The organism is Nonomuraea sp. NPDC049480, assembly GCF_044465905.1.
In the GTDB taxonomy this organism is placed as follows: Bacteria; Actinomycetota; Actinomycetes; order Streptosporangiales; family Streptosporangiaceae; genus Nonomuraea.
Genome location: NZ_JBITMD010000015.1, coordinates 240,571 through 283,406 on the forward strand (window position 1 = coordinate 240,571; position 42,836 = coordinate 283,406).

Annotated in this window: 44 protein-coding genes and 2 pseudogenes (1 of these 46 running past the window's edge); 21 read left to right on the forward strand and 25 right to left on the reverse strand. The window is 69.5% G+C overall.

The genetic code is table 11. From position 1 onward, the window contains the following. A protein-coding gene (locus tag ACIBX3_RS36580) for a nitroreductase family deazaflavin-dependent oxidoreductase (protein WP_397125097.1) crosses the window boundary here: on the forward strand, window positions 1-35 show its 3' end. It extends 481 nt beyond the left edge of the window; the window shows 35 of its 516 coding nt (coding positions 482-516); the start codon falls outside the window, past its left edge; it ends in the stop codon at window positions 33-35. 43 nt (window positions 36-78) lie between these two features. On the opposite strand, the gene ACIBX3_RS36585 is transcribed toward ACIBX3_RS36580, so the two are convergent. Continuing rightward, complete coding sequence (locus ACIBX3_RS36585; protein WP_397125098.1) at window positions 79-1,533, reverse strand: PucR family transcriptional regulator; 1,455 nt, start codon at window positions 1,531-1,533, stop codon at window positions 79-81. A 104-nt stretch (window positions 1,534-1,637) separates the two neighbouring features. On the opposite strand from ACIBX3_RS36585, the gene ACIBX3_RS36590 reads away from it, so the two are divergent. The 4 genes from ACIBX3_RS36590 to ACIBX3_RS36605 are packed head-to-tail and all read left to right on the forward strand — an operon-like array spanning window position 1,638 to window position 5,768. Next, complete coding sequence (locus tag ACIBX3_RS36590) at window positions 1,638-2,537, forward strand: ABC transporter substrate-binding protein (protein WP_397125099.1); 900 nt, start codon at window positions 1,638-1,640, stop codon at window positions 2,535-2,537. After that, complete coding sequence (locus ACIBX3_RS36595; RefSeq protein WP_397125100.1) at window positions 2,534-3,373, forward strand: amino acid ABC transporter permease; 840 nt, start codon at window positions 2,534-2,536, stop codon at window positions 3,371-3,373. Before ACIBX3_RS36590 ends, ACIBX3_RS36595 begins: the two co-directional genes overlap by 4 nt. Continuing rightward, window positions 3,370-4,140: an amino acid ABC transporter ATP-binding protein gene (locus ACIBX3_RS36600; RefSeq protein WP_397125101.1), complete on the forward strand. Its 771-nt coding sequence runs from the start codon at window positions 3,370-3,372 to the stop codon at window positions 4,138-4,140. The genes ACIBX3_RS36595 and ACIBX3_RS36600 overlap by 4 nt, the downstream gene beginning before the upstream one ends. An 8-nt stretch (window positions 4,141-4,148) precedes the next feature. Beyond that, window positions 4,149-5,768 (forward strand): thiamine pyrophosphate-binding protein, encoded by a 1,620-nt coding sequence (locus tag ACIBX3_RS36605; RefSeq protein WP_397125102.1) that lies wholly within the window; start codon window positions 4,149-4,151, stop codon window positions 5,766-5,768. Between the two features lie 95 nt (window positions 5,769-5,863). On the opposite strand, the gene ACIBX3_RS36610 is transcribed toward ACIBX3_RS36605, so the two are convergent. Next, a complete protein-coding gene (locus tag ACIBX3_RS36610) occupies window positions 5,864-6,907 on the reverse strand; it encodes an alcohol dehydrogenase catalytic domain-containing protein (RefSeq protein ID WP_397125103.1) in 1,044 nt (347 codons plus the stop codon). 92 nt (window positions 6,908-6,999) lie between these two features. Between ACIBX3_RS36610 and ACIBX3_RS36615 the strand changes: the two genes are divergently transcribed. The 3 genes from ACIBX3_RS36615 to ACIBX3_RS36625 all read left to right on the forward strand — a co-directional run bounded on the left by ACIBX3_RS36615 (window position 7,000) and on the right by ACIBX3_RS36625 (window position 9,212). Continuing rightward, window positions 7,000-7,485, forward strand: coding sequence for an Lrp/AsnC family transcriptional regulator (locus ACIBX3_RS36615; RefSeq protein ID WP_397125104.1), 486 nt, complete (start codon window positions 7,000-7,002; stop codon window positions 7,483-7,485). A 72-nt stretch (window positions 7,486-7,557) separates the two neighbouring features. Continuing rightward, entirely contained in the window at window positions 7,558-8,163 is a 606-nt protein-coding gene (locus ACIBX3_RS36620; protein WP_397125105.1) for a TetR/AcrR family transcriptional regulator, read from the forward strand. Beyond that, complete coding sequence (locus ACIBX3_RS36625) at window positions 8,160-9,212, forward strand: SDR family oxidoreductase (RefSeq protein ID WP_397125106.1); 1,053 nt, start codon at window positions 8,160-8,162, stop codon at window positions 9,210-9,212. The genes ACIBX3_RS36620 and ACIBX3_RS36625 overlap by 4 nt, the downstream gene beginning before the upstream one ends. Window positions 9,213-9,244: 32 nt before the next feature. Here ACIBX3_RS36625 and ACIBX3_RS36630 read toward each other — a convergent pair whose 3' ends face one another. The 6 genes from ACIBX3_RS36630 to ACIBX3_RS36655 form a co-directional block, all read right to left on the reverse strand. Beyond that, complete coding sequence (locus ACIBX3_RS36630; protein WP_397125107.1) at window positions 9,245-9,607, reverse strand: DUF1304 domain-containing protein; 363 nt, start codon at window positions 9,605-9,607, stop codon at window positions 9,245-9,247. A 103-nt stretch (window positions 9,608-9,710) separates the two neighbouring features. Next, window positions 9,711-10,226 carry an ATP-binding protein gene (locus ACIBX3_RS36635; protein WP_397125108.1) on the reverse strand — a complete coding sequence of 172 codons (516 nt, stop codon included), beginning with the start codon at window positions 10,224-10,226 and terminating at the stop codon, window positions 9,711-9,713. Between the two features lie 203 nt (window positions 10,227-10,429). After that, a complete protein-coding gene (locus ACIBX3_RS36640; protein ID WP_397125109.1) occupies window positions 10,430-11,947 on the reverse strand; it encodes a hypothetical protein in 1,518 nt (505 codons plus the stop codon). Continuing rightward, a complete protein-coding gene (locus ACIBX3_RS36645; RefSeq protein ID WP_397125110.1) occupies window positions 11,940-13,133 on the reverse strand; it encodes an FAD-dependent monooxygenase in 1,194 nt (397 codons plus the stop codon). Before ACIBX3_RS36645 ends, ACIBX3_RS36640 begins: the two co-directional genes overlap by 8 nt. 191 nt (window positions 13,134-13,324) lie before the next feature. Continuing rightward, on the reverse strand, window positions 13,325-14,047 hold the full coding sequence (locus ACIBX3_RS36650; RefSeq protein WP_397125111.1) for a hypothetical protein: 723 nt from the start codon (window positions 14,045-14,047) through the stop codon (window positions 13,325-13,327). Continuing rightward, a complete protein-coding gene (locus ACIBX3_RS36655; RefSeq protein WP_397125112.1) occupies window positions 14,034-14,546 on the reverse strand; it encodes a SigE family RNA polymerase sigma factor in 513 nt (170 codons plus the stop codon). Before ACIBX3_RS36655 ends, ACIBX3_RS36650 begins: the two co-directional genes overlap by 14 nt. A gap of 130 nt (window positions 14,547-14,676) precedes the next feature. Here ACIBX3_RS36655 and ACIBX3_RS36660 point away from each other — a divergent pair, with 130 nt between their 5' ends. Further along, window positions 14,677-15,621: a hypothetical protein gene (locus tag ACIBX3_RS36660; RefSeq protein ID WP_397125113.1), complete on the forward strand. Its 945-nt coding sequence runs from the start codon at window positions 14,677-14,679 to the stop codon at window positions 15,619-15,621. Window positions 15,622-15,708: 87 nt separating this feature from the next. On the opposite strand, the gene ACIBX3_RS36665 is transcribed toward ACIBX3_RS36660, so the two are convergent. From ACIBX3_RS36665 to ACIBX3_RS36690, 6 genes are all read right to left on the reverse strand, one after another. Beyond that, window positions 15,709-16,605, reverse strand: a complete 897-nt coding sequence (locus ACIBX3_RS36665; RefSeq protein WP_397125114.1) for an aminoglycoside phosphotransferase family protein — start codon at window positions 16,603-16,605, stop codon at window positions 15,709-15,711. Between the two features lie 120 nt (window positions 16,606-16,725). Next, a complete protein-coding gene (locus ACIBX3_RS36670) occupies window positions 16,726-17,898 on the reverse strand; it encodes an MFS transporter (protein ID WP_397125115.1) in 1,173 nt (390 codons plus the stop codon). Between the two features lie 177 nt (window positions 17,899-18,075). Continuing rightward, entirely contained in the window at window positions 18,076-18,486 is a 411-nt protein-coding gene (locus tag ACIBX3_RS36675) for an HIT family protein (protein WP_397125116.1), read from the reverse strand. Between the two features lie 73 nt (window positions 18,487-18,559). Further along, a complete protein-coding gene (locus ACIBX3_RS36680) occupies window positions 18,560-18,871 on the reverse strand; it encodes a hypothetical protein (RefSeq protein ID WP_397125117.1) in 312 nt (103 codons plus the stop codon). A 351-nt stretch (window positions 18,872-19,222) separates the two neighbouring features. Next, window positions 19,223-19,942: a VOC family protein gene (locus ACIBX3_RS36685; RefSeq protein ID WP_397125118.1), complete on the reverse strand. Its 720-nt coding sequence runs from the start codon at window positions 19,940-19,942 to the stop codon at window positions 19,223-19,225. Window positions 19,943-19,953: 11 nt separating this feature from the next. Next, complete coding sequence (locus ACIBX3_RS36690) at window positions 19,954-20,514, reverse strand: PadR family transcriptional regulator (RefSeq protein ID WP_397125119.1); 561 nt, start codon at window positions 20,512-20,514, stop codon at window positions 19,954-19,956. A gap of 64 nt (window positions 20,515-20,578) precedes the next feature. On the opposite strand from ACIBX3_RS36690, the gene ACIBX3_RS36695 reads away from it, so the two are divergent. Then, window positions 20,579-20,758 carry a hypothetical protein gene (locus ACIBX3_RS36695; RefSeq protein ID WP_397125120.1) on the forward strand — a complete coding sequence of 60 codons (180 nt, stop codon included), beginning with the start codon at window positions 20,579-20,581 and terminating at the stop codon, window positions 20,756-20,758. A gap of 615 nt (window positions 20,759-21,373) precedes the next feature. Here ACIBX3_RS36695 and ACIBX3_RS36700 read toward each other — a convergent pair. Genes ACIBX3_RS36700 through ACIBX3_RS36720 form a run of 5 tightly spaced genes read right to left on the reverse strand, consistent with a single transcriptional unit; the run spans window position 21,374 to window position 26,677 of the window. Beyond that, the gene (locus ACIBX3_RS36700) at window positions 21,374-22,540 is read right to left on the reverse strand and encodes a hypothetical protein (protein WP_397125121.1); all 1,167 of its coding nucleotides are present in this window, start codon (window positions 22,538-22,540) and stop codon (window positions 21,374-21,376) included. Between the two features lie 28 nt (window positions 22,541-22,568). Further along, a complete protein-coding gene (locus tag ACIBX3_RS36705) occupies window positions 22,569-23,654 on the reverse strand; it encodes an enolase C-terminal domain-like protein (RefSeq protein ID WP_397125122.1) in 1,086 nt (361 codons plus the stop codon). Between the two features lie 17 nt (window positions 23,655-23,671). After that, on the reverse strand, window positions 23,672-24,556 hold the full coding sequence (locus ACIBX3_RS36710; protein ID WP_397125123.1) for a carbohydrate ABC transporter permease: 885 nt from the start codon (window positions 24,554-24,556) through the stop codon (window positions 23,672-23,674). Next, the gene (locus ACIBX3_RS36715; RefSeq protein WP_397125124.1) at window positions 24,553-25,398 is read right to left on the reverse strand and encodes a carbohydrate ABC transporter permease; all 846 of its coding nucleotides are present in this window, start codon (window positions 25,396-25,398) and stop codon (window positions 24,553-24,555) included. The genes ACIBX3_RS36710 and ACIBX3_RS36715 overlap by 4 nt, the downstream gene beginning before the upstream one ends. After that, entirely contained in the window at window positions 25,385-26,677 is a 1,293-nt protein-coding gene (locus tag ACIBX3_RS36720) for an extracellular solute-binding protein (protein ID WP_397125125.1), read from the reverse strand. The genes ACIBX3_RS36715 and ACIBX3_RS36720 overlap by 14 nt, the downstream gene beginning before the upstream one ends. Window positions 26,678-26,785: 108 nt before the next feature. Here ACIBX3_RS36720 and ACIBX3_RS36725 point away from each other — a divergent pair, with 108 nt between their 5' ends. Then, window positions 26,786-27,442, forward strand: coding sequence for a GntR family transcriptional regulator (locus ACIBX3_RS36725; RefSeq protein WP_397125126.1), 657 nt, complete (start codon window positions 26,786-26,788; stop codon window positions 27,440-27,442). Between the two features lie 36 nt (window positions 27,443-27,478). Here ACIBX3_RS36725 and ACIBX3_RS36730 read toward each other — a convergent pair whose 3' ends face one another. Next, on the reverse strand, window positions 27,479-28,021 hold the full coding sequence (locus ACIBX3_RS36730; RefSeq protein WP_397125127.1) for a helix-turn-helix domain-containing protein: 543 nt from the start codon (window positions 28,019-28,021) through the stop codon (window positions 27,479-27,481). A gap of 35 nt (window positions 28,022-28,056) precedes the next feature. Here ACIBX3_RS36730 and ACIBX3_RS36735 point away from each other — a divergent pair, with 35 nt between their 5' ends. Both ACIBX3_RS36735 and ACIBX3_RS36740 read left to right on the forward strand, forming a co-directional pair. Continuing rightward, the gene (locus ACIBX3_RS36735) at window positions 28,057-29,229 is read left to right on the forward strand and encodes a benzoate/H(+) symporter BenE family transporter (RefSeq protein WP_397125128.1); all 1,173 of its coding nucleotides are present in this window, start codon (window positions 28,057-28,059) and stop codon (window positions 29,227-29,229) included. A 75-nt stretch (window positions 29,230-29,304) separates the two neighbouring features. Continuing rightward, a complete protein-coding gene (locus ACIBX3_RS36740) occupies window positions 29,305-32,079 on the forward strand; it encodes a heparinase II/III family protein (protein ID WP_397125129.1) in 2,775 nt (924 codons plus the stop codon). 141 nt (window positions 32,080-32,220) lie between these two features. On the opposite strand, the pseudogene ACIBX3_RS36745 reads toward ACIBX3_RS36740, so the two are convergent. Continuing rightward, a pseudogene (locus ACIBX3_RS36745) lies at window positions 32,221-32,322 on the reverse strand (hypothetical protein); the annotation flags it as partial. Between the two features lie 66 nt (window positions 32,323-32,388). Beyond that, on the reverse strand, window positions 32,389-33,126 hold the full coding sequence (locus tag ACIBX3_RS36750) for a VOC family protein (RefSeq protein ID WP_397125130.1): 738 nt from the start codon (window positions 33,124-33,126) through the stop codon (window positions 32,389-32,391). A 487-nt stretch (window positions 33,127-33,613) separates the two neighbouring features. Between ACIBX3_RS36750 and ACIBX3_RS36755 the strand changes: the two genes are divergently transcribed. The 4 genes and pseudogenes from ACIBX3_RS36755 to ACIBX3_RS36770 all read left to right on the forward strand — a co-directional run bounded on the left by ACIBX3_RS36755 (window position 33,614) and on the right by ACIBX3_RS36770 (window position 36,394). Further along, window positions 33,614-34,804: a serine hydrolase domain-containing protein gene (locus tag ACIBX3_RS36755; protein ID WP_397125131.1), complete on the forward strand. Its 1,191-nt coding sequence runs from the start codon at window positions 33,614-33,616 to the stop codon at window positions 34,802-34,804. A 2-nt stretch (window positions 34,805-34,806) separates the two neighbouring features. Then, window positions 34,807-34,978, forward strand: a pseudogene (locus tag ACIBX3_RS36760) (serine hydrolase); the annotation flags it as partial. After that, window positions 34,940-35,755 (forward strand): serine hydrolase domain-containing protein, encoded by an 816-nt coding sequence (locus tag ACIBX3_RS36765; RefSeq protein WP_397125132.1) that lies wholly within the window; start codon window positions 34,940-34,942, stop codon window positions 35,753-35,755. The pseudogene ACIBX3_RS36760 and the gene ACIBX3_RS36765, both read left to right, overlap by 39 nt. Before the next feature lie 69 nt (window positions 35,756-35,824). After that, complete coding sequence (locus tag ACIBX3_RS36770) at window positions 35,825-36,394, forward strand: TetR/AcrR family transcriptional regulator (RefSeq protein WP_397125133.1); 570 nt, start codon at window positions 35,825-35,827, stop codon at window positions 36,392-36,394. Between the two features lie 117 nt (window positions 36,395-36,511). On the opposite strand, the gene ACIBX3_RS36775 is transcribed toward ACIBX3_RS36770, so the two are convergent. Both ACIBX3_RS36775 and ACIBX3_RS36780 read right to left on the reverse strand, forming a co-directional pair. Next, window positions 36,512-36,802, reverse strand: coding sequence for a hypothetical protein (locus ACIBX3_RS36775; protein ID WP_397125134.1), 291 nt, complete (start codon window positions 36,800-36,802; stop codon window positions 36,512-36,514). 120 nt (window positions 36,803-36,922) lie between these two features. Beyond that, the gene (locus ACIBX3_RS36780) at window positions 36,923-38,326 is read right to left on the reverse strand and encodes an MFS transporter (RefSeq protein ID WP_397125135.1); all 1,404 of its coding nucleotides are present in this window, start codon (window positions 38,324-38,326) and stop codon (window positions 36,923-36,925) included. Window positions 38,327-38,511: 185 nt separating this feature from the next. Here ACIBX3_RS36780 and ACIBX3_RS36785 point away from each other — a divergent pair, with 185 nt between their 5' ends. From ACIBX3_RS36785 to ACIBX3_RS36800, 4 genes are all read left to right on the forward strand, one after another. Further along, window positions 38,512-39,195, forward strand: a complete 684-nt coding sequence (locus ACIBX3_RS36785) for a winged helix-turn-helix transcriptional regulator (RefSeq protein ID WP_397125136.1) — start codon at window positions 38,512-38,514, stop codon at window positions 39,193-39,195. A 249-nt stretch (window positions 39,196-39,444) separates the two neighbouring features. Beyond that, window positions 39,445-39,912 carry an NUDIX hydrolase gene (locus ACIBX3_RS36790; protein WP_397125137.1) on the forward strand — a complete coding sequence of 156 codons (468 nt, stop codon included), beginning with the start codon at window positions 39,445-39,447 and terminating at the stop codon, window positions 39,910-39,912. 479 nt (window positions 39,913-40,391) lie between these two features. Further along, window positions 40,392-41,021, forward strand: coding sequence for a hypothetical protein (locus tag ACIBX3_RS36795; protein WP_397125138.1), 630 nt, complete (start codon window positions 40,392-40,394; stop codon window positions 41,019-41,021). A 107-nt stretch (window positions 41,022-41,128) separates the two neighbouring features. Continuing rightward, complete coding sequence (locus ACIBX3_RS36800; RefSeq protein WP_397125139.1) at window positions 41,129-42,115, forward strand: hypothetical protein; 987 nt, start codon at window positions 41,129-41,131, stop codon at window positions 42,113-42,115. Between the two features lie 212 nt (window positions 42,116-42,327). Here ACIBX3_RS36800 and ACIBX3_RS36805 read toward each other — a convergent pair whose 3' ends face one another. Further along, the gene (locus ACIBX3_RS36805; RefSeq protein WP_397125140.1) at window positions 42,328-42,609 is read right to left on the reverse strand and encodes a hypothetical protein; all 282 of its coding nucleotides are present in this window, start codon (window positions 42,607-42,609) and stop codon (window positions 42,328-42,330) included. Between the last annotated feature and the right edge of the window lie 227 nt (window positions 42,610-42,836).

Sequence of the window (42,836 nt, forward strand, 5' to 3'; positions counted from 1 at the left end):
GCGAACTGCGCGTCTTCCGCCTGTCCCCCCGCTAGGCAAGCCGCCCTCCGCGTTCCGCACGCCGGGGTTCCCGGCCGGTCAGTCCATGAGGCCGAGCTGGCGGCCGGCCCGCAGGGCCAGCCAGACCTCGGCGAACACGGCGGTGGACGACAGGTCGCGGCCGGTCAGCTCGGCGAACCTGCGCAGCCGGTACGCCAGCGTGTTGGGATGGATGTGCAGCGCGGCGGCCGCGTCCTCGGTGCGCCGGTCGCGTTCCATCCAGGTGCGTACGGAGGTCAGGAGGTGGGAGCCGTGCGCGGAGTCGTACGCGAGCACCTTGCCGAGCACGTTCTCGACCAGCGCGGTGAGCGCCCACGGGTCGTCGGGCAGCCACCTGCCGGTGGTGTCGTCGCCGTAGTGGACCAGGGCGCGCCCCGACTCGGCCGCCGTGGACGCCGCCCACACCGCCTCCCGCTTGGGGATCTGCAGGGACTCCCCCGCCGGGAACGGCCTGCTCATGCCCGCCGCGACGCCCGGCAGCGCGGCGACCTCCGCGTCGATTGCGGGTGAGCCGAGCACGTACCGGTCGTCGCCCCTGCGGAGCATCAGGTGCGGCTGGTCGTCCAGCGCCCGGTGGATGGCCTCGTCGGGCACGTTCCTGATCACGAAAAGGGCCGACTCGGCGTCCACCGGCAGGCCCATCCTGATCAGGCGGCGCCGCGCCGTGGCCGGCTCGAGGACGTCCTGCAGCAGCTCGGACAGGGTTTCCGCGCCCTGGCGGCGCAGCGTCTCGCGTTCGTGGCGGGCCATGGCCACCTGCAGCGCGGCCACCGTGGCGATGTGCTGCACGACGGCCAGTCCGGCCGGTCTGGCGCCCTGGCGTTCGAAGGCGACGAGGAAGCCCGCGGGGCCGCCCGGCGCGGGCACGGGCAGGACGAAGCCGCCGGGAATGGTGGGCGGCGCCTCCGGCGCGGACGGGAGCACGGCGAGGTCGGGCACCGGCACGCCCGGCAGCAGCGGCCGTCCCTGCGGCGTGCACAGGTAGACCTCGTAGCCGGACAGCCGCTCCAGGCGCTTGAACAGCGTGGCCGTGTCGAGGTCCTCGGCCGCCAGCCACCGCAGCGCGCCGAACACCTGGAGCTGCGCGCCGAGACGCTGCCTGGCGTCCTCCTGCACGGCCGCGGCCACCTCCTGGGCAATCGCGATGAACGGCACGGCCAGCGGCACCTCCAGCACGGGCATCCCCCGCTCCTCGGCGGCCTGGAAGAATGCCTGATGCAGCGGCGGCACGTGCAGCTGCGCCGACAGGGCCAGCGCGGAGACACCCGCGTCGTCGAGTCGTTCCAGGTAGGCGCGCTGCCTGGCGGCCGAGCGCGGGACCGCGATCCCCGTCGTCATGATGACCTCCGCGCCGAGCAGCCAGGGTGTGGGGTCGTCGAGCTCGCTGACGTGCGCCCACGACACCGACCGCCCCAGTCCCGCCTCGCCGGCCAGCAGCCGCAGCTGGAGAGCGGGGGAACGCAGCAGGTCCTCCACGGACACCTTTGTGGTCACCCACAAAGGATATGGCGCGTCTTCAGGGCTGCCCCGATTGAAGGTCGGCCGTGCCGCCCCCACACTCGAACCCATCTACCTGCACGGGAAGGCACGGGCACGACATGAGAAGAGCACTCGCCCTCAATCTCCTTGGCACCCTCCTCAGCGGATTGGCTCTCGCCGGCTGCGCCGCGCCCGACGAGACCACGGCGGCGCCCAAGACCCAGATCTCGGCCGGCGCGAAGGACGAGGCGATCGCCAAGCTGCTCCCGGCGGACATCCAGCAGGCCGGCAAGGTACGGGTGGCCTCCGGCGTGTCCTTCCCGCCCATGGAGTTCTTCGACACCGACAACAAGACCGTGCTCGGGTTCGACGCCGACCTGGGCAAGGCGCTCGGCGAGGTGCTGGGCGTCGAGTTCGCCTTCGAGAACGTCAACTTCGACGGCATCATCGGCGGACTCAACGCCGGCCGCTACGACCTGGGCCTGACCAGCATGCTCGACAAGAAGGAACGCCAGCAGCAGGTGGACTTCGTCGACTACCTCAAGTCCGGGTCGGCGCTCATGGTGGCAAAGGGCAACCCGCAGGGCGTCAAGGAGGTCCTCGACATGTGCGGCAAGAGGGTCGCCGTCGAGAAGGCCGCGACCGGGGACCTGCTCGTGGACGACGTCACGAAGAAGTGCGCCGACGCGGGCAAGCCGGCCGTGGAGAAGGTCCCGTTCCCCGACCAGGCGAGCGCCGTGCAAGCCCTGCAGTCCAAGCGGGCCGACATGGTCGCCGCGCTGGACCTCACCCTGGCCTACAGCGTGAAGCAGGCGCCTCAGCAGTTCGAGGTCGCGGTGAGCGCGATCGACCCGCTGCCCGTCGGCATCCCCGTGCCGAAGAACAAGCCGCAGTTGCGTGACGCCGTCCAGGGCGCGTTGAAGAAGCTCATCGCGAACGGCACCTACGACCAGTTGCTGGCCAAGTGGAATCTGCAGGCGCAGGCGTTCAAGGACGCCGCGATCAACGCGGGCGCATGACCGGGTTCCAGGAGCACGCGGCCGAGCCCATCGTGCCGCTGCGGCGGCCCGGCCGGTGGGCGGCCGCGGCGGTGCTCGTGGTGCTGGCCGCGATGGCGGTCAGCTTCGTGGTGACCACCCCGGCGCTCCGGCTCGACCTCGTGGCGGGCTACCTCTTCGAGCGGTCGATCATGCGCGGGTTGCTGCTCACGATCGAGCTGACGGTGCTCGCCATGCTGGTGGGCGTCGTGCTCGGCACCGCTCTGGCGATCATGCGGCTGTCGGACAACCCGCTGCTCCGCTGGGTCGCCGCCGCGTACGTGTGGCTCTTCCGCGGCACGCCCATCCTCGTGCAGCTGCTGTTCTGGTTCTTCCTCGGCGCGGTGATGCCGCGGATCAGCGTCGGCGTCCCGTTCGGGCCGGAATTCTTCTCGGCCCCGGTCAACACGCTGATCACGCCGTTCACCGCGGCCATACTCGGGCTCGGGCTGAACGAGGCCGCGTACATGGCCGAGATCGTCCGGGCGGGCATCGGCTCGGTCGACCGCGGGCAGCGCGAGGCCGCCGAGGCGCTCGGCATGCGGCCCGCTCTCGTCTACCGGCGGGTCATCCTGCCCCAGGCCGGGCGGGTGATCGTGCCGCCGACCGCGAACGAGACGATCTCGATGCTCAAGCTCACCTCGCTGGTGCTGGTCATCGGCCTGCCGGACCTGCTGACCAGCGCCCAGCTCATCTACGGACGCAACTTCCAGCAGATCCCGCTGCTGATCGTGGCCAGCGTCTGGTACCTCGTGCTGACCACGCTGCTGACCTTCGCCCAGTCCCGGCTCGAACGACGCCTCGGAGGCCACGCATGAGCGACGTGATGCCGCTGCTCGTCGCCAGGGCCGTACGCAAGAGCTTCGGGAAGGTCGAGGTGCTCAAGGGCATCGACCTGACCGTGCTCCCCGGTCAGGTGGTGTGCCTGCTCGGCCCGTCGGGCTCGGGCAAGTCGACGTTCCTGCGCTGCGTGAACCACCTCGAACGGCTGGACGCCGGAGAGATCTGGGTCGACGGCCACCTGGTCGGCTACCGCCGCTCGGGCGGGAAGAAGTACGAGATGCGCCCCCGCGAGGTCGCCGACCAGCGGCGCGACATCGGCATGGTGTTCCAGCGCTTCAACCTCTTCCCGCACCGTACGGCGCTGGAGAACGTCATGGAGGCGCCCCGGCACGTGCTCGGCCGCCCGCGTGAGGCCGTCCGGCAGGAGGCGCTCGACCTGCTGCGGCGGGTCGGCATGGAGGAGCGGGCGGGTCACTACCCCGCCCAGTTGTCCGGCGGCCAGCAGCAGCGGGTCGCGATCGCCAGGGCGCTGGCCATGCGGCCGAAGCTGATGTTGTTCGACGAGCCGACCAGCGCGCTCGACCCCGAGCTCGTCGGCGAGGTCCTCGACGTGATGAAGGACCTGGCCGGGGCCGGGATGACGATGGTCGTGGTGACGCACGAGATCGGGTTCGCCCGCGAGGTCGCCGATCAGGTCGCCTTCATGGACGACGGGATGGTCGTGGAGACCGGACCGGCCGGCGAGCTGATCGCCAATCCACGGCACCAGAGAACCCAGGCGTTCCTCGCCAAGGTCCTTTAGGAGGAGCAATGAGGAGGACGGGCGGCGACCTGGTCGCCGAGTCGCTGGCCGCGCTCGGCGCGACCACGGTGTTCGGCGAGCCGGGTCAGCACGCGCTCGGCCTGTTCGACGCGCTGCGCAGGTCCACACTGTCGTACGTGGGCTGCCGTACCGAGCTGAGCGTCGCGTTCGCCGCCGACGGCCACGCCCGCGCGACCGGTTCGGTGACCCCCTTCATGGTCTCCACCGGCCCGGGCGCGCTGGGCACCCTGCCCGCGCTCATGGAGTCCCGTACGGCGAGCGTCCCCGTCCTGGGCATCAGCAGCCAGATCCCCGCCGACGGGCTGGGCGGCGGCCGCAAGGGCTACCTGCACGAGCTGCCGGACCAGGCCGCGTCCTTCAGGGACGTCGTGAAGTCCGTCCACGTGGTGCGCGCGGCGGGCCAGATCCCGTCGGCGCTGGCCGCGGCGTGGGAGGTCGCGCTCACCGCGCCCGCGGGTCCTGTCTGGGTGGAGATCCCGCAGGACGTGTTGCTCGGCGAGACCGCGATTCCCGTGGTCACCGGGCTCCGGGTGGCGCCGCGACCGCTCGGCCCCCGGCCCGAGCTCGTGGCCGCGGCGGCGGAGCTGCTGGCCGGGGCGGCTTCGCCGGTGATCCTGGCCGGTGGCGGGGTGGCCCGGGCCGGCGCCCAGGCGGCCCTGCTGGAGCTGGCCGAGACGCTGGACGCGCCGGTCGCCACGACGTTCGGCGCGAAGGGCGTCTTCCCCTGGGAGCACCCGCTGTCGCTGCGGTCGTGGCTGGAGGATCGGCACCTGACGGCGTTCCTGGAGGACGCCGACGTGCTGCTGGTGGCCGGGTCCGGGCTGGGCGAGCTGTCCAGCAACTACCACACGATGCGGCCGCGCGGGCGGGTCGTCCAGATAGAGGCCGACCTGGGCAAGCTCGAGTCCAACCACCCGGCGCTGGCCGTCCACGCGGACGCCCGGCTCGCCCTGGAGGCACTGGCGCGGGCCGTCAAGGACGCGGGGGCGGGAGCCGGCGGGGACGTCGACCATGGCGCGGTGAGCCGCGCCGCCGTCCGCGACGTGCTCGCGCGGGTCGCCGGGCGGCTCGACGCGCAGGACCTCGCGCTCGAACGGGCGGTGCTCGCGGCCGTGGAACGCGCGCTGCCCCCGGAGGCGCTGAGCTTCTGGGACATGACGATCCTCGCGTACTGGGCCTGGTCGGCCTGGCCGCGGCCGATGGAGTCGGCGCAGGGCGCGGGCGGGCTCGGCTACGGGCTCCCCGCGGCACTCGGCGCGGCCGCCGCCACCGGCGGGCCGGTGCTGGCGGTCTCCGGCGACGGGGGCGCGCTGTACGGCCTGGCCGAGCTGGCCACCCTCCGCCAGCACGACCTCGACGTGACGTGGCTGATCGTGGACGACGGCGGCTACGGCATCCTGCGCGAGTACATGACCGACGCGTTCGGCGCCGCCACCGGAACCGAGCTGGCCAGACCCGACTTCGTCGCCCTCGCGGCGGCCTTCGGCGTGCCCGCCTGCCGCACCACTCCGGAAGACCTGGAACGCGACCTCGCCGAGGCACTGCGGACACCGGGCCCGAACGTCGTCGTGCTGCCCGCGACCCTCCGCATGTTCGCCCCGTCGTAGAGCTTGTCGCGGAAGCAGGCCACGACGCGTGTCCGGCGGTTCCCGCAGGTCGGTGGAGCAGAACGTGCTGCGGCCGGGAGGCGGCGCGCTGTACGTCAACCGCTCCCCCCGGCGGGCCGGACCGCGACCTTGATCGCCTTGCGCCGGTCCATGACCTGGTAGGCGTCGGCGACATCGTGCAGCGCCATTTCCGCGGTGAGGACGGGCGCCGGATCGAGGGTCCCGGCCAGGACGTCGGCGATGAGCGCGTCGAGGTAGACCCGGACCGGCGCGACCCCCGCCCGCAGGCCGACGTTCGCCCGGAAGAACCGGTAGAGGTCCACTCGCTCGATCCCGTTGGGCACCCCTACCGACCCGATGACGCCGCCGGGACGCGTCACGGCCAGTGCGAGGTCGAGAGCGGACTGGGTGCCGGCGCATTCGGCCACCGAAGCGGCCCCGCCGCCGGTGTACTCGACGATCAGACCGGCGGTCTCCGGATCGTCGGCGTGGTGGACGTCGGTGGCGCCGAACCGCCGGGCCTGCTCCGCCCGCTCCGGGTGACGGCCGACGGAAATGATCCGCTCGGCCCCGGCCCGGCGGGCGGCCAGCACGGCGCACAGGCCGACCGCGCCGTCGCCGATCACCACCACGGTCCCGCCCCGGACCACTCCGGCCAGGACCGTGGCATGGTGCCCGGTCGCCATGACGTCGGTCAGCGGCAGCAGCCGGCGGGCGAGGTCGTCGTCGACGTCGGAGCGGATGGGCACCAGCGTCGCGTCGGCGAACGGCACCCGTACGGCCTCCGCCTGACCCCCGTCATTCCCGCCGCCCCAGAACCCGCCCCGCCCGCAGGACGTGGGAACGCCGTCGCGGCACGCCGGGCAGTCACCGTCGGCGAACGCGAACGGCGCCACCACAAGATCCCCCTTCCGCAGCCGCGTGACCTCCGACCCCGTCTCCTCCACGGTCCCGATCCACTCGTGCCCCATCCGATCACCGGCGCGGAACGCCTCCTGCCCTCGGTAAGGCCACAGATCGGACCCGCACACGGCCGCCAGCCGCACCCGTACCACCGCGTCAGTGGGCTCGCGGAGCACCGGGTCAGGTAGATCGACCAGCCGGATTTCTCCCACGCCCTGCAGAACAGTCGCCTTCATGGGCTGAAACGCTATGCCGTCAACCTGCCCGCGAGACATGCCAAAGTGAAGGCATACAAGAGCTTTGATCATCGATCCGGAGGACTTCACCCGTGTACGCCGTCGAACCGCCGGCCCTTGATCCCATCGACATGCGGATCCTCCGCGAGCTGTCCCAGGACGGCCGGATCAGCCTGGCCGAACTGGGCCGCCGCGTCTCGCTGAGCCGCTCCGCGGCCGCCGAGCGCCTCCGCCGGCTGGAGGACAGCGGCGTGATCCAGGGCTACGGCGCCCACGTCGACCTCGGCCGCCTCGGGCTTGGCCTCCAGGCCAGGGTCGCCCTGCGCCCCCGATACCGCTCCAAGAAGGACGCGAACCGGCTCCGCGAACGCCTCCTGGCGACCGCGCACGTGTTGTCCTGCGTCCATGTGACCGGCCACAACTGCTACGAGCTCACGATCGCCGTCCGCGACGCCCGCCACCTGGAGCAGGTGCTGGAGGAGCTCGGCAGCCTCGGCGAGACCACCTCCTCGGTCGTGCTCTCGGAGCTCGTCAACCCGCGCGACGTGGACGTCACCACCTGGGTCACGCCGGGCTGACGGTACGCGACCGGCGACGCCGAGTCGCCCGACTTGTGGCGAAAAATATGTAGACTGGTCTATTATCAGCCTATGTTCGGAACAAAGGGCGCCATGACCAGCGCACGGCTGGTGGAGTCGATGCTCGACCTGATCCAGGCCCGCGGCTACAGCGGCACGGGCCTCAATACCGTGGTGGAGCACGCGCACGCCCCCAAGGGGTCGTTGTACTTCCACTTTCCCGAGGGGAAGGAGGCGCTCGGCGAGAAGGCCATAGAGCTGGCGGCGGCCCGGTTCCGCGCACTCGTGATCGACTCGGCCTCGGAGCCGGAGACCCCGGGCGACATGATCGCGCGCGTGATCGGCGTACTGACCGGGATCCTCACGGACAGCGACTTCCAGCTGGGCTGCCCGGTCTCGGTGGTCACTCTGGAGATGGGCGCGCAGAGCGAGCGGCTGCGGGACGCGTGCGCGAACGCCTTCGAGTCCTGGATCACGCCCGTGACCGAGTACCTCATCGCTCACGGCCATCCGCCTGCCGCGGCCCGCACGTTGGCGACGGCCGTGGTCAGCATGGTCGAAGGAGCGATGATCGTGTCACGTGCCCAGCGTTCGGTGGAGCCGCTGCGCTGCGCCGCCCACGCCCTCACCGTGCTCGTGGACCAGCGCGCCACCGAGATCGCGGAGACGTCGCCGTGAGCCCGGCGGAGCGGCACGCACTGGTGTTCGGCGCGACCGGCTTCATCGGGCGGCATCTCATCCTTGAGCTCGGCCGGGCCGGCGTACGGGTGAGCGCGGCGAGCCGGAGCCGCGAGTCGTACCGGCGGCTCGCCCGGTGGTTGGCGGATCACGGGCACAACGCGGCCCCGGCCGACCTTCGGGTCGACTTCGACGCGCCGTCGGTGGTCCAAGGCGAGCCGGCCGGATGGGAAGACGTCACCGAGATCTACAACTGTGCCGGCGCCTACCGATTCGGCATGCCGGCGGACGAGGCCCGTCGCGCCAACGTCGACGGCGTCCACGCGATCGTCACCTTCGCGGCGCGGCTGACCGGCCTGCGCCGCCTGGTTCACGTATCCGGCTACCGGGTGGGCGGGCAGGATCCGGCGCTGATCCCCTGGAGTGATGAGCGGCGGCGGAAGACGTACGAGACCCTGGGGGCGTATGAGGCGTCCAAGGTCGAGGCGGATGCGATCTTCCAGGCCACCGCGGACCGGCTGGGCGTCCCGTGGTCGATCGTCAATCCGTCCAGCGTGATCGGCGACAGCGTCACCGGCGAGTCCGACCAGTTCCTGGGCCTCGCGTCGAGCGTGAAGGAGATCTGGCAGGGCACCATGGCAGCATTGCCGGGGAACGCCGGGACCTTCGTCCCCGTCATACCGGTCGACCACCTCGCCCGGTTCATGACCCTGCTCCCGCTGGACGATACCGCCGAGCGGGCCGCGTACTGGGTGCTCGACGACGACACGCCCGCGCTGCCCGACCTTCTCGCGCTGGTCGCGAAGCACTACCAGGTCAGGGTTCCCCGTGTGCGGATCCCGGTCGCCCTGGTGAGGCGCCTGCCCCGGCGGCTCACCAAGGCCGATCCGGAGACCCTGACGTTCCTCTCGAGCGACCGCTACCCCACGGCTCCGGCGCATGCCTTCGCCGCCCGCCACGGGCTGTCCATCCCGGACGTCACCACGTCGATACTCCGCTGGGCCGACTACCTGGCGGCGCGCCGGTTCGGGGACGCTCCCGCCGGGTGATCCCTTCCTTCAGCCGTCTTGGCCATTCGCACTCAGCGGGAAAGGACCACCAGGATGAGGGCGAGCAGCGCGGGGACCGACTGGACGACCAGGATGCGCTTGTTGACGGTCGCCGCTCCATAGGCTCCGGCGACGAACACGCAGACCAGGAAGAAGACCTTCGCCTGGAATCCCACAGGATCGCTCGCGACGAGTCCCCACACGAGGCCCGCGGCCAGGAAACCGTTGTAGAGCCCCTGGTTCTTGGCGAGCCCGGCGGACCTGTCGGCGAACTCCTGGTCCAGGTTGAAGGTCTTACGCCCCAGCGGGGCCCGCCAGAGGAACATCTCCAGCACGAGGATGTAGATGTGCAGGAGCGCCACGAGCGCGACGAGAACGTTGGCGACGATGCTCAAGGGTGCTCCTGCGCAGGATGTGAAGTGGATCGCGGGGTGAGACTAGCAAGCCGCCTGGCCTCGATCCGCACGCGGTCCCGGGAGCGACAGGAAAGCCCAGGGCTCAGGCGGCGACCGCCTCCAGAGGTTCCAGGGACTCGACGTCGACTTCGGCGAAATCCGGCAGCTCGAACCAGATGGCCTTGCCGCGCGGTGTGGGAACGCCGCCCCAGCAGCGGGAGAGCATGTCGACCAGGAACAACCCGCGCCCGCTCTCCGCGTCCTCGTCGACGGTACGCATGCGCGGCAGCTCGGGGTCCTCATCCTCCACCTCGCACCGCAGCCGCCCGTCCGCGGCGGAGAAGCCGAGGCGAACCTGCCCGCGCGCGTGGCCCAGCGCGTTGCCGACCAACTCGCTGACCAGCAGTTCGGCAACCTCGATCTGGTGCCCGAAGCCCCACTCCGCCAGCGTCTCACGGGTGAGTCTGCGTGCCCTGCGCGCGGAGACGAGGTCGGCCGAGAGCCACCACGAGGCCTCCCGGCTCACCACGGAGCCGCGGCCACTCGCCTCGGCCAAGGTGCTCCCCTGCTCCGAGCGGCAGGCCACGCCGGCGGCGCCCTCGCCACGGAGGTCGTCCACTGGCGGAGTCTGATGCTGATGCCGGTCCATGGTGTGGTTCTTCGTTCCTCGCTTGCGGTGAACGTCAATTGCTCACACCACGAGAATGCCTCGGTGAGCTGCCGCAAGGACACGTGAGAACTCCCCATATAGGTACCTATTCCCGGAGAGCCTACGTACGTATGTGCCGCGCCTCGGAGCAGTGAAGATGGGCCCCGGGAGCCTCATCGGGCACACAGGTACGGCCGGGAGAGCGTCAACGCGGTCGCGGTGAGGATCATCCCGAAGTAGGCCGGCGCGAGGTGCCAGAGGTCGACGTACCCGATGGCCAGGTGGACGGCGACGGCGGGCGCGAACCCGGCGACGGCGGCGAGCGCCAGCGTCCACCACACCCACGACTCGCCGCGCCGCCACCCCCACGCGCTCAGCAGCGCGATCGCCGCGCCGGCCGCCATCAGCCCCCCGCCGAACCCGGCCCTGTCGTGCGCGATGAACGACAACAACCGCGCGTTGGCCGCCCGCAGCGCGTCCGGCCCGGTCCCCAGGAATTCCAGATCGCTCGCGACGAAAACCCCGGTGAGGCCGACGGCCGACACGGCCACGCCGCCGGCGAACAGCCCGGTCCCGGTGATCACCATGAGGAGCTGGCCGGTGAGCGCCGAGCGGCGTTCGCGTTCGGGGCCTTCCGGGCGGTACGTCCACCGCGGGCGATCCGGAGACCGGCGGGTCGCGGCCACGAACACGGGGAGGAGCCCGACGGCCAGCATCGTGTGCAGCGGTTCCACGTACCCGTGGGCGAAGAGGTAGAGCACGGCGGCGAACCCGATGCACCCGGAGGCCAGGTACGCCTCGCGCGCCCACGGCCACCCGCGGCGGATGCCCCCGGCGGACAGGCCCGCGTACAGGACGCCGTTGGCCACCATCGTGCCCGCCAGGGTGATCCGGTCGTGGCGCAGGAAGTGCACCAGGTGGTGGTTGACGTTGTGCAGCGCCTCGCGGTCCATGCCGAGGAAGGCGCGGTCGTACCAGAGGAGCACCGGCCCGAGCGCGACCGCGGCGGCCACGAGCCCGGCGACCGCGATGGCGACGCCGGCCACCAGCCCCCACCACCAGGCAGGCCACCGGCGGGGATCGCGGCCGACGTCCCGAGGCGAGGGCGCGGGCGCGGTGGGGGTCGCCGCCTCCATCACCCGACCGAACCACCCGGGGCCCGCCTCGATCAGCAGCGCCGGTGTGGCGAGGACGGCTTTGGCGGGGTTCGCGAGGGCGCGGGCCGCCATGCGGACGGAGGCGGGGGCGGGATGAACGATCTGCGGGTCGTTCGCCGGCAGGATCGCGTCCACGTACGGCGCCAGGGCGGCGGCGACGGCCGGATCGTCCGTGCGTGCCAGCACCGGCACCCGCCGGCCCGCCGCCGCCTCCCGTACCAGCGGCACCTCCGCGGCCCCGACCGGCTCCACCAGGATGAGCCCCGCCCCGAGCGGCGGCAGCGCGCGTACGGCGTCCCGTGCCACCCCCGGCGGCACCGCCGCCCCCAACCGGCTGCGCACCGCGACCCCGCGCACCCTCCCCGCCAGGTGCGGCGGCGGATGCCGGTGCCCGAGCAGCCGCGCGACCGCCCACCCGCCGCCGGGCAGCGACCCCGTCCAGGCCAGCACCCGCAGCGCGGCCCGCCGCGACCTCCGCACGCCCAGCAGCGCCCCCGCGATCCCCCGCAGCGGCTGGTACGTCCAGTCAGGCACCGGTCCCCGCCCCTCCCCCCGGCCCGAGGTCTGACCTGCCCCGTTCCTCCACCTCCGGCGGCGTCCACGAGAGGACGGAATCCATCGACCGCAGCAGCACCCCGGGAGGAACCAGCCGGGCGGCGAGGTCGCGTAACCAGGCGCCCGGCGGCCAGGCGACCAGGCCGGCCGCCCCCAGCCGGGCCGTCCGGCGCGCGATCGCCTGGGTACGCGGCCGCCGCACCCTGTCGTACCGCGCGAGCGCCGCGTCCACGTCCGGCTCCCCCCGCAGGCAGGCGGCGATCGTGACCGCGTCCTCCAGCGCCGTGCCCGCCCCCTGCCCCAGCGTCGGCTCCATCGCGTGCGCCGCGTCCCCCAGCAGCGCGACCCTGCCACGGACGTACGAGGCCGGCGGCGGCGTCTCGTACACGTCGTGACGCAGCACGGCGTCCTCGGGCACGGCCGCCAGCATCTCGGGGACGGGATCGGGCCAGCCGCCGAACCTGCGCATGAGCCCGGAGTACGGATCTTCCCCGCCCCCTTCGGGCACCCGTGCAGCGGCGAAGCAGTAGAACCTCCCTCCCGGCAGCGCCGCGAACCCGATCCGCTCACCCCGCCCCCAGAACAGCGCTCCCTCGGCCCCCCGCCCGCCCAGCGGCTCGGTCACCATCCGCCACGCCGTGCATCCGGCGTACCGGGGCGCCTGCGCCTCCGGCCAGCCTTGCCGCCGCATCCGGCTGCGTACACCGTCGGCCGCCACCACCAGGTCCGCCCGCACCGACCCGCCCCGGTGCTCGACCACCACCCCGTCGCCGTCCGGCCGCACGGCCCGCACCTCGCTGCCCGCCCGCAGCAGCTCCGCCGGCAGGGCCGCCACCAGCAGCCGCACCAGCTCGGCCCGGTGCACCATGAGCAACGGCCACCCGTGCCGTCGCGCGACATCGGCGTTGTCCGTCCTCGACAGCCACCGCCCGGCCCGATCCCGCACCCCGCCCACGGTCTCCACCCCGGCGATCGCGCGTACCCGCTCGGCCAGGCCCAGGGCGGCCAGCGCGCGCATGGCGTTCGGCCAGAGCGCCAGCCCGGCCCCGATTTCCCCGAACTCCCCGGCCCGCTCCAGCACGGTGACCCGCCACCCGCTCCGGTGCAGCGCGATCGCCGCCGCCAGCCCTCCGATCCCGCCACCGACCACGACCGCGACAGTCATACCCGCTCCCCCTTGTTGAGCGACTGCTTAAATCCACCATAAGGCAGATTCAAGCGATCGCTCAACTACGGGTGTCCGGCGGAGTACTTGCCGCCCGAGGACCAGTGCGCCTTCCAGCGGCAGCAACACCCGAGGCCGGCGAGATCAGGAATGTCGTGTTCTTCCGAGGAGGACCGCGCGGGATGGACTGGCTAGTCGTCGGCGGTGAGCCCTTCAGCGATCTTCCTCAGCTCGTCGTCCACGGCCTTGGCGCCGGGGAATTTCTTCGCGTACGTGGGGCTGAACATGATCTCGGCCCGCCGCCGCTCGCCCATGTTCAGGATGAGCGTGGGGGTGCCCTTCATACCGTCCTCGCCAACCGATTCGATGACCGCGTAGCCGGTCCGGTCGCCGACGGTCACCTCTTCGCCCTCCCCTTCGTCGCGGTGTATCTGCACGCGGTCGTCGACCTGCTGGACGGCCTCGCCCTCGTACACGTAGATCTGGACGCAGTAGAAGCCGTTCTTGTCGCCGTCGTAGTTCCACGAGGTCGTGTACCTGTCGCCGAAGTCCACGGACCGGTGAGACCACTGCAGGCCATCGGGTAGGTAACCCACCCTGACGCGTCCGAACGCCCTCCCGTCGCCCAGGTCCCCGAGGCTGGGAGGCTCGGACGGAATGGGCGGGGTGTCGTCGATGGCGGGCGGATCCGGCGTCTCGGAGACGGCGGGCATCTGCACGGCGCCCGGGGCCACGGCCAGGTAGAAGGGGGCTGCCGCGACGACGGCCACCGATGCGGCCAGGGCCGCGAGCCTGCCCCGCCTCCTTTTCCGCCGTGAGGACCGCATGACCCGCTCCACGAGGTCGGGCGCGGCATGCAGCCTCGCGGTCTCGTCCGCCATGATCTGGCGGAGCTGGTCCTCAAGCATGGGCATTTCCGATCACTCCTTCCACAGATGCCTCGCCGAGGGCCGTGCGCAGCTTGGCCATCGCCTTCGACGCCTGACTTTTCACCGTGCCGAGCGTGCAGCCGAGCACCTCCGCGGTCTGCGTCTCGCTGAGGTCCTCCCAGTACCGCAGGACGATCACCGCGCGCTGCCGGGGAGGCAGGTCGCGCAGCGCTTCCATGAGCACGTGGCGTAAGTCGACGTCGGCCGAGCGCGCCCGCGTCTCCGGCGGGACGCGCATCGGGATGATGTTCAGGATCGCCCGGCGGCGGGCCCGGCTGATGGCGGCGTTGATGATGACGCGGCGCACATAGGGCTCGGGGCTGTCGTGCTGCACCCGGTCCCAGTTCCTGTAGGTACGCTCCAGCGCCGTCTGCAGCAGATCTTCCGCCTCCGCCTGGTCTCCGCAGGCGAGGTAGGCGACCCGCAGCAGGGTCGTGGCTCTTGCGGCCACGAACGCGCCGAAGTCGTGCTCTGAGCCGCTCACGGCTTTCTGTCCCGTTTCACGCCCCCTAATACGCCTCGACGGCTCCAACAGTTGCCCGAGTACCGCAGGCAACCTTGCCAGGCGCTCAGGCGTATTGGGGGATGTCATTTCGGATGTCTGGAGGAAGCACATGAAGCTCGCGACCGTACGGGTCCGGCCGCTGATCGCCGTCGGAATCGGCCTGACCGCCGTGGGCGCCGCCGCGCTGCTGGTCCTGCCGAGCCTCGCGAAGGCACCGGAGGCGCGGCTCACGGCCACCACGTCGGCTCCGCCGGAAGGCGCTTACTGGCACACGAAGGTGCTGTTCAAGAGAACCCATCATCGCCAACTCGGCAGCGGGGCCAACCGTTACTGGGTGGTGGAGCAGCAGCTCTCCGAGGAGTGGACCACGCCCGACGGCAAATCCTGGGTCGGATTCCGGCAGCTGGGGACGTACCCGAAGAGCGCGGCGGACCGGAAGGCGTGGGACCGCGACGGCTCGCCGGCCAAGTGGACCCGCGCGGCCAACGGCCAGACCGTGTCGCTGTCCACGAAACCGGGCAAAGGCCACGTCTCCCCGATGCGGGGCGAGAACACGTTCTTTCTGGCCGGGCAGCGGCTGACGTACGACGAGGTCCAGCGGTTGCCCGCGGACCCGAACAGGTTGAAGTCCTGGCTCGCGGAGGCCGCGAAGGTCTCACGCGTTCAGGAGAACGCCGTGGACAGGTACGTCACCGGGGCGCTGCCTGCGCTGCTGCACCGGCTTCCGGCGCCGAAGGAGGTCCGCACCGCGGCCTACCAGGCCTTGCTGACGATGCCTGGCGTCCGCTCCCAGGGAAGGACAACGGACAGCGTGGGCAGAACCGGCGCGGCCCTTTCGATCGACCACCCGGACATCAGTCAGAAGGTCAACGCGACCAAGGTCAAGATCGGCACCAAGACCGACCTGATCATCGACACCGGCGCGATGCTCCTGCTGTCAGAAAGACAGACGTCCATGATCGACGACAAGCTGTTCCTGAACAAGACCAGCACCCAAACCATGCTCCAGGTCGGCTGGACCGACGCCGCGCCGGCCGTGCCCGCCCTGCCGTAGCGGTGGATCCGCGATCTCCTGACCGACTGCGACGACACGATCGGAAGCGACACGGCGGACACTCTCGGAGCGACGTTGTTCATGACGCTACGCGAGCACGGCAGTGATGGTGTGATGGCCTATTTCCGCCATCTGGGGGTTATCAGCCGAGTGGGCCAGGAACGCGAGCGACAGCACAAGTGCCCAGCCCCTGGCCCGTACCCAGATCTCGTCCCCCGCCGCGTACCCGCCCGCCGCTTGATAGGCCTTCCGGAAGGCGTCGTGGCATTCCGCAGGCAAGAGCATCCAGGCCACGGACAAGTCCGTGGCGGGGTCGCCGGAGGTGATGTCACCGAAGTCGATCACGCCGCTGACCCGGCCGCCATGGACCAGGATGTTGGCGGGGTGAAGGTCGCCGTGCACCCACGTCGGGGGCCCGTCCCACCGCGGCGCCGCGACCGCGACCTCCCATACGCGCATCACGGCCTCATGGTCGACCAGGGCGCCCACGATGCTCAGGTTCTGGCCGACCGCCGCGCGGCGCTCCGCGAGCGGGACACCGCGGTAGGGGTTGACGGGCGCGTCCGGGGCGGCGGGAGTGTGCAAAGCCCCCAGAAACGTGCCCAGGCTGACCGCGGCGTCTCCCGGATCAGCCGGCCGATTCCGTGAGGCGACCTGCCCGGGCAGGAACGGGACGACACCCCAGGGCCACGGGTAGCCAAGGCCTGGCTGCCCGACCCGAACAGGCGCGGGAACCGGCAGCGGCAGCCGGGGCGCAAGACGTGGGAGCCACCGCTGTTCGTGCACCAGCAACCTGGCGGCGACCTCACGCCTCGGCAGCCGGGCGACCAGTGCGTGGCCGACGCGGAACATGACGTTGTCCCACCCGGTGGACATCATCTCGATGGGGAGGCGGGAAAGGTCTGGATGCTGGTCAGCCAAGAGCCGCCGAACCAGATCTGAGGAGACATCGACCTCGGCGGCCGGCATGCGACGAGTTCCCACCCAGCGACCCTAGCCGAGCAAACCACCGGATCCACCGCAAAGGCGCCACCGTCCTCACCGCTCGTCGGGCGAATCCTCGTCGGCGGTGTGGCGTCGTGACGGGATGCATAAGGCGCGGGCTCAGCGGGATTTGGTGAGCGACCAGAGGGATACCGCCATGAGGAGAGCGGTCAGCCCGCCGCAGATCATCACGATGGAGACCGAGAAGGCGTCGACAACGCGGCCACCGAGGAACGCGCCGAGGGCGAAAGTCGCCTGGAACGAGGAGGTGAAGACCACCGTGGCGGCTTCGGGCAGGTGAGGGGCGGCGGTGATGAACGATGCCTGCGAGCAGACGGGCACGCCTCCGTAGGCCAGGCCCCACACCACGAGCAACACGACGGCGCCGGCGGTTGTGCCGCCGGCCGGGGGCAGCAGCAGGGTGGTGGCCGCGATCAGGCAGCCGCAGGTCACGAAAGCGGCTCGCAGGCGTGTGACGGTGGCCTTGCCGGCCAGGAAGTTGCCGGCGATGCCCGCGATGCCGTACGCCAGCAGGACAGCGCTGACGACCGCAGGATGCAGGCCGGTGACGTCCTGGAGGAAGGGCGTGACGTAGGTGAAGGTGCCGAAGTGCGCCAAGACGATGAGGAAGGTGGCCAACAAGGCGATGGCGGCGCCCCGGGTACGCAGCAGCTCGAGCAGGACGCGAGGGCTGGTGATCTGGTGAGCGGGCAGCGGCGGCAGCAGCATCAGCAGGGCGGCCAGGACCAGGATTGCCAGCGCGGCCAGGACCAGGAAGGCGGTTCGCCAGCCGGCGAGGTTGCCGATGAAGGTTCCGGCCGGTACGCCGAGCACGGAGCCCAGCGGCACGGCGGAGAAGATCACAGCGGTGGCGGTGCCGACGGCGTGCGGCGGCATCAGGCGGCCGGCCAGCCCGGCCCCGATGGACCAGAAGCCACCGATCGTGAGGCCGACGAGCACCCTGGAGATCAGCATGACCCAGTAGGACGTCGCCACGGCAGCCAGCACATCGGCCACGGCGAGCACCGCCATGAGGAGGCACAGCATCACGCGGCGATCCAGGCGCGCGGTGGTCAGCGTGACGGCGGGTGCGGCGACCGCGGCGACGATGCCGGGCAGTGTCATGGTCAGCCCCGTGGCGCCGTCGGAGAGGCCGAAGTCGGCGCCGATGGCGGTCAGCAGGCCGATGGGCAGGATTTCGCTGGTGACGATGGCGAAGATGCCCAGCATGAGCGAGATGACCGCGAGCCAGTTGATGAGGGAGCGTGGCCGGGCGAGCGTGGTGGTTGACATGATTCCCGTTCAGGCGGTGCGTGTGGAAGGCGGGCGCCCAGCCAAGCAGGGATCGAGCAGCGGGCACTGGCAGGTTTAGGACGCGACCGTCGCCGTGACTTCCGCTGGCTGGCCCACTTCCTCGCGACGGGCAGCCCGGCCTCCAGCCGGTCGGCCACCACCTCGCCGAGAAGAACCTCAGCGACCTGCGGTGACCCGCTCCAAGACCTGTTCCAGTTCGCGGGACGGAGCCAACGGGGAGCTCCACGTCAGACGCAGGTCGTCGCCGTGCCAGCGCGGGACCACATGCACGTGGAAGTGGAAGACGTCCTGGCCGGCGGCCTCGCCCGTGTTGTGCTTCACGTTCACGCCCTCGGGGGCGAGGGCCGTCTTCAGCAGAGCGGCGACTCGATGCACCATGTCGGCGACCTTGCCGTGAGAGACCTCGGATATCTCCCACACGTCGCGCGCATGCACACGCGGAACCACCAACGTGTGTCCTCGAGAGGCGGGTCTGATGTTCAAGAACGCCAGGGTGTGCTCGTCCTCGAGGACACGATAGGACGACAACCGACCGGCCACGATCTCGCAGAAGGTGCAGTCGCTCACCCACTCGATGATCGCATCCGGCCAACCTCCGCGACTACCGACCCTTGCGGTCCCTTCCCTGCGTCCGTAAGGCTCAGGCCTCAGGTATGCCGGATTCACCACGATCAGCGTCGATCACGTCGCCGAGCAAGGTGATGGTGGCGGCGGCGAGGTCGCGCAATGTGGCCTCGGGGACCGTCGGCACGCTCTCGAATGCCCGCCGGATGGTCTGCGCGAGCAGGTCCGCCCGCTGATCCCGGCCGTCGGCGGGGGCGTCGGCCTCGGCTCGCAGGAAGCCCTCGAAGGTCGCCTGGTAGGCGTAGCCGATCTCATCGACGTGCATGTCGTCGCGGAGCAGCCCGTGTTCGGCGAGCAGTAGATACGCGCGAAGCGGTGCAGCAGGCACGCCTCCGGGTCCTGCCGCAACGCGTGCCGCAGCTCGTCCATCGCCGAGAGCACCTCGCGCGCGAAAACCGCGCCGAACAGTTGCTCGCGAGTCTTCCAGTGCAGATAGACATTGCCTTTGCCGATGCCCCACCCCGGCAGCCACATCGTCCATGGTCACTCGTCGATAGCCGTGGCGCAGCAGGGGCCGGCCGCCACATCGAGGATCCGGGTGGCCCGTTCGGCTCGCTGCTGCGGGTCGCGGAGCCGTTCGCCCGATACGAGGCCGGACAGCGCACGCTGGTAGACCCCCGGCAGGGGAACGTCGCGATGGCCGCCCCGTTCGGCGGCCCCGCGCAAGCGCCGTATCCGGTCAGAGACCTAGCACGGCCTCGAGGTCGTCGATGGCCGCCAGGGACTGGGCGAGCTGCTCGCGTTCTGCCTCGGTCAGGGTGAGGGCGCGCGCCCGGGCCAGGGCGTGCCCGGCGGCGGCGTGGTCCTTGGCGCGGACGGCGAGCTCGGCCCGGTAGACCAGCGCCTCCAGCAGCTCGGCCGCCGACGCGGTGTCCTTGTCCCGCTTCAGGGCGCCGTCCAGGATCTCGGCCGCCCGCTCGTGATTGCCGTGGGAGTCGCCCATCACGACCGCCCGGTTCAGCGAGGTGGTGAGCCTGCTCGTGGCCTCCTCCTTCTCCGGCAGGGGGCGGGCGGCCATGAAGCGGATCCAGTTGCCGCCGGGGTCGATGACGGCGAAGCCGGAGTGGTTGCCGTCGTTCTTCCGCCTGCGCGGCCGGGTCATCCGGGGGATGCCGGAGACCAGGAGCTTGCCGTGCGCCGCGCGCATGCCCGCGGCGAACGCCTCGAACAGCTCTCCGGTGTCCGGCACGACGATCACGCAGGTCCCGTAGGAGTCTTCGGGCTTGAACGCCTCCGGCATGCCGAAGAAGCCCAGCTGGAGATCCTCGCGCTTGAGCAACACGTACGGGTTCGGCCGGACCTGGTAGTAGGTCCGGCGGAAACCGAGCATCGTGTAGAAGTCGGCCATCTCGTCGATGGAGCGGCAGGGAAGCAGCGGTATGGCGATCTCGTTGGCCATCGGGGGAACTCCTATTCGCCGGCCATGGTGAACGCGCCCTCTTCCAGGCGGCGGATCATTCGGTCGGTCCACTGGGCGCCGGCGTCGGCGGTGCTCAGCCACAGGGACAGCACCTCGCCCACCGGTCCCCAGGTCGCCAGATCCGTGCCCTCGGGCAGGTACGCGGTGATGCTCGTGCGCCACTCGCGCATGGCGCGGGCCCGCTCGCGCAGCAACTCCAGGGCCCGCTCCCGGGGAAGGTCCTCGATGAGGCCGACAGCGGCGCCCAGCACGTCCAGGCTCGGCTCGCGGTCGGCCAGCGCCTGACCCAGCAGGTCGAGGTACTCCCGCTCGCCCTCCTGGGTCAGCTCGTACTCGATCCGCGGCGGACCCCCGGCCTCGGAGGCGACCGTCTCGTGCGTCACCAGCAGGCCCTGACCGGCCATGCTCTTGAGCGCGTGATAGACCGAGCCCGAGGTGGCGGTCGACCACTCGTGCGCGCCCCACGACTCCAGATCCGCGCGGACCTGGTAGCCGTGGGCGCGCCCGCGCCTGCGCAGCGCGCCCAGGACCAGCAGCCGTACCGGCTTCATCGAACCCTCCCGAACTTCGCTAGCCAAATTTGGCTAGCTGCTACCGGGAGCTTACCGCACCAACGTGGAGGAAATCGGCGTAGCGGCCGCCGCGGCGTACCAGCTCCTCGTGATCACCCTCCTCGACGACCCGGCCACCGTCCAGGAAGGCGATGCGGTCGGCACGCTGGACCGTCCGCATCCGGTGGGCCACCATCACCACCGTCCGGCCGGCCATCAGGCGCTCGATCCGCCCTACGGGTGACGCCCCGAAGTGACCCCCTGGTGCGGGATCGCGCCAGGTCGGGGTGGCCGTTCCGGTCAAGCGGCGGGTCATGTCCTCGGTCATCGACCAATAGATCATCGACTCGGAGCCGGCCGATCGGGTCTCGTAGTCGCGGGCCGGCGGTGCGGCATCAGGGTGCCGAAGACCCGCTCGGCCGCCGGATAGCTTCTGGACCGGCATTTCGCCGTCGGCGCTCCGCCCCTCAGCGCGCGTGTGCCGACGACTCCTGATATCCGTGCACGCGACTTCGGAAACCGACACCGTCGGAAGTGCGACAGCTCGCTCATCGCCCGGTCGGGAAGGTCTTCTGGGACGGATTTCGGGACACCTGTCGCGCTGGTGTCGCAATGGATGCCACGGCCATCGTCTCTCCTTCTTGTCTGTCCGGTTCGCAGCGAAGATGAGACGGTGGCCGCACCATGTCACGGCGACACGCCGTAACTACAATGACACAGTCCGCTATGCGCGGATAGATGCCGTAAGTCTCTGGCCAGGGCATACGCCCAAGAATTTGGTTTAAGAACAAGTTCAGGGCGATCCCCTTCCGGGACGACAACGCCATGTGCGCCATAGCCGGGATCGAGATGGCCGGACTCAGACAAGGAGCGGGGCGAGGTGGTTGGTTCGCGTTCCCTCGGCGGAGGTCAGGTAACCGCGTAGCCGCGCCGCGATGGTGCCCAGTTCGCCGGACAGCGCGTGCGCCGGGCCGTACAGGGCGGGTGGCCGGATCGCGGCGACCTGTGCGTTGAGGTTGGTGACCAGGCCGGCGCTGGTGCCGCCGTTGGGCACGATGCGGATCGTGTAGTCCAGGATGCTGTTCGCCTCCCCGCCGGTGATGTGGGCGCCGGGCAGGATGCCGATGCCGGTGTCCCAGTCCATCGAGTTGCGCACGTTCTCGAACACGGCCGAGGTGGCGTGCTTCGTACCCGGGTTCTTGGAGAAGACCACGGCCACGTTGGGCGTGGTCCTGTGCGCGCCTTCCTTGTAGACCATGGCGTAGCCGCTGGTGGTGCTGGTCGGTGTCCACGGGTAGTAGGGGATGTTCTGGCCCGCCCGGTACCACTCGCTCGGGTCGCCGTTGGCGTCGAGCCGCATGGCCAGGGCGGTGAAGGCGTCGGCGGAGCGCAGGAACGGAAGCCAGTTCTCCAGGTAGAACTCGACGTTGGCGACCGTCGCTCCGGCGTTGACGACCTTGGGCAGCCGGATGACGCGGCGGATCTCCAGCGCGCCGTTGGACAGCCTGGTGTAGCGGGTGAGCTGCGGGACGGCGTCCGATCCCGCGAAGTCGCCGGCGAGTTCGGCGTACCACTGCCTGTCGGCGATGGTCCACACGTCGGTGGTGGTGGAGCTGGTCCGCTCGACGCGCACCGTGCGCTGGTAGGCGCCGGGACGGGTACCCGCCTGGTTGACGTTCCAGCGCCGGTCGAGGACGTTGGTCGCGGCTTCGACGTTCAGGCCCCACAGGACGGCCTGCATGACCCGGTCGGTCTCCTCGCCCTCGTAGGTCGGCGAGAGCAGCGGCCGGTAGCCGGTCGGGCAGTGCCGCATCTGCGGGACGCAGCCGCCACCACCGAGCCGGAAGTCGAACTGCTCCCCGCCGCGCCAGTAGTTGCGCTGCCACACGTCGTCGCCCTCGGTGAGCAGCCTCCACGACCAGCCCTTGGCCGCCGCCGCCGCGGGCGTGGCCGCGATCAGGGGCAACGCCGCGGCGGTCCCAAGGACGACACGTCTGCTCGGGCCGGTGCTCCGCTTGTCGCTCATGTCGGTGATCTCCTTTGTTGGGGGGATTTCAGGAGGTGTAGGGCTCCAGCCCGGCCGGTACGGACGTGCGCTCCCATTCGGCCTCGTATCCGATGCCGGGCGCCGTTCCCGCGTGGACGAGCCCGTCGGCGTCGACCGCTTCCTCCCTGGTCACGGGGTTGGCGGGGACGAACGACTCGTAGTAGGTGGTGTTGGGGATGGCCATGCACAGGTGGGTGTGCACGATGCCGCCGCCGTGGACCTCGGCGCGCATCCGGTAGGCGTCGGCCAGGTGCGCGATGCGCATGGCCCCGGTGATGCCGCCGCGCAGGCCCGCGCTGGTGCGCACCGCGGTGGCCGAGCCGTTGGCGATGAAGTCGGCGGTGTTCATGTGGGCGCCGTCGCTGGTCTCGGCGACGATCAGCGGCACGTCCACCTTCTCGGCCAGGCGCTGGTAGGCGGTCGCGCTGAACTCGCGCATCGGCTCCTCGTACCAGAGGTAATTCGCCTCGGACAGGACCCTGCCCAGCTTGATCGAGTCGAGCAGGTCGAATCCGGCGGATCCGTCGTACATCAGCGGCACCGAGTCGCCGACGTGCTCGCGCAGGGCCGCGCACAGGGCGATGTCGCGGTCGACGTCCCCCCAGGCGTGCAGCTTGATGGCCGGATAGCCCAGTTCCAGGCACTGGTCGGCGACGTCCAGGTACTCGCTGACGGTGGCGAAGGTCGCGCTGGAGGCGTACGCGGGGATGGCGGAGCGGAACCCGCCGAGCAGTTGGTGCACCGGCAGCCCGGCCGCCTTGCCCGCGATGTCCCACAGCGCCACGTCCACCAGGCCGTGGATGTAGAGCGGCATCTCCTCGATGCGGTCCAGTTCCCACACGCGGTGCCACAGCCACTCGCGTTGCAGGGGGTCGGCGCCGAGCAGCTCGGCGCGCAGCCGCCGGTCGGCGATGTCGGCCAGGATGGCGCCGCGCTGGCTGTAGGCGTAGCCGGTGTGCCCGTCGTCGGTGGACAGCACGAGCCAGCCACCGGTGTGCGCGGGCTCGGACCCGGGCAGGCCGTCTCGCCAGCGGAAGACGGGCGTGACGGCGGGCTGCGCGCACAGCACGACGTCGACAGCGGTGATCTTCACGTTCACTCCGTTGCGGTTCAGTTCTTGACGGCGCCGTCGAGCAGCCCGCGCACCAGGTAGCGCTGGGCGAACAGGAAGACGAGCGCCACGGGCACCACGGTGAGCACGCCCGTGATCGCGGCTTCTGGCCGGTGGATGGGGAGATCGCTGCCGCCCAGCGCGGGGTTGAGCGCGGGCGAGCCGGAGATGAGCACGCCGAGCCCGACCGGGAGGTTGAAGGTCTCGTCGTCGCCGAGCATCACGAACGGCAGGAAGTAGTTGTTCCAGTTGCCGATGAAGGCGAAGAAGGTCAGCAGCGCGATCAGCGGCTTGCCCAGCGGCAGGGCGACCCTGCCGAACAGGGCGGCCTCCGAGCAGCCGTCGATCCTGGCCGCCTCCAGCACCTCGCGCGGCAGCATGGTGGAGAAGTAGATGAAGGCGAGGTAGACGCCGAACGGGTAGAGACTGGCGGGCAGGATCACCGACCAGGCGGTGCCGGTGAGCTGGACCGCGTTCACCTCCAGGAAGAGCGGCAGCACGAGCGCGGCGGGCGGTACGATCATGGCCAGCAGCGTGGCGATGAGGATGACGCGCCGCCCGGCGATCCTCGTCGCCGCCAGCGCGTACCCGGCCAGCAGGGACGTGACCACCGACAACAGCACCGCGCCGCCGGTGTAGAGCGCCGAGTTGACGATCCACTGGTAGATGACGCCGTCGTTGAAGGTGGTCAGGTTACGCCAGGCGGTCAGGTAGCCGTCGAGCGAGCCGAAGGACAGCGGGTGCCCGCCGGTGATCTGGGCGTCGGACTTGGTCGGCGCCAGCACCAGCCACACCAGCGGCAGCGCGCAGGCCAGGGCCACCAGGCCGAGCACGACGGACACGGACATCCGCCACACCCAGGCCCCGCCGAGCCGCTCGGTCATCGGTCGACCTCCGTCTCGAAGAACCTGGCCTTGAACACCAGGAAGCAGGCGGCCACGGTGCAGACGGCCAGCAGCATCAGGCACAGCGCGGCGGCCGCGGCGAAGTCTCCGTTGTCGAAGGCGAACAGCAGGCCGAGCTGGTTCAGCGACCACGACTTGGAGCCGGTGAAGGCCACGCCGTACAGCAGTTGGGGCTCGATGAAGATCTGCAGCCCGGCGGTGAAGGCCAGGATGACCATGTAGACCACGTACTTGGAGATGAGCGGCAGCTTGATCCGCAGGGCGGTCTGCCACCAGGAGCAGCCGTCCATCCTGGCCGCCTCGAGCACGTCGCGTGGCACTCCTTGCAGGGCGCCGTACATGATGACCACCCACTGACCGAACCCGGTGGCGAAGGCCATCAACGCGAAGATCACCACCAGGTGCGACGGTTTCAGCACGTCGTTGCCGGTCTGCATCCCCATGCCGCGCAGCAGCGGGGCGAAGGGGCTGAGCGCGGGCTGGAGCATCACGTACCAGAGCAGCACGCTGGCCGAGCCGGTGACCGCGCCCGGCAGCATGTAAACAAGGCGCAGCGCCGTGCCGTACAGGGGACGCTGGTCCTGGACGAACAGCGCCAGCAGCAGCACGCCGATCACCATGACCGGCAGGTACAGCGCCATGAACAGCGACACGTTGCCCACCGCGGGCAGGAAGCGGAAGTCCGCGACCGCGTTGACGTAGGCCCGGGGGTCGCTCAGGGACTCGTAGAGGGCGTACAGAACGGGGCCGATCCCGAAGACCACGAGCAGGACCAGGTACGGGGCCACGCACAGCCAGCCGAACAACTTACCCGACGTCATAACCCTGGGCCTTCGCCAGGTTCACCAGCTCGGTCTGCAATGCGTCCAGGCCGGCCGCGACGGTGCCGCCGGAGCGGATCGCGGGGACCACCGTCTGGGTGAACGCCCCCTCGACGTCGTAGCGGGTGGGCTGCTGCACCGGGTTGACCTTCGCCGCCTGCTCCCGCATGACCGGGAACGGGTCGGCGGCGTAGAACGGGTCACCGGCCAGCCGCTTGGCCCACGCGTCGGCCGAAGGACCGTACGCGGGGTAGGTCGGCGCGTCCTTCTGGTAGCCCGCGTCGGTGGTCATCCACTTGATGATCTCGGCGGCGCCCTTCATGTTCTTGGAGTGGCGCGAGACCAGGTAGACGCCGCCGCCCGCGCTGCCGGACCAGTTGGTCGTCTCGCCGTCCCAGGACGGGTACGGTGCCGCGGCGATCTGCCCGTCGGGGGTGGCGAACAGGTCCTTGGGCTTGAACAGGTAGTCGCCGAGCCAGGAGGCGCCGGGCAGCATGAGGACCTTGCCCTCCTTGCCCAGTTTGGCCATCTCCGGGTCGAAAAGCCCCGCCTTGGTGAGCGAGCCGTTCTTGATCAGAGGGTCGAGTACGTCGGCGACCCTGGTGCACTTGGCGTCCTTCAGGTCGATGTGCACCTTGTCCGGCCCTGTCACCTGCTGGATCGGGCAGCCGCTGGACCAGAAGTAGTCGTAGTAGGTGAAGAAGCTGCCGGCGCTGCCGATGACGTAGCCGGGGTGCTCCTTGGCCACCCGCTCACCCAACGCCCGGTACTCGCTCCAGGTCTTGGGGAGCTCGTAGCCGAAGCGCTCCATGAGCGGCTTGTTGTACCACAGCACGGTCTGCGCCAGGTCGTTGCGCAGGCAGTACAGCTTGCCGCCGACCTCGCAGGGCGCGTTGGCCGTGCCGAAGCCCTTCCGGATCTCTTGCGGCACCAGCGAGTCGAGGGGTTGCGCGTAGTTCAGCTTCCCGGCGAACTGGGAGACCACGTTGGGCTGCCCGGCGAAGATGACGTCCGGCCAGCCCTTGCCGGTGCGGTTGAACAGCTGGATCTTCGTCAGCAGGCTCTGCCCGTCGTAGGTCTCGACCTTCATCTTCAGGTTCGGGTGCGTCTTCTTGAACTGCTCGAATCCGGCCAGCCGGGTGGGGTCACTCCACACCAGCAACGTCGCGTCGCGGTCCTCGGTGATGGCCCCGGTGACGGCTGCGGGCGTGTTGGACGAACAGGCGGCGAGCAGGGCGCCGGCGAGGCACGCCGTTAGGGGGATGCGGAGTCTGATCACAGCTGGCCTCGTAAAATCGTGTACGATGTTTGATGTCAGATGTTGCATGCACGTTAAGAAGACGTCAACCCCCATTTGTCGATATGTTGTGAACGTCAGGAGGCTTGGATGACCGACTCCCCCGCGCCGGCACCGGCGCTCCCCCAGCGACAGGTGCTGGCCGACGACGTGTACGACGTGCTGCGAGAAATGCTGCTCAGCGGTCACATCCCGCATGGCAGCCGGGTCAAGATCGACACTCTGGCGGCGCAGCTGAAGATCTCCAATACGCCGATCCGCCAGGCCCTGGGACGACTGGAAGCCGACGGCCTGGTCAGCAAGCATCCCTACCGCGGCTTCGTCGCCGCCGACCTGCCGGACCGCAAGACGATCTCCGACCTGTACGAGTGCAGGCTGCTGATCGAACCACCCACGGCCGCCCGCGCCGCCCAGGAGTTCCGCGCGGAGGACCGGGCGTTCCTGCGCCAGCAGGTTCACGTGCCCGGCGGCGATCTCACCCTGCTGGCCAAGGCCGACGAGCTGCTGCACGGCAAACTCGCCAAGATGTCCGGGAATCTGGTCGTGGCCGAAACGCTGGAGCGGTTGTTCGTCCGTTCGCGCGCTTTCCGGATCTTCTATGCCCGGGAAGGCGCCGCCGAGCTCACCCGGGACGAGCACGAAGCCATCGTGCGGGCAGTCGTGGCGGGCGACGGCCCGGCCGCGGCGGACGCGATGACCGCCCACCTGCGGGCGGCGGGGGAGAGAATGCTCGCGGCACTTCCATGAGGCTCACCCGCTGCACCCTCGCCGCTGTGGGCCTGATCAGCGGCCAGTCGGGTAGCGGATGAGCAGCGACGCGAGGACCGGCTCGGCACCCACGGCCGCGTAGCCGTGCGGCACGTCGGACCGCCAGCTGAGGTAGCCGCCGGGGCCCGCCACCAGCGGTGCGTCGAGCGGACCCGCGCTGAGCGTGCCGGAGAAGACGGTGATGTGCTCGGTCACGCCGTCGTGGTGGGCGGGTGAAGTCTGGGTGGCGCCCGGCGGCACCCGTATCCGGTAGAGCTCGTAGGTCACGCCCGCGTCGTCGAACACCTCCAGCAGCGTGGCCTCGACCGCCGTGCCGCGCACCAGCACCGTCGCGGCGGGGCCGGCGTCGAGGACGGCCGCGATGGGCACCCCGAGCTGCGCGGTGACGGCCCACAGCGTCTCGAGGGTCGGGTTGCGGACCCCCGTCTCCAGGCCGGACAGCGTGGCCTTGCCCACCCCGGCTCGCCTGGCCAGTTCCGACAGCGAGATCCCGCGCTCCTGCCGGAGCCGGCGCACCTTCCTGCCGACCTCGCGCGGGTCGCCGCTCACGGCTCTCATGAGACCATCCTGCCCGATCCTGTAGTGTTCCATATATGGAACGCACGCAGCCCATCCTCGCCGGAGTGGTGACCGCGCTGGTCGGCTTCGCCAGCTCCTTCACCGTCGTCCTCGCCGGGTTACGGGCCGTCGGGGCCGACGAACGGCAGGCCGCCTCCGGGCTGATGGCGCTCTGCGTCGCCGTCGGGGCCGTCTCGATCGTGCTGGGCCTGCGGTACCGGATGCCCATCGCGATCGCGTGGTCCACTCCCGGTGCCGCGCTCCTGCTGACCGCGGGCGGCCGGTTCGCCGAGGCGGTGGGCGCGTTCATCGTCTGCGGGCTGCTCTTCATGGCGGCGGGGCTGATCCCGTGGCTGGGCCGCGCCATCGCGGCGATCCCCGGCCCGATCGCCGCCGCGATGCTCGCGGGGGTGCTGCTCAAGCTGTGTCTGGCGCCGGTCCAAGCCATGCTCGACGTGCCGTACCTGGCCGGTCCGGTGATCCTGGTCTGGGCGTTGCTCTACCGCTTCGCCCGCACGTGGGCGGTGCCGGGGGCGCTGGCGGCCGCGGCGGTGGTCATCGCGATCGCCTACTCTCCCGGAGACCTCAGCCTGGTGCCGGTGGTCGAGATCACGCCGCCCGCCTTCAGCCTCTCCGCGGTGGCAGGCATCGGCGTGCCGCTGTTCCTGGTCACGATGGCCGCCCAGAACGTCCCCGGCATGGCCGTCCTTTCCGGGTACGGCTACCGCCCGCCGCTGCGCGGGGTGCTGCTGGCGACGGGGGCGGCCTCGGCGCTCGGCGCGCCCTTCGGTGGGCACGCCATCAACCTGGCCGCCATCACCGCCGCACTGGCCGCCTCACCCGAGGCGGCACCGGACCCCTCCCGCCGGTGGATCGCCTCGGTCACGGCGGGCGTCTCCATGATCGGTCTCGGCCTGCTGTCCAGCGCGGCCGCCGCCCTGGTCCTGCTGTCGCCGCCCGTCCTGGTGACCGCGGTGGCCGGGCTCGCCCTGTTCGGCGCGCTCGGCTCCGCGCTCTCGTCCGCCTTCACCGAGGCCCACGGCAGGGAGGGCGCGGTCGTCACCTTCGCGGTCACCGCCTCGGGCGTGAGCTGGCTGGGCGTCGGCTCGGCCTTCTGGGGCCTGGTGGCGGGCGGCCTCATGCACCTGCTGCTCCGGCGGGCTCAGGCGGCCGGCTTGCCCTCCACCCTGCCGACCGACTCCAGGTAGCCGGGATCGGCATGCATGGCGGCGGCCTTGGCCCGACATACCGCGGACATACCGCGAACCCCTACCTTGGCCTGCATGTCACCCTCGTGGCGGCGGCTCGCCGTCCTGATTCTGGTCGCCGCGTTCCTGGTGCCGGGCCCTCCGGCCGCCGCGGCCGCATTGTCCGACGCGGGTTTCTTCGGAAGGTGGAGCGCCGGCGCCTGGACGGTGGGGCCGCGGCTGAACTACGCGCACGCGGGCCTGAAGCCCGTGGAGAGCGCGGTGAAGGCGGGCGACTACGCGCTGGCCAAGCAGCGGCTGCTGGATTACTATCGCGCGCGCCCGGCCATCGAGGCGGGCGGCTTCTCGCACACCACCTGGCCGGGCGCACTCGAGCTGACCGCCAGCCACATCTGGACGCTGGGATCGGGCGAGGCCTACATCAAGACGCTGACCTTCGGCCCGGGGGAAAAGACGGTCACGGCAGACGTCACGAGCAGCATCACCAGCGGCAAGCCCGGATTCTTCCTGATGAGCCGCTACAAGGACGCGGTCATCGCCCTCATCAACAGCAGGAGCAAGGGGTCGGGCAAGCCCACCCTCCGCCTGACCCTCGCCGACGGGTCGGTGAAGACCCTTCACCCCACGCACGACACCTACATCTGGGCGGCCCACCCGGGCAGCGTGTACGGCACCAAGTACTACATGCAGGTCAGCGACCAGGGCACGGGGCCGTTCACCGGCGAGACGCGCAAGGCGTACCTGCGGTTCGACCTCGGCGGCGTCACCGGCGTGAAGAAAGCGGAGCTGACGCTGACCGGCACGGCCGACACCGCGAAGGACATCATGCTGTACGGCAACGCCGCGACCTTCGACGAGGCCACCCGCACCTGGTCCAACACCGTGCAGAACACGTTCTCCTGGGAGGGCGACCCGGGCGGCTTCGACTGGAAGCTCCCCGGCGGTGCCGACAATGAGAATCGCATCGCCGACGACGAGTTTCTCTACCAGCTGCCCCGCTTCTTCTTCGCCGGCCCGCTGGCCCTGGAGTACCAGAAGACGCGCAACGAGCAGTACGCCCGCACGCTCATCGGCCTGATGACCGACTTCATCAAGGACGCCGACGCCTACGACGCCGATCAGGGCGCCGGTTCCTACCCGGGCAACCTGCACGCCGCGCGGCGCCTGCACAACTGGATCGCGGCCTACGAGATCCTGCGCAAGAGCCCGTCGCTGACCGCCGACGCCAACGCCGCCATCCTCAAGACGATGAACCGGGCGGGCCTGTACCTGCAGGAGAACGTCAACGGCACGCCGAACAAGATGCAGTCGCAGAAGATCACGCTGCTGCACAACTCCATCTACTTCCCGGAGTTCCGCGCGGCGTCGGCGTGGCGGACCAACGCCGCCGACTTCCTCTCGGCCCAGCTCAACGACTCGACCTACGCCGACGGCGGCTACAAGGAATCCACGGACGCCTACCTGCGGGGCTACCTCAGCCAGTACGTGGACGTCGTCGCCTACATGCAGCGCAACGGCATCGCGTTCACCGCCACCGCCAAGCTGCGACAGTTGGCCCGCTTCCTCATGGACCAGAGCTATCCCAATGGGTACGGCCCGGCCTACGGCGACAGCGACTCCCTCGACCTGCGCAGCACTCTCAGGAAGCTGGGCCCGCTGCTCAATGACCCCGAACTCCTCTACGTCGGCACCTCCGGCACGTCGGGCGAGAAGCCGGCGCACACCTCCGCCCTCTACCCGGACACCCGGGTCGCGGTCTCCCGCTCCGGCTGGACCGCCGACGACTCCCACCTCCGGATCAACGCCGACCGCGGCAACCACAGCCACCCGGACGAGCTGGCGATCACCGCTTATGCATACGGCCGGCCGCTCCTGCCCGACATGGGCACCTTCACCTACAGCACGGACGCAGCCGCGGAATGGCTGCGGAAAACCACGGAGGCGCACAACACGATCGAGATCGACAACAAGCCGCAGACATCGACGGCGGCGGGCGGGATCTCGCATCTGATCACCAACCCCGCCTTCGACCTGATCGGCGCGAACACCGAGAGCTCCGCCGGTGTTCGCCACGAGCGATCCGTCCTGTCGCTGCACTCGGGCCTGTGGGTGGTCTCCGACCGGCTCAAGCCGGTGGACACCGCCGCCACGCACCGCTACGAGCAGAACTGGCACTTCGCCGCGGACGCCAAGCCCTCGATCCGCTCCGGGACGGAGGCCACGACCACTGCCTTCGCGACGGGTGCGAACCTGACGATCGTCCCCGCCGACCCGGCCGAGGTCGCCTCCACCCTGCGCGACGGCTACTACGCGCCGCGGTTCTACTCGGTGGAGAACGCGAAGTACGCCTCCTACGTCAAGACGGACGCAAGGGGCCAGAAAACCTTCGACACCCTCCTGGTGCCGTCGAAGGGCGCGGCCGACACGTCCGTGACGGTGGAACGTCTCCCCGTGGGCACCATCCCGTCGTACCAGGCGACAGCCCTCAGCTTGAACGGCGGCGCAGGGGTCTACTACAAGTCATGGACGTCGAAGACGCCGCGCGCGTTCGGGTCCTACGTCTTCGACGGCAAGCTGCTCTACGCCGACGCCGGGTCGATCGTGATGGTGGACGGCTCGTCGGTCGAACGTGCCGGCGCGACCCTGGTCAAGGCGCCGGCCGCGGTCAAGGACCTGGCCGTGACCTTCGGCGGGGACGGCACCGTACGCATCGACGGCAGCGGGCTGACCGCGAGCACCGACCCGGCCGAGGCCATCGCCATCGCGGCGCCGAATGCCGCCAAAGTGATCCTCAACGGCGCGGTCGTTCCCTTCGAACGCGCGGGCGCGCTCATCTACGCGGCCGCCTGAAGGAGAACTCCTCCCGGATCGTCGAGCTACCCGATCTGCGGTAGGCGTCCGCCGGCGGACGCCTACCGCCGCGCCCTGCTCCGCGATCCCCAGGAGGCGTGGGCAGGGGCACGAAAGGTGGCACACGCAGCTGACGATCCCTGCCACCAGCGCCATGGCGAAGTCCCGCAGCGAGTCCCCGCCGAAGACCATCAACGCCACCAGCATGAAGAACGCGCCCAGCCCGGTGTTGACCGTAAGGATGTAACCGAGATGCCGGCGACGACGCTGAGGAGCCGCTGTACGAGCCGCAGGTGAAGAAGCTCTGCGTCAGCCCCGTCCGAGGACGCAGAACTCGTTGCCCTCCGGGTCGGCCAGGACCTTCCACGGGACATCGCCCTGGCCGACGTCGGCGGCGGTGGCGCCCAGAGCCCGTAGCCGGGCCACCTCCGCCTCTTGATCCTCAATGGGGTACGGCAGCAGGTCGAGATGGACGCGGTTCCACACGGTCTTCACGCCGGGCGTGCGAAGGAACTTCAGATACGGGCCGACACCCTTGGCGGAGCGCAGCAGCGCATGATCGTCGGTGACCTCGTGCAGGGTCCAGTCCAGCGCCTCGTCCCAGAACCGTGCCATGGCCCGCGGATCGTCGCAGTCGACCACTACCGCGGCGATCGGTCCGGTCTCCTGGTAGAACTCCCGAGGCTCAAGCACGCAGAACACGTTGCCCTCCGGGTCGGCCAGGACTGTCCACGGGACGTCGCCCTGGCCCACATCGGCGGGCGTCGCGCCGAGCTCCTTCAGCCGCGCGACCAACTCCGCCTGATGCGCGGCAGAGGTGGTGGCGAGTTCGAGGTGCACGCGGTACTTCACCGTTTCGGGGTCCGGGACGGTGACGAGATCGACGTAGAAAGCGTCGGGGTCCGGCCAGGCGAAGCCCTCGGGTTCGAGGTTGGTCACGCCGGGTCCCTCGCTGGAAACACCCCAGCCGAGCGCCTCCGCCCAGAACCGGCCGAGCGCCGAGTCATCCCGGGCCTTGAAATTCACCTGAACAAGTCGCAGCGCCATGCCGCCGATCATAGGCGCGGGTGGATGAGGAACCGCGCCGCATTCGCCCGCTGAAGCCGGGTTCGTCGCCTGTCTGGGTGAGAGGTGGCCGTCCCAGTTCACGCCAACAGCACAACGCGAACAGGCGGCTATACGCCACTCCCGTCCCGCGCGGACGCCCAACCGTTGGCGCTTCGCTCCGGACGCTCCACGTTGATCTGCGGCCCGGCGACGGCGGGTTGGCAGCGATGAAGAAGGATCAGAACGCCCGGGAAGCGGCCTTTGACCTGGGTGGGGTGTTCACGAATGGGCGTGACCCCGCCGGACCGAACACCTCAGAAGATCGCTTCCCTCATGAAGAATGATCGCTTCCCGGACGTCGCGGGGGGTGAGTACAGATGACTGTGCAGAGATGCCGACAAGAAGTTGCGAACCAACCGACCGGTAGGTAGTCTCCATTCTCGGCCAGCCGACCGACCGGTCGGTAGAGCGAGATGAGAGGACTGCCATGGATGTCACTGAAGTCAACGGGACCGTCGCCAACGGCTTCGAGGCGGTGAGGGACGTCTTTCGACGCAACCTCGCCCTGGGTGCCGACGTGGGCGCCGGGCTGACCATCTACCAGAACGGAGAGCCGGTCGTAGACCTGTGGGGTGGCTACGCCGATCCCGACACCCATCGGCCGTGGGAGCGCGACACGATCGCCGCCCTGGCCTCGACCACCAAAACCTTCGCGGCGGGAGCATTACTGCTGCTGATCGAGCGTGGCCAGGTGGACCTGGACGCGCCGGTGGCACGCTACTGGCCGGAGTTCGCCCAGAACGGCAAGGGTGAGATCACCGTGCGGGTGCTACTCAGCCACCGCGCGGGGCTGCCCTCGATGGAGGGCAGGCCGGTTACGTGGGAAGACCTTAGGGACTGGACGCCGATCACCGACACCCTGGCCGCCGCGGCGCCCGAATGGCCGCCCGGCACCGCCCACGGCTACCACGGTGTGACGTTCGGCCATCTGACCGGTGAGATCGTCCGGCGGGTGTCCGGAACAAGCCTCAGCGAGTTCTTCGCCCACCACATCGCCGCGCCACTCGGCGGCCTCGACTGCTACATCCGCGTACCCGACGCCGAGCTGCCCCGGATGGCCACCATGGTGGTCCCCGACGCCGAACAGATCATGCTGGGGATGGAGGTGCCCGAGCTGGCCGACATGGTCGAAGCGCTGAACGACCCGACCACGCTGACGTACCGTTCCATGTTCGGCAGCGTCAGCATCGATTGGGACGCCACCAACGACCCCAAGACCTACCAGGTGGAGAGCCCGTCCATGGACGGCGTCGCCTCGGCCCCGTCGCTGGCGCGCTACTACGCCGCGCTGGCCGGCGAGGTGGACGGCGTGCGGCTGCTCAGCCCTCAGCTCGTGGACCAGGTGCGTCGATCCTACGGCGATGGCATCGACGAAATCCTGCGGGTGCGAACGTCGTGGGGGCTGGGGTTCGCGCTGCCCGGTGGTCCGATGTGGCCCGCGCCGGAACAGGTCACGGGGTTGTTCGGACACAGCGGCGCCAGCGGCTCGTTCGCCTTCGCCGACCCCCAACATGGCCTGGCCTTCGCGTACGTCCCCAACCGCGGCTCCGAGCTGCTCGAAGGCGGCGACTTCCGGGTCCGCGGCCTGATCGAGGCGCTGTACGAAGAGAGGCTCTGACCATGCTGGAACCGCGTTTCTCCGCCGTTGCCGAGGCGTTCTCGCGGGTTGTCGACAAGGGCGACGACCGTGGCGCGGCGCTGTGCGTCTACCACCGGGGTGTCCCCGTCGTGGACATCTGGGCGGGCACCGCCGATGTCAAGACACGGAGGCCGTGGAACGAGAACACGATCGCCCCGATCACCGGCGCCACCAAAGGGCATCGCCGCTCAAGCCCCGGCCTGGCGGCCCGGCACCGCGCACGGCTACCATCCGAACACCGGCGCCTGGATCCTGCAGGAGGTCGTGCGCCGCGTCAGCGGGCACACCATCGGCGAAGTCCTGTCCAGGCGCGTCGCGGCCGCGATGGGCAAAGACGTGTTCGTCGGACTTGGCGAAGGCGAGGCCGGACGGCTGGCACCCCTGATCTTTCCGATCATGGAACTGATGCGAGCACGGCCCAAGGAGCCGGAGTTCGCCGAGTTCAGCAAGGCGGTCTTCGCCTCCAGGACCCTGCTGGCCAGATCGCTCAACACACTGTCCATGTCGAGGACCGACCAGTTCAACGACCCCGCCTTCCTGGCCGTCGGAGAGCCGTCGATCAGCGGTGTGGCCAGCGCCTCTGCCCTTGCCTGGCTGTACGCCTCACTCATCGGCGAGGTCGACGGGCACCGGTTGATCGACCCCCGATTGCTGGACGCCGCCGTACACGAACAATCCCAGGGCTGCGACCAGGTCATGCTCATGAACACCCGGTTCGGTCTAGGGTTCATGCTGCCGGGCGGGCCGCTGTGGTCCGGTGATACCCGCACACAGTTCGGGCACGGCGGCACCAGCGGAGCCCTCGCCTTCGCCGACCCCGCGCATGATCTCGCGTTCGCGTACGTGCCCAACCGCATGTCCGGCTACATCGAAGGCGCGGATGCCAACGCCAGGCGGCTGGCGGCACTGGTGTACGGCGCTCTCCCGTGACTACCGATCCAGCACGCTGAGCTGTGGATAGGGTGTGATCAGCTGAGAACCGAGTACAGAGGACAGCAGTTGCCGCGTACCGAGCAGGGCGACACCCGAAGTCGCATCATTGAGACAGCACGGGAACTGTTCACCACGCACACCTACCGGGCCGCCTCGATGCGCGACATCGCAGAGCGGGTTGGCATCACCAAGCCCTCCCTCTATCACCATTTCCGCAGCAAGAGTGAGATTTTGGCCAGCCTGGTGGGTCCCCCCATCGACCAGCTCGAGTCGACGGTCGACGCCGCGGCGACTCGCTCCACGCAGGCGGAGATCAGGCAGCACGTGCTCGGCGGTTGTCTCGACGTCATGCTGGCCCACCGCGAGACCATGGCCCTGCTCCTGCGCGACGCCTCTGTATACAGCGACGAGACGACCGATGTCATGTCGAGGATGGTGACCATCGTCAACCGAGCCATCGAGTTGCTCGCCGGGCCCGATCCTGACTGGCGCCGACGCATACGCGCGGCCCAGGCGTTCGCCGCGGCCACCGATCCCATCAGCCAACTCACAGACGTGCCGGTGGACGACCTACGTGCTGAACTCCTTCGCGGCGCGAGCGCGATCCTCGATCCCCAACCGATCGCCGAGCCTTAGACGGTGAGATAGTCGGTCCGCGTCCCAGACGCGCGCAACATGCGGCCAAGCGCAGGGCCGCGTGGCGCCGCGGAGTGCCGTCAGCATGAGTACAGCGCGGAGGTGGAGGAGCTCTGCTCAGGCGGCGGACGAGGCCATCAAGGCCCCAGGCGATCCCAAGAACCGCCCCGCCCACGGCCGCGTCGCTGCGCACTCGGGCAGGCGGGCCAGGGAGATTCCGCGGAAGTAGCGGGGCAGCCCGAGATCCAGCGAGGTGGCGGCATCGAGCTTGGCGATCGCCGCCTCGGCCTGGCCTTCCAGACGGGACTGGAAGGTGCCGGCCAGTGCCGGCAGGAGCCCGTCACCCTGCGCTCGGGCCGATGAGGCTGAGAAGAACTCGAACCCTTCCCTATCCAGCCCAGTGGTCATGAACTGGTCGGCCGGCACGATTCTGGTGCGTCAGTCGGCGTTCGGCCAAGTCGCCACCTGGGAGAGCGCCGCAATCTCCATGTTCATATCTCTTCTCCGTCCAGCATCTGACTGATTGCGTTATTCACCGCGTTGGGTGCCGATCGAGCCGTCGGCCGAGTTCGGCGTGGCGGCCATGTTGCCTGGTGTAGGTGGGGAGCCGGGGTGTCGGTGGCGGATGAGGGCGAGGGCAAGGGCGGCGGCGGCCGCTGAAGCGATCATGAACCAGCGGGTGTTGTTGTGGGCGCCGATCACGGTGGACACGGTGGGCGTGCCGAGGATGGCGACCAAGGCGGCCACACCGAGGGACGAACCGATTTGGCGGAACATGGTTTGCGCGCCGATTCCGGTGGCCAGCTTCTGCGGCGCCAGGGTGGCGGTGGCGGCGATCGTGAACGCGGGCAGCGCGAGGCCCACTCCGGCACCGGCGACGAGCATGGCGGGAAAGAACCGGGACCAGTAGGTGGGCTCGAGCCCAATGAGCGCGACCCACATCACCGATCCGGTTCCGAACAGCAAGGCGCCCGCACCGCCGACGAGTCCTGGGCCGATGCGCTGCGCGAGCTTGCCGCCGAACGGCGCGAACATCGCGGCCGCGATGGGTCCGGGGGTCAGGGCCAACCCGGCCTGCAGGACCGAGTAGCGCCAGGTCCCGGTGAGGAACAGCACATTGGCAAGCAGCATCGCCGAGAACGCGGCATAGAACAGGGCAGCCGACAGGCTGGACAGCGCGAACGCCGGGACGCGCACGATGCCCAGTTCCAGGACCGGGGCACGGTGCCGCCGGGAGCGCACGACGAACCCGGCTGCGAGTACAACGGTGCCGGCAAAACAGCCGATTACTCGCCCATCCCAGTTCCACGAGTGGCCTTGGACGAGGCCAAGAGTGGCAAGGGAGACTGCGGCGACCAGGACGAGGGTGCCGATGCCGTCGGGCAGCGGCGGACGGGCGGGGTCGCGGATCTCGGGCAACACGCGGTATGTGCCGATGAGCGCGATCGCGGCGAGGGGGATGTTGATGATGAAGATCCAGTGCCAGCTGACCTGGGTGAGCAGCCCGCCCAACGACGGGCCTGAGGCAGCGCCGACCGCGCCCAGGGCGGACCAGGCGCCTATCGCGGCGGCCCGGCGCTGCGGTGGGATAGAGGGCAGTAGGAGACCGAGCGAGGTCGGGGTGACCGCGGCGGCTCCGACTCCCTGCAGGACGCGGGCGCCGATGAGGAAGCCGAGGGACGGCGAGACTGCGCACAGGGCCGAACCCAGGCCGAACGCGGCCAGGCCGACGGCGAAGACCCGTCGCCGGCCGATGACGTCGCCGAGCTTGCCTGCGGGAACGAGCAGGGCGGCGAAGACAATCGCATAGGCGTTCAAAACCCAGGACACGTCGGCCACGGTGGAGTGCTTGAAGTCGGCCTGGATCGCCGGGAAGGCGATGTTGACGATGAACACATCGAGGGTGGAGATGAACACCGCCAGCGCCAGCACGGCAAAAACGGCACGGGGTCGACCGGTGCCCGGAGGCGGGCTGAAAGGTGGCGGGCCAGAACACGGACCCGCGGCTGGGGCGGATTCCTGTGCATCGATGTTAGCCATGACCAACTTCTAAAGTAATAAGACAAGAAAATCAAGTTACTGAATTAGAGTTTCAAGCTCAGCGATAGACTGGTCTCATGCGCTCCTACAGCCAGTACTGCTCCGTGGCCAAAGCCCTCGATGTCGTCGGGGATCGATGGACGCTGCTGATCGTGCGCGAGCTCCTGGCCTGCGGGCCCTCCCGCTACACCGACTTGCGCTCCGGATTGCCGGGAATCGCCACCAATCTGCTCGCAGACCGTCTGCGCGAGATGGAGGCCGCCGGCCTCGTGGACCGCGAGGACGCCCCGCCCCCGGTCGCCACCACCTTGTTCCGGCTCACCGATCGCGGCGCCGATCTGGGGTCGGTGATCTTCGAGCTCGGCCGCTGGGGCGTGCCACTGATGAGCGACTACCGGCCCGACGAGGCCTTTCGGGGCCAATGGCTACGCCTGCCTGTTCGGATGTTCCTCGCCGACCACGAACCCGACCAGTCCCCGTCCTCGATCCAGATCTGCGCCGGGGATCAGACGGTGGTGGTCGACGCCGACGCCGGCCAGGTCTCGCTCCGCCTGGGGGCCGACCCGAACGCCGATGCGACTATCGCCGGCCCACCACCGCGCATCCTCGCCCTCTTCAGCGGCCGCCTCCCCCTCGCCGACGCAGAGGAACAAGGCGTGCAGGTCACCGGGTCCCGAAATGCCATCCAGCGCATCCTGCCCCGCGACGGAAGCGCCGCCCGCATGCAACGCTCCTCAACTGCTGAAGGGAAGACGCCGTAGGGGATGCTCCACGTGCCGAGGCGATCGACGCCGAGCGGTGTCAATGGCCGTTCAGCTCTTCCCGTAGGCGGCCTTGGTATCGCCCCACTGAGGCAACCCGCCCCGCCCCGGCAAATGCCTGATTCGGAAACCCCTGAAGTGTCCTGCATCAAGAAACCTTGATCATTGCCATCCAAGGTTGATGATCAGTAAGTTCGTGCCAGCGAAGCTTCAGCGGCACGAAGTGCTGGTGCGTCAGGGGAGGTGCGGATGAGTTTCCGGCTGGCAGCGTATGCCGTGTGCATCGAGGACGAGAGGGCACTGCTCGCTCGTCACGTATCACCCGCAGGCGAATCTACCTGGACTCTTCCGGGCGGCAGAGTCGAACACGGGGAGGATCCGTTCGACACGGTGATCCGGGAGGTCGCTGAAGAGACTGGTTGTGACGCGGTGGTCGAACGCCTGCTGGGCGTGGACTCAAGGGTGATCCCCGCCGCCGTCGCCCGTGCCGGTGTCGAGCACCAGAATGTCGGCATCTTCTACCAGATCCGCATCACCGGCGGCCAACTCCGGCCTGAGCCGAACGGCGAAATCGCCGAGTCGATTTGGACTCCGATCGCCGACATCGCCGACCTACGCCGATCATCGCTCGTCGACATCGGCCTTGCCCTGGCTCAGACCGTTCCGGCGACCGGCCACGTTGCTCCCGTCCCAGTCGGAGGCCTGATCCAGCATTGAGGCCACCACCAACATCTACCTGGCCCGCCCGACCACCGTCTGACTCACATGATCGGCAAGGCCGGCTTCCTGACGAGAATCACCACTAAGTGGCCTGGGTCACTCAAACTTCGCTGACACTGCTCAAACTTCGTTGCGACAGGACAGAAACGGCAAGATCCCGCCTGATCGCGATGATCAGACGGGAACCCGTCAACGTCAGTCCAGCCGCTTCAAGAACGGCTCTGGGTGGAGATGAGGGGATTCGAACCCCTGACCCCTTCGATGCGAACGCCGGTGGGGCATATCGCTCCTGACCACCGGATGCCATCCGGTGCCGTCAAGTGCTCTGGGGATGACGTCCGTTGATCTCGGCTGCGCTCCCGTGCCAGCGAGTCCGCTGACTTTTCGCTTACTTCCTCGACCTTCCAACCTGCCAGCGAGCCCTCCTCCCATCTTCAGGGACCGCACACACGCTCAATGCCTGGATACTGGCGGCTATGGTCATCGTCGAAGTCGTCCTGGAGACCTACGACGCGGTGGACTTCACGGCCTGGCCGATCGCGGAGCCGTCAAACGACCGCCTTCTCACCCTCTCCGGCCGAATGTCTCCCGCCGACGTCGGGACGGCCATGGCCGTCATCTTCAGCTACAACAACATCCCCGTCACCCACGCCGCCGACCTGACCGAGGCGCATCTGGAACGGCATCTCGCCGAAACGGAAGGCCTGATCGCTCCGGGCGGGCTGCGCTTCCGCGACACCACCACGGGCGTCAGCATCTCGCCCGGTTGCTGCTTCGGCTTGGAGAACTGGCGGGACTGGTGGGATGTGACTCGGGGGCAGAAACCCTGGCTCGGCCACGACCCCACTCCACACATCACACATGTGGCTCACGTCATCCAACTCCGGCAGCACGACGGGGATCCTCCGTCCATCGAGATCACTCGCGGCGAGCTGTCCAGCCTGCTCACCACCGCCCAACAGCACTTCTCCGGGTTCCTCGACCTCGCCCGGCAATGGGCGGCGACCACTACGCCAGGACTGGCCGACCGGCTCATCTCAGCCCTCGACCAATACTTCATGATCACTGAAGCCTTCGCATCCTCAGGCGGCCTTGCGACGCAGTGAATTCTGAACGCTTCCACACAAGGCGGGACGTTGTGCCACCATGATCGCGTCGTTCCGACGAAGGAGGTTGCTTGGTCGTTTTCGCCTGTGCGCGGTGCGGCGCGGTGATGACCGCGAAGGTGGCGCGGGTGGCGCTTCCTGACCACTCTGGCCAGAAGTACGGCCATGATCTGCTCCCCGGTCTTCTGGAGCCAGGAACGTACGTGGTGGACCCTGGAGACGACCGGCCTTGGGAACCATTGAAGCCCGAGCCGGAAGAGCATGGCGTCCGACTGCTGACGTACTGCATCTCGGGGCCTCCGAACAGGATCGGGATCGCGCCGGGCGACGTCCGCGGAACCGTCTTCATCCCGGAGCGGTTAGGCGGCTGCTGTTGTGGCTGGGACGGCCAGTACGGTCCCAACCTGGCGTGCGCGAGGTGCGGCTGTCCGGTGGCGACTCGCGTCGACGACTGTGGTTTCTGGCAGGTGGTGTGGCTGGAGCCGGAAGCCGTGCGTCCTGTCGCCGTCGATGGCCCCGTCCAGCGGGTGATTGACTGGGAGGAACTGCCGAGCACGCCGCCCGTTGATCCGCGTGGTTTCTGGAGCCCACTGTGGGAGGCCGCGGTCGCGGTGGCACTGGCGCACCTGCTGGTCGTTTCGGGTGGTAGGCGGGTGTCTGTCCCTGAGGGGCCTGTCGCAGCGGCGTTTCGCCGGGCGATCGACAGTCTGCTCCCTCCGGGGCCACCGGAACGACACCTCGTCCTGGCCGGGCCTGGCCTGTCCGCCGCGATCACGGACATCGCACTGGCGCCGAAGCATCCGCAGACCGGTGAGGTATGGCCGTGTGACGCGGGAGCGGTGGTGCCGCTGGCCGCGGACGTGTGGACATACATGGCGTTCAACGATGATCGGCGGCTCGTGCCGGCGGCGTACGGGATGCCTGCCGTCGTTCGCCGTGATGATCCGCCCCCGCTGCTGCCGCACAGTCTCTTCTGTCCCGATGGGCGAGTGTTCCTCAGCACGCTAGAGCGGCTGGCGGCTGTTCGGCAACCGTGGTTGCGCCGTATCTATGACCGGGTGAAAGACCGCCCCTACATGGACCCGTTCGCGTAGATGCGCGAGTAGGGCGATGGCCTCGCGGATGTATCGCCCAGGTGGTGCCGCTCTGACGCCGAAGCCAGGCCGGTCGACAGCGCTTCTACCAGTGGCTTCTCTACTTGTCGATCAACCTGCCACCGTCAAGCAAGTCCCGGCCTGCCGTTTCAGGGATGAAGTGAACGTCCTCGCTCGTGCACCCGATCGTCACCCACTTGGCCACTCACATCTCAACGATTGACCGGCACCAACTCTGCGAGATCCTCAAGGAACTCCCGCTCGGTGATCTCAGAAGGCGCGAATTCTTCAAGGTCCAACTCTGCGTACGTCAGCCCGCCGTACCGGTCCTCGTCGTGCTGCTCGTCGTAGTCGAGAACCGCACCGCTCGCGTATACCTCAACCTGACGACGAACATCTCCCGACACATCGACAGCAAGGTAGAACACCGACGTTCCCCAGCTTGCGAACTCATCTCCGCGGTCGTCATCCCATGGCCGGCGAAAGAACCTCACCACACCACCCTCGCAGGAACAGGAGGCCGCGCTTGTGACCAGGCTCGTACGCCTGTCTCCGGCCCTCGCCATTGTCCACGCTCAGGCCTTTCGATCATGTCTTGACGGCCTCCGCTCCGCACACGTACTTGATGTCGACGACGCGTGAATACTGACCCCCAGGCGACGGCTGAATGTTGACCCCTCCACTCTCTGGAGGGTGATCAAGGTGGAGGACTGGGCGGAGA

Bases quoted from the DNA above. Each gene is read 5' to 3' on its own strand.
- ACIBX3_RS36590 (WP_397125099.1), top strand. From the start codon at position 1,638: ATGAGAAGAGCACTCGCCCTCAATCTCCTTGGCACCCTCCTCAGCGGA.
- ACIBX3_RS36595 (WP_397125100.1), top strand. From the start codon at position 2,534: ATGACCGGGTTCCAGGAGCACGCGGCCGAGCCCATCGTGCCGCTGCGG.
- ACIBX3_RS36600 (WP_397125101.1), top strand. From the start codon at position 3,370: ATGAGCGACGTGATGCCGCTGCTCGTCGCCAGGGCCGTACGCAAGAGC.
- ACIBX3_RS36605 (WP_397125102.1), top strand. From the start codon at position 4,149: ATGAGGAGGACGGGCGGCGACCTGGTCGCCGAGTCGCTGGCCGCGCTC.
- ACIBX3_RS36610 (WP_397125103.1), bottom strand. From the start codon at position 6,907: ATGAAGGCGACTGTTCTGCAGGGCGTGGGAGAAATCCGGCTGGTCGAT.
- ACIBX3_RS36620 (WP_397125105.1), top strand. From the start codon at position 7,558: ATGTTCGGAACAAAGGGCGCCATGACCAGCGCACGGCTGGTGGAGTCG.
- ACIBX3_RS36645 (WP_397125110.1), bottom strand. From the start codon at position 13,133: ATGACTGTCGCGGTCGTGGTCGGTGGCGGGATCGGAGGGCTGGCGGCG.
- ACIBX3_RS36650 (WP_397125111.1), bottom strand. From the start codon at position 14,047: ATGCCCATGCTTGAGGACCAGCTCCGCCAGATCATGGCGGACGAGACC.
- ACIBX3_RS36660 (WP_397125113.1), top strand. From the start codon at position 14,677: ATGAAGCTCGCGACCGTACGGGTCCGGCCGCTGATCGCCGTCGGAATC.
- ACIBX3_RS36670 (WP_397125115.1), bottom strand. From the start codon at position 17,898: ATGTCAACCACCACGCTCGCCCGGCCACGCTCCCTCATCAACTGGCTC.
- ACIBX3_RS36685 (WP_397125118.1), bottom strand. From the start codon at position 19,942: ATGGCCAACGAGATCGCCATACCGCTGCTTCCCTGCCGCTCCATCGAC.
- ACIBX3_RS36690 (WP_397125119.1), bottom strand. From the start codon at position 20,514: ATGAAGCCGGTACGGCTGCTGGTCCTGGGCGCGCTGCGCAGGCGCGGG.
- ACIBX3_RS36700 (WP_397125121.1), bottom strand. From the start codon at position 22,540: ATGAGCGACAAGCGGAGCACCGGCCCGAGCAGACGTGTCGTCCTTGGG.
- ACIBX3_RS36710 (WP_397125123.1), bottom strand. From the start codon at position 24,556: ATGACCGAGCGGCTCGGCGGGGCCTGGGTGTGGCGGATGTCCGTGTCC.
- ACIBX3_RS36715 (WP_397125124.1), bottom strand. From the start codon at position 25,398: ATGACGTCGGGTAAGTTGTTCGGCTGGCTGTGCGTGGCCCCGTACCTG.
- ACIBX3_RS36725 (WP_397125126.1), top strand. From the start codon at position 26,786: ATGACCGACTCCCCCGCGCCGGCACCGGCGCTCCCCCAGCGACAGGTG.
- ACIBX3_RS36730 (WP_397125127.1), bottom strand. From the start codon at position 28,021: ATGAGAGCCGTGAGCGGCGACCCGCGCGAGGTCGGCAGGAAGGTGCGC.
- ACIBX3_RS36735 (WP_397125128.1), top strand. From the start codon at position 28,057: ATGGAACGCACGCAGCCCATCCTCGCCGGAGTGGTGACCGCGCTGGTC.
- ACIBX3_RS36740 (WP_397125129.1), top strand. From the start codon at position 29,305: ATGTCACCCTCGTGGCGGCGGCTCGCCGTCCTGATTCTGGTCGCCGCG.
- ACIBX3_RS36750 (WP_397125130.1), bottom strand. From the start codon at position 33,126: ATGGCGCTGCGACTTGTTCAGGTGAATTTCAAGGCCCGGGATGACTCG.
- ACIBX3_RS36755 (WP_397125131.1), top strand. From the start codon at position 33,614: ATGGATGTCACTGAAGTCAACGGGACCGTCGCCAACGGCTTCGAGGCG.
- ACIBX3_RS36765 (WP_397125132.1), top strand. From the start codon at position 34,940: ATGTCAAGACACGGAGGCCGTGGAACGAGAACACGATCGCCCCGATCA.
- ACIBX3_RS36775 (WP_397125134.1), bottom strand. From the start codon at position 36,802: ATGACCACTGGGCTGGATAGGGAAGGGTTCGAGTTCTTCTCAGCCTCA.
- ACIBX3_RS36785 (WP_397125136.1), top strand. From the start codon at position 38,512: ATGCGCTCCTACAGCCAGTACTGCTCCGTGGCCAAAGCCCTCGATGTC.
- ACIBX3_RS36790 (WP_397125137.1), top strand. From the start codon at position 39,445: ATGAGTTTCCGGCTGGCAGCGTATGCCGTGTGCATCGAGGACGAGAGG.
- ACIBX3_RS36795 (WP_397125138.1), top strand. From the start codon at position 40,392: ATGGTCATCGTCGAAGTCGTCCTGGAGACCTACGACGCGGTGGACTTC.
- ACIBX3_RS36800 (WP_397125139.1), top strand. From the start codon at position 41,129: ATGACCGCGAAGGTGGCGCGGGTGGCGCTTCCTGACCACTCTGGCCAG.